This window comes from Anaerophaga thermohalophila DSM 12881 (assembly GCF_000191885.1).
Classification (GTDB): domain Bacteria; phylum Bacteroidota; class Bacteroidia; order Bacteroidales; family Marinilabiliaceae; genus Anaerophaga; species Anaerophaga thermohalophila.
Window position 1 is genome coordinate 1 of record NZ_AEWI01000020.1, and the last position, 57671, is coordinate 57671.

Genomic DNA, 57671 nt, shown 5'->3' on the forward strand with positions numbered 1-57671 from the left:
ATGAAGTACAAATTGTTAGGAAACACCGGATTAAAAGTTTCGGAACTTTGCCTGGGAACCATGACCTTTGGTGGTAGTGGCACGTGGACATCCGTTGGCGCATTGCCTCAGGAGAAGGCCAATGAACTGGTAAAAATGGCTGTTGAAAACGGAATTAATTTCATTGATACGGCCAATATTTACAGCGAAGGAATGAGTGAACGGATAACGGGACAAGCTATCCGTGATCTGGGTCTTAAGCGGGATGAACTGGTTCTTGCAACCAAAGTCAGAGGAGCTATGGGTGAAGGGCCCAACGATGCAGGCCTCAGCCGGAAACATATTTTACAACAGGCCCACGAAAGTCTTAATCGGCTTAATACCGATTATATTGATCTTTATCAGATTCATGGCTTTGATCCGCTGACACCAATGGAAGAAACACTCGAAGCGCTTGATTCACTGGTGCAAAGTGGAAAAGTGAGATACATAGGATGCAGCAATCTTGCAGCCTGGCAGATTATGAAATCACTGGGGATTTCCAGTCTAAATCACCTGAGCAAATTTGTCTCTCTTCAGGCCTACTACACCATTGCAGGGCGTGATTTGGAGCGCGAAATTGTACCCATGTTGCTGGATCAGAAAATGGGACTCATGGTTTGGAGCCCGTTAGCCGGAGGTTTATTGAGCGGAAAATACAGTCGTAACGCCGAAACCAAAGAAGGTCGCCGCGTAAATTACGATTTTCCACCGGTTAATAAAGAGAAGGCTTATGATATAATTGATGTGATGAAACAGATTGCAGATTCCAAAAAGGCTACTGTTGCTCAAATTGCACTTGCCTGGCTTTTGCATCAGCCGGTAGTCACATCTATAATTGTGGGCGCTAAAAAGCCTGATCAACTTGCTGACAACCTTAAATCTGTAAATGTGAAATTATCTGCCGATGAATTGGATAAACTGAATGAAGTAAGCAAACTGGAACCTGAATACCCCGTATGGATGATGGCATTATTGAAGGAAATGGATCAAAATCGAATATAAGGAGTTGATACTTTACTGGCGGAGAGGATGACATAGTGAGTGATGTTGAATTTCTCAATGGGGAATTTTGTTACCTCTTCGCTTCAAGTTTGATCATCAAGTCCGGTATAAAAGCATCTTTTTGTCAAACGCAAGGCATTTTAAATTTTTGTACTGCAATAACAATGTTAATGAGCACTCAATAATTTAAAACCACAATGAGTTTGATAATAAAGACGCTTTTTATACCGGGCTCACCATTGGCAATGCTATTTAGAACCCGGCTATAAAGAATACTTCTTTACCCGAAAAAAATGTTAAACACTAAAAATAATTAAAATATGAAGTACAAATTGTTAGGAAACACCGGATTAAAAGTTTCGGAACTTTGCCTGGGAACCATGACCTTTGGTGGTAGTGGCACGTGGACATCCGTTGGCGCATTGCCTCAGGAGAAGGCCAATGAACTGGTAAAAATGGCTGTTGAAAACGGAATTAATTTCATTGATACGGCCAATATTTACAGCGAAGGAATGAGTGAACGGATAACGGGACAAGCTATCCGTGATCTGGGTCTTAAGCGGGATGAACTGGTTCTTGCAACCAAAGTCAGAGGAGCTATGGGTGAAGGGCCCAACGATGCAGGCCTCAGCCGGAAACATATTTTACAACAGGCCCACGAAAGTCTTAATCGGCTTAATACCGATTATATTGATCTTTATCAGATTCATGGCTTTGATCCGCTGACACCAATGGAAGAAACACTCGAAGCACTTGATTCACTGGTGCAAAGTGGAAAAGTGAGATACATAGGATGCAGCAATCTTGCAGCCTGGCAGATTATGAAAGCACTGGGGATTTCCAGTCTAAATCACCTGAGCAAATTTGTCTCTCTTCAGGCCTACTACACCATTGCAGGGCGTGATTTGGAGCGCGAACTTGTACCCATGTTGCTGGATCAGAAAATGGGACTCATGGTTTGGAGCCCGTTAGCCGGAGGTTTATTGAGCGGAAAATACAGTCGTAACGCCGAAACCAAAGAAGGTCGCCGCGTAAATTACGATTTTCCACCGGTTAATAAAGAGAAGGCTTATGATATAATTGATGTGATGAAACAGATTGCAGATTCCAAAAAGGCTACCGTTGCCCAAATTGCACTGGCCTGGCTTTTACATCAGCCGGTGGTCACATCTGTGATTTTGGGCGCTAAAAAGCCGGAACAACTTGCTGATAACCTTAAATCTGTAAATGTGAAATTATCTGCCGAAGAATTGAGTAAACTAAATGAAGTAAGTAAACTCGATCCTGAATATCCCGGATGGATGATAGAAAGACAGAGCGAAGATCGCAAATAATTCGGCACTTTACCGGCGGAGGGGATGACAAACAGATGTAGATACGGTGAGTAACTGTTGAAGTTATCAAGGGGAGTTTTGTTAACCCTCCGCTTCAAGTCTGATAAATGAGTCCGGTATAAAAGCATATTTTTGTCATAATCAAGGCGTTTTAAATTTTTGTTATGCAGTTAACCCATTGTTAATGAGCATTCAATAATTTAAAACAATAATGAGTTTGGCAACAAAGATGCTTTTATCCGGACTCATTACATTATTCAAACATCCTCAAGAGGGGAGCGTCTTTTATTGACAAGCTTCTTAAAATGTGTAGGAGTAAGACCGGTGAATTTTTTGAATTGATTGGAAAGATGAGCAACACTGCTATAATGCATTTTGTAGGCAATTTCTGTGATATTGAGTTCGTCATAAACGATCAACTCTTTAACTCTTTCGATCTTATGAGCCAAAAAAAATTTTTCAATGGTCATGCCTTTAACCTCTGAGAAAAGATTGGCCAAATAGGTATAATCATAATTAAGTTTTTTACTCAGGTAATCCGAAAGATTTACTTTAATCTGATCTTCCTCATAATGAACAAGTTCAATAACAGCAATCTTTATCTTTTCGACAAGAATGCTTTTTTTGTCATCCATTAATTCCAGTCCCGATACTTTTAATGCCCTGTCCAGATGTTCTCTTTGCTCAGGTGAAATATCCTCAATTATATTGACTTCACCAAGTTTAACTTCAACATAATGTAGCCCGCACTTTTCAATCTCAGCCTTTACCACCATCTGGCAGCGGGCAGAAACCATATTTCTGATAAAAAGTTTCAACGAAGGCGTTTTATTTAGGAATTCTCTAAAGTTATAAATTATTATCAACTAATCAATAAGTCTGTCTCTAAAAGAGCATTTGAGGAGTAAGCGCATCGATAATGATCAAAAAGTATTACAAAAAACATGAAGCGGCTGCCGGTAATAGACAACAATTCTTTTAACCAAAAAAACATGAAATAACAAGGTACTTTGCTTCGAAACTATCTACCACCGAGGCCATTAATCATTCCTTCCATTTAATACTGCATCCTATTGCCTTAGTTATTGTAACTTCCAGGGGTCTTCAGGCTTCGGGTACTTTGGCAGTTTACTGAGACGGGAAATCAAGACTGACAAAAACGAATTTCACTTTTTCGTCCTCAAGATCAGATGCCGCCTTAAGAAACCCCGTTATCTCTTCGACACATGGCTTACACCAGGTGGCCCGGAATTTGAACACATAGGTAGCGTCATTGTTCATATGTAACCAGGGCTCAAAATGTTTAAAATTCATTTCGGGAATGTTTTGTCCTGCAAGTGGCAAACCCGACAATGTTTGAGGCACTGATACTCATCATCTGCCTTATCTGAGTTGTAAATTTCTCAAAATAAACACTCTGCGTCATTGCGTCTTTGCATTTAGCTTTATTTTATATATCTTTAACACACAAAGAATTACCAATATGAGAACAATTTTTTTTATTTCAGCACTGATACTTCTGACATCGTGCAAAACAGGCGTGCAGCCGGTAAAAAACACCCCAACAGCTGAACTGGGCGAGGGCGCTATATGGCATCCGCAAAAAGAAGCCTTGTTATGGGTCGACATCACCGGAGGAAAAGTCTTCATGTACAAGCCACAGGAGGGGATGCTTCACAACATATCCCTTGAAAGCATGGTAGGAACAGTTGTTCCTGCTACGGGTAAATTCATGGCTGTAGCAGCCCAGGAAACAGGTATTTACGGCATTACGGAAAATGAAGAATTAAAATTACTGGCCGGTTTTCCAAAAGATGCTGAAGCCAATGTGCGCTTTAATGACGGAAAGTGCGACCCGGCCGGACGGTTCTGGGTAGGTACCATGTCCAAGACAGAACAGGAAAACGCTGGTAATCTTTACATGCTTAAGGGAAACAGCCTCGAAGTAAAGCAATCCAACGTCACCATTTCCAACGGCATTGTCTGGGATACCAATAAAAACCTGATGTATTACATCGATACGCCTACTCAAAGTATCTTTGCTTATGACTATGTTCCTGAAACAGGTGAAATCTCAAATCGACGTGTGGTTGTAGAAGTTCCGAAAGAAATGGGGAGTCCCGATGGCATGTCCATCGATGCCGAAGGGAAACTCTGGGTAGCCCACTGGGGTGGCTACGGAGTTTACCGATGGGACCCCAAATCGGGTGAGCTGATGGGAAAAATTGAGGTGCCGGCGCCCAACGTTACTTCTTGTGCTTTTGGCGGAAAAGACCTGAAAACACTTTATATTACCACCGCCAGAGAAGGATTATCCAAAGAACAACTGGAAGAATATCCTTTGAGCGGTTCGTTGTTCGTAACTAAAACAAAATCAAAGGGTACGCCTGCATTTGTTTTTACAATGAATGGATCATTAAATTTTTAGATTTTCAGATACCTGCCTGCCGGTAGGCCGGGCAGGCAGGTTAGATGTGAGATGATTCATTCGTATATAATTTGATAAAAGGGCGAATTAAGCTCGGTCTGCCGCTTCGCTCTCAGCTTTCAACCCTTGCAACCTTTTACCGTTCCACCATTCTGCCTTTCTACCCTTCTACCACTTCCAGTGCCAATAACCACAGGAAGGATTCAACCCCATGCCCATGCTACGGACTAAATTGCTTATATCAAAAAATCCATCAATTTTTACAACCTTTTTTATGTAAATTCGTCTATCTTTTACAAAAACAACAAAACAAATTATGCCTAAAAGCTTTTTTTACATTCTAATTGGCTTTGTTTTGCTTTTGGCAGGTTGTAAGAAAGATGAACTGACACTGCCGGCCGAAGTGGATATGCAATTCCTGTTGAACCCATATTATGCTGATGCGGAATTTGATGATGAGGAGAAAAAAGAGGCAGACGAAGATAATAGTGATAATAACCCATTCAGTGAAAGCGATGGAATAGTCGCTGATGATGGCACCTCTCAAAATATTCCCGGCAACAAAATTCAAATAGAATCATTGGAAATAAACCGGGGAAAGATTGTCCTTACAGATATAGAGATTGAAGGCATACGTGAACAGGGTGAAGATGTTTATCTTGCCATACCATTCGAACCTCCATTGCAGATTGACATGAAGGAAGGCATTGCTTCAGATCAGCACATCTCATTCGATCTTCCGCAAGGCATTTACGAAAAACTGGAGTTCAGATTTTTCCTCGGAGGTGAGAAACAGACTGCAATTCAGTTCCAGGGTAATATTAAAGCGGGAAATTCAGCAAAGGCAGGGTTTAACTTTAGGTATATCAAGCAGGAAGATTTCCAGGTCAGAGCAATGAGGAAAAATCACCGCCCGACGGAAAATATCATCATCAATAAAGACAAAACGACAAAGGCAAGCATGATAATTGATGCAGAAAATTTGTTTAGTGCCCTCCTCATCCCGCCATTTTTTTTATCTGTACCTGGTAGTTATGATGCGGGTAATGAAATAACCATTAGCAATTTAAATAAAAAAAATAAAGCAATTTTCGGCCTGATGCAGGGTAGGCTGGAAAAATCTGTTTCTGTTGTTTTTGAATAAGATACATGGAGAGAGAACTCTTTCCGGAAGAGGAAATCATAGAAGGATGCAAAAAAGGCAAGCGGCATTATCAGGAGTTATTGTATCGCCGTTTTGCCCCGGTCATGTACGGGGTATGTCTGAGTTACGCCAAAGACCGGGAACAGGCCATGGATATATTGCACGACGCTTTTCTGAAAATATTCCGGAACATTGATACTTACAAAAAACAGGGGGCTTTCGAAGGATGGATACGAAGAATTGTTACCAATACAGCAATAGACCATACACGAAAAAATTCCAAAACTTTTCAGTTCATTACCAATGACATCCCGGATACTGAAGATACAGATGAAGAAAAACCCGACATCGGGCTCAATGAATTGCTGGAACAGGTAGCCCGGCTTCCTGAAGGCGCCCGAATGATATTTAACCTCTATACCCTCGAAGGGATGAGCCATTACGAGATTGCGGAAAAACTGAATATTTCAGTGGGCACCTCCAAATCTCAGTTCAGCAGAGCCAAAAGCATGTTACGAACCTGGGTAAGAGAATTAATAAAAAAGAAAGATGGACTTTCTTAAATGGTATAAAAATACAATTGAATCGGGGCAGGAACTACCGCCCGAAGAACTTTGGGATGATATTCAGAACGATCTGGATATCGATATGGTGTACAACCGTATTGAAAAGTCCCTGAAAAAAGACAGACAAAAAATATGGCTTCGGCGTGCTTCTGCTGCAGCAGGTATTTTGCTGTTTTTATCTGCAGGGATATGGTTGCTGAATCAATCAAAACAAGCGGTTACCCCTACTGTTGTTCAGAACAATAAGTCTGAAAAAGAGGAAGATTCTCTTCAAAAAGCAGAAATAAACATCCCTACAGACTCCCTGCAATATCGCCGTATCGCCGAATTTAAAGAAACTAAAATAGACGGAGATACTGTTAAAACAGAGAAACTGATTTCCCCTCACAATGATATTTCCCCTCAAAAAATAGTGAAGGTCACAACCCTATTCGCAACAAAAGACACTTCTGACAATAAAAACAATGCCATCGCCAAACAGGAATTTGATGTGAGGTTCAATACAATGGCATCGACTGAATTTGTTTTACCGGAGCAGAAATACACCGACATTCAAGAAAAACTAATTACAGAGTTAAGTCTGAACGAACCGGAAAAACATCCGCATGAAAATAAACTTTCTTTATCCGGCATATTTTCCAGATTAACATTTTCGGCCGATGGAGAATTTGCCAACACCTGGCTGATCAACAAAAAAACCATTGAGGGTCTCGATCCGCAAGAGTTGACTGCCACAAAACCGACTTTCAACAACAACTATGGCTTTAGCATTGCCGGTAGTCTGAACGATCGGTGGGAAATGGTTAGTAGTTTCACCGTGACAAGGCAAAATGGTCAGCAATATAAAGAGTATTATCACGGAAAATATGTGTCCAACAGTATTAATCTTGATTATATGGATATTGCGCTGAAAGCACGTTACAGACCTTTCAAAAATAATCTTAACCATGCCTTATCTGCAGGCATTTATTCAGGATTTCTTCAAAATGCAACCCAGACCATCAACGGAGAAACGACAAACATTTCATCAGATTATACAAATACAGACTTTGGCCTTGTTGCAGGATATCAATACCTGGCTCCTGTTTCCGAAAATATAACAGTAGGGGCAGGGCTTTTTTACCGTATGGGATTAAAAAACGTATTCGCAGGAAATCAGATGGTTAACAGCTCACTCAACCACTCCACAAATACATCCTTCAATTTTTCTTTGTCGGTTGGATATACATTTTCATTATAAATTTTCCAACCCTTTCAACATGTCTTCGTCTTACAAACGAAACGAGCATGACAAGGTTTGTCACGTCACAAAAGTCACAAAAGAACATGTATAAAATCATTCATGCGAGTTCCATCAGACCAATGACTTAGATAAATTTTATACGGATAAAAAGAACAGAAAAATAAATAATGCCCGCCTGTAAAGTCGGGAAAAGTTGTAATAAATCATGTGTCTGTTCAGAAAGTGCCGGGTGCAAGGCTTACGAAGCCGCCAAAAACGGAGTTTACTTTTTGTAAATGAGTATTTTGGCGGTAAGCGTCACACAGCAAATGATACTTTATGGTCAGACACTAAATAACTAAAAAACAGGGTTATTATGAAGAAACTAATCTTACTGACAGCTGTATTGGCGATACCATTTTTGATCGCATCCTGCAGCGACGACGAGACAAGCGACAAAGGGACACTGAAACTTTCGATTACCGATGCACCGCTTGACACGGACGAAATCACAGCCGTTAACATCGCGGTTAATGAAGTTCAGTATCACATTAAAGACAACGAGTGGAAAACGTTTGAAGGGTTCGAGCCCGACACCTTCAATCTGCTCGATCTGACCAATGGCACTTCGGAATTACTGGGTCGGTTTGAATTGGGAGCCGGCACTTACAGCCAACTCCGGTTTATCCTGAATGCACCGGAAAAAGGACAATCCACACCGTCAAATCCCGGTTGCTACCTGGAATTTGAAGATGGTTCCACTCAGGCATTGTTTGTTCCCAGTGGCTCGAAATCGGGATTTAAAGGTACAGGTGCTTTTACAGTACCCATAAATGGGGAAGTATCAGTAACGGCCGATTTTGATGCCCGAAAATCTGTAGTAAAAGCAGGAAATTCCGGCATGTACATTTTAAAGCCAACAATCAGACTGATAGTGGATAACCAGGCCGGTTCAATAAAAGGCATTGTTTCCAGCATCCCGGAAGGAAGTAATGTAATAATATATGCCTACGCAAACGATACCTATACAGAAGAGGAAGCTGCCGAGCCGGAAGAAGAAGCCGTGCGTTTCCCCAATGCAGTTACCAGTAGCATGGCCGGAGAAACCGCAGAGTACACACTTTCATACCTGGCTCCCGGCACTTATGATCTGGTAGTGGTTGAAACCGTTGAAGGAGAATTCAACCAAGTGCTTGGCACCGTTGAAAATGTTGAAGTTGAAAGCCTGAAAGAAAGTATTTCGGATATAAATACAGATGAACTGTAATCTTTTATTTTGAACTTTTGGGTTAGGGTTAAGTTGGAAGAAGCCGGTTGACAAACGTGTCGACCGGCTTCTTTTTTCTTACTCCTACCATTAACAATACTTAACTACATGCTGTATTAAACTATTTTAGGACAAAACCATCTAATTTACCAGTTTCCAATCAGTAAAGACAGATACAGCATGATTATGAAGAAGAAATGGTTTGTTCTCTCAAGTTTGATTTTATTCTCTTATTATGGATTACAAGGGCAATCTGCTCCTTCTGCCGATAAAGGAAAAATAACCGGAAAGGTAGTAGATGCACAAGAAAATATCCCAATGGAATTTGCTACCGTTTCCATCTTTACAAGGGATTCTTCTCTGGTTGACGGCGGTATCACAAATTCCGAAGGTAAATTTTCGTTCGAATTAAAACCCGGAAATTACTACATAGAGATTCAATTCGTTGCTTATCAAAAAGAAACCATAAACAACGTAACGATTGAAAATCGCAGAAGTGAAGTGGACCTAGGCACCATACGACTGGAGCCATCAACAAATAATCTTAATGAAGTAACCGTCAGAGGCGAAAAAAGCGAAATGGTAATCGGGGTCGACCGCAAAATATTCAATGTAGGCAAAGACCTCACCAATACCGGAAACTCAGCTTCCGAAATACTTGATAATATCCCCACTGTAGCCGTTGATGCCGAAGGAAACGTTTCGTTACGCGGTAGTGGCGGCGTGCGCATGCTGATTAACGGCAAACCATCGGGACTGGTTAACTCCGGCAGCGCGGATGCACTCAGGGCGCTTCCGGGCAACATGATAGAGCGTGTCGAAGTCATCACCAATCCCAGTGCGCGGTACGAGGCCGAAGGAATGGTGGGAATCATCAATATCGTGCTGAAAAAAGATGAACGCCGTGGCGTAAATGGTTCCTTCGAAGGTTCGGTAGCTTACCCCGAACGTTACCAGTTTGGCGCTAATGTCAATTTCCGTCGCGAAAACATCAATTACTTCTTCAACTATGGTATTCGTTATGGCGAACGTGAAGGTGAAGGTTTTTCAAATCAATACTTCCCCGAAGCAACGAACCCTTTTCATACAAGCCTCGACCGCGACAGAAACCGTACCGGCTGGTCGAACAACCTGCGTGGCGGGGCCGATTTCTTTATAAACAATACAACAACACTCACTGCGGCCGGCATGCTTGATTACGACCGTGACAAAAACCATTCAGATGTGATCTACAATGATTACTATGATAACAATGGTCAGCATGGTGAATTGTACAAAAAAACCGGCCGTTATGATTTTGAGAAAGCGACCGAATGGGATGTGGAATTCTCTCTGAATCTTGAAAAAATATTCGATCCCGATAACAAAGAGCATAAACTCAATGCCTTTGCCCAGTATATACTGGATGATGAAACCGAAGACTCGGAAATAGAAGAAGAGGTGCTGTTTACCGGACCAGGTATCGATCCGGACGACATCATCTATCAAACGGTGTCGAATAAAGAAAAGGAAGAAAACTACCTCATACAGGCCGACTATGTTTACCCTTTTGGCAATGACGGCAAATTTGAAGGCGGAATGCGTGGTGAATTCAGAAGCATCACCAACCCCTATGAAGTTCAAAACCTCAACGAAAGCGGTGAATGGGAATCTGACCCTCAATATACCAACGATTTCAGCTATGATGAGAATGTCGCTGCCGTGTATCTTCAGGGCTCAAACAAATGGGGCCTTATCAGTCTGCAGTTGGGACTAAGAGGAGAATACACGGGCATTAAAACACATCTGAAACAGACTGACGAAGAAAACGAGCGTTCATATTTCGACCTCTTCCCCACCATTCATACCACTTATCATTTCAACGATTACAATTCGTGGCAAATAAGCTACAGCCGGCGTATCAACAGACCGCACTTCTGGCATCTGAACCCCTTCTACGGACTCAGCGACTCGAGGAATATCAGGCGTGGTAATCCCGACCTGGAACCGGAATATACTGATGCTTACGAAAGCGGATATGTGTATACCCCCGGTAAAGCATCTTATTATGCAGGCATTTACTACCGATACACGACCGGGGTGGAAGAGCAAATCAATTTTGTCGACAACGACGGCATTACTATTTCGGAACCACGCAACCTGGCAGAAAGACATGCTTACGGTGCAGAAACCAATGTGTCGGTAGAACCATTCAAGTGGTGGAACCTCTCCGGCAACGTTAACTTTTACAGAATGAAAACCAACGGAACATTTGAACCGGAAGAGGGCGAAGTTCAGGACCTGAGCAGCGATACATGGTCGTGGGATACACGCATCAACTCACGCATGAAATGGGAAAACGACCTGAGTTTTCAAACCACTTTTTTCTATCGCGGTGAACAGAAAACAACACAGGGCATCCGAAAGCCTTTCTATATGATGCACATGTCGCTAAGTAAAGACATCCTGAAAGGGAATGGTACCATCACCCTTAACGTTCGCGATGTTTTAAACAGCCGAAAATTCAGATACGAAATCGATCAACCCGATCTGATATCAACCAACCAGTTCCGCTGGAGTACTCGCGAATTCAGACTCTCTTTTATCTACCGTCTTAACCAGAAAAAACGACCGGGAAATGGCAACCGGGAAAGTGGAATAGATAATGGCGGTGAAGAAATGGGATTTTAATTAAAAAGAGAGTGTCTAAAAAGTAATTCTTTGGAAAATCTGAATTAAAACTAAGTTGGGAAAATCCGGTCATTAATCTGAATTTTTTCTGTATTTTTCATGACATCTGACAGCCCGAAAGCCACGAATGAATTCTTATATTTACAGAATAATACTTAGCCTGCCTTATTCATCTGTATAAAATAGGTCTAAGTCATTGGTCGGATGGAACTCGCATGCAAGAACTTATACATATTCTTATTGTGGCAAACTTTGTCATGCTCGTTTCATTGAATCCTGGACTCACTATTCAAAAAGACAGAAACATGAAATACACAAAGCTTGGCAAAAACGGACCATTGATTTCAACCATAGGCTTTGGTGCCTGGGGGATAAGCGGCCGCGACTGGGGAAAAACAGACGACGCAAAATCGAAGGCTGCTCTACACCAGGCTCTGGACAGCGGGGTAACATTTATTGATACTGCAGACGTCTACGGTTCAGGTCATTCCGAAGAACTTATTCATGACGTATTAAAGGAAAGAGGAAACAAGGATAATGTAATTATCGCAACAAAAGCAGGGAACAATTTCTATCCATTCCTGGGGGAAAAACACAAGACAACCCCGGGAAATCCCGACTATTCAAAAAAGCATTTAATTTTTGCTGCGGAGCAAAGCATTCGACGGCTGGGGGTAGATGCTCTTGATATTCTGCAGCTTCATAGTCCCGATTCCTCAATTCTCGAAAAGGATGAACCTTGGGAAGCCATGGAAACGCTCAAACAGCAGGGAAAAATTAAACATGCCGGATGGAGTGTGCAGTCTTTCATGGAAACCGAACAAGCTCATTTTTTGGAAGAACATCATGACCTGCTTGATGTCATTCAGGTTCGATATAACCTGCTTGAGAGAGAAGCTGAAAAAAAACTCTTTCCAATGGCAGTGAAATATGGCACGGGTGTTATTGTTCGTATTCCTATTCTTTTTGGTTTTCTAACCGGAAAATTTTCCCGCCACTCAAAATTTGGAGAAGACGATCATCGACGATTTAATTTATCACCCGAAAAACTGGAAAAATACCTTGCCCAGCTGGAAAATTTTAAACCTTTCTTCAATAAACATGACCAATTTTCAATGGCTCAACTGAGCCTAAGATTCTGCATTTCCCACCCGGCCTGCCATACAGCGATACCCGGAGGGAAAACACCACAACAGGTTATTGAGAATGTTGCAGCCTCGGATATTGAAATAAAATATGAAGATTTTCCCCGGTTACGACCTGATTAATTATTTAAACTGATCTATTCATAAATTTTCTATTGCAATGTCCGGGAATCAAGCTGAGAACGGAAACAGCATTTTTGAACCGGCAGAATGCTTCCGGGGTCTTTATCCAGAAGGATATTTCGGACTTTGCAGCTATTTCGACGGAAAGTACCATCAAATTTCTGAAGGAGTTTGAAAAAGAAAGAATCATTGGTCTAAAGAAGAAAGACATCGAAATAAAAGACTGGAAGAAATCAGCAGGAATAGTTAAAAAATAATAGGACCCCGGAAAAAAATTCCGGAGGTCCTCATTCACTCATTCTCAAAAGTTGCTCTCCATATTATTTTTCTCTTTCAAAGGGCCAGGCTGCAATGCCGCCTTCGAGAATTTTCACATTTTTATAGCCGTGATGTTTCAGCAAAACGGCAGCCTCGTACCCACGCAGAGATATTTTACACAGCGTGACAATCTCTTTGTTTTTATCCTGCGGCAGTTCGTGAAGTCGTTCCCTTAATTTCCCGATGGGGATCAATGTTTCTCCAATGCCCAGTCGCATTTGTTCGTACTCATCGGCACCGCGGGCATCAAGGATGAAGACATCATCACCACGGTCTACTTTTTCTTTCAACTCAACAGAAGAGATACCGTTAAAAATACCTCTGAGTTTGTTTTCCATAATATGGGCTGTTGCGATACTGTGATCGATGGCCAACGAAAATGGCGGAGCATAAGGAAGGTCAGCATTTACCATATCGTCGACAGTGAGATTTCCTTTAATAGCTGTAGCCCAAATAGCAAGCTGTTTGCTGACATCGCCCGGGCCGAAACACTGTGCCCCGAGAATTTTGCGGTTTTTTTTGTCAACCACCAGCTTGGTAATGAGCAACTGCCCATTCATAAATCCAGGTTTATCCGGGCTGGCACTCAACACACGCTCATAATCAAAGCCGGCTTCTTTGGCTTTTTCTTCAGAGAGCCCGGTAATGCCTACAGCATAATCGAAAAACTTGCAGATTCCTGTTTGGATAGTGCCTGGAAATTTGGCAATATTCCCTTCGATAATGTTTTCTCCGACGACACGTCCCTGCAGGTTCGCCAGGTCACCATAAGGAGCCAGAACATTCTTTCCTGTAATAATATTCTTAATTTCGCAACAATCGCCCGCAGCATAAATGTCAGGATCGTTGGTTTGCATAAATTCGTTAGTGGTAATGCCTCCGAGGCTGCCAATATTCAATCCCGCTTCTTTAGCCAACTTGACATTGGGGCGTACCCCTATAGCAACCACCGCCAACTGGCAGGGAATTTCAGTGCCATTTTGAAGCTTCACAGCAGTGAGTTTTCCATTCTCTCCAATAAATTCTGCCACTCCGTTTTTGGTAATCACATTGGCCTTAGTTTTAAGATAATTCTCCACCAGCTTAGCCATATTCCAATCGAGGAATGTCAACAGCTGAGGCAATAATTCCACCAAAGTCAGCTCAATTCCCGCGAGATGCAAGGCCTCAAGTGTCTCAATTCCGATTAGTCCGCCACCGATTACCACCGCCTTCTTTATGTGGCCGTCGTCACGGACTTTTCTAAGGTAGTCGGCATCCTGCATCGACTGCAAGGTTGTAATACCTTCAAGCTCAACACCGGGAATGGGAGGCATGTTGGGAGTTGCCCCGGTTGTAATAACCAGTTTATCGTATTCCTGAGTGCCTTTTTCACCGGTTGCAAGATTGGTGTATTCCACCACTTTTTTCTTGTGGTCGATACGTGTTACTTCGGTATTTACTTTTGCCACAATTCCCTTGGCGTTCCAGAAAAATTCAGGGTCCCTGACAACGCCGGTTGGCGTGCATAGTAACTTATTGCGATCATCAAAAAAACCGCCTACATAATATGGAAATCCGCACGATGCCATCGAAAGGTCAGGTTCTTTCTGGAACATAGTGATCTCTGCAAATTCGTCCATCCGGCGTGCCTTTGCCGCAGCTTTTGGACCTGCTGCAGAACCACCAATTACAATAATTCTTTTGTTTGCCATAATTGATTAGTTTTTGTGTTTTGTGTTTTGTGTTCTGGGTTCTGGGTTCTGGGTTTTGTGTTCTGGGTTGCTCAACCTTATCCTTAACCTTAACCTCAATCTGAGCCTTAACCTCAACCTCAACCTTAGCCTGCTTAAATGCCGCGTATTGGTTGCTTACAATAATCTAGGTTTTAATAAGCTTGAACTGCATCACCAATAAGAAATTCTTTCAGTGCCTGCCAGATGTCTTTTATTGTCCCGGCAGTTTTACTTTCCGGGGCATACTCAACTATGCTTTTTTTATTCGATCATCGATTTAATAATGTTTTCATCAAAGGACCACCCGCCAAGTAAGGCAATATCATTTTGTTGAAGATATTTTTTTATATCCCGTGAGACATCAGGATTAATATCATCTTTATTAATAAATGCAAAAAAAGGAATATTAAAAGACCGAACCAGATTGACGAGTCGTTCTGCATCATGAAGACCCGAACGGGTAGGCTCTATCACCAACAATACTGCATCCACTCCGGTAACCGATGATATTGCAGAACACCCGATTCCGGGAGGGCCATCATTAATGATAAATCCGGCTTTCATATCCGTGGCTATTTCTTTGGCTTTCTGGCGCACCCTGGTCACCAGCTTCCCGGAATTTTCTTCTCCGGGGCCCATTCTGGCATGAACAAACGGACCAAAACGGGTTTCGGAAACATACCAGAAGTTGTTTTCACTTCTTTGGGATGTAATTGCGCCAACCGGACAAACCCTCTCGCACAATCGACATCCTTCACACTGAAAAGGATTTATATAAAGTCCGCCCCCATCTTTGTAATGGATGGCGACAAACCGGCAATAGGATTCACAAATTCCGCAATTTGTACATTTGTCTTCATCGATTGAAGCCACCCAGGCACCGTAAAAAGTGTGCGTCTCCTTTACGTCAGGTTCAAATATCAGATGCAAATCGGCTGCGTCAACATCGCAATCACAAAACACAGAATTCTTTGCAACCGAGGCAATAGCTGCCGTCACACTGGTTTTTCCGGCCCCACCTTTACCACTTAAAATAGTTATTTCCTTCATATTGCAGAAAGCGCCTTTCTAAAGATTGTACAATAATTAAGTACCGACTTGCTGTATCATTATCTATATTACGAAGCAAGTCACCTGATGCATAAAGACTTGCATAATCTTTGTTGAACGGAATTTCTTCTAAAATGTCAATATCCTGTTCTTCTAAAAAAGAGTATATATCTCCATTGCCAATACCAGCTTTATTAATAATCACTCCAAATGGCTTACCAATATCAATCAACAATTCAACCATCAGCAACAGATCGTTCAGCCCGAATGGTGTTGGTTCGGCAACCAATATTACAAAATCAACATCCGCTACTGTTTCCACTACAGGGCAACTGGTACCTGGAGGTGCATCATAAAGCACCACCTCATATCCGGCTGAAATTGATTTCTTCAACTCCTTAATCATCATGGTTTGCATGGCCGAGCCTATATTAAGGCTCCCCTCTGCCAACCCCCTGCCTATCCCGGTATCAAAGACATTAATTTCTCCAACGGGAACGGACTTTTCGGTGATTGCACCGTCACGACACGCAACGGTACAGGCTCCGCATGAATGACATAATGAAGGATTTACTTCAGCATACTTTACAGGCGGTATGACCACTATTGCATTAAACTCGCAGTATTCAACACATCTTCGGCAAAAGGTACATTTACCGGTATCGATATCCGGCACCATCTGCGATACGTCAGACGAAGAAATCATTTGTGCATCAGGGAAAAAAATACGATCGTTCGGCTCTTCCACATCGCAATCAACCAACAACACATTAGTTGTCAGGTATTTTGATATAAAATATTGAAGATTGACAGATACTGTGGTTTTACCGGTACCACCTTTCCCACTTGCTATAGCAATAGTAAAGGGCATAAAATGAATTTTTGAGTCGGCTTTTAAAATTAGCTTGTTAAACTGTCAGGGTGTTAGATATGTTATTGTTGTCAGACGTGTTAAGGCCGCTATTGTTTGATCTGAATGACCAGTTATAGTCAAGATCGAAGCGTTTAGAGTGTGTAATAAACTTGTTTAGAACTTCTCGCTTTCGAATCGTCAGGAATTAAACACACCGGGTTTTTGAACCGCAGTTAAGTAATTATTAATGAGTATTAAAATTACCTGCAACAATAAAAATCGTCAAAAGAAACTTTCAGGAATGAACTAAATCTTTTGAATGCAGCTTTGTTTCTCAATACTCCGGTAAACTTTTACAAATGACTGATAATTAGTTGTTTAAACAATTAATGACACAAAACACAACTCTCTCATAATAAAAACTTTGCGTATTAGCATCACTGCGTTTAAGTTTTTTAACTGACTATTGTTTCTGCTACAATGGCAAATTACTGCGCAATCGTTTCCCTCTGCCTTCGCCACCACCTTCTTTTCTTCGTTTGCCCATTCCTTCTCCTAATTTTCCTGAGGAAGCACTTTCACCGTCTTTGGCACACCGGCCTAATTTTCGTCCTGTTTTTGGGCCTTTCCCTTCCGGTCCCGTATGATCCATTTTTGGCATAATATTATCCTTTAATGCGTTCAACAATATCTTTCACTTTCAGGTCTTCTTCTTCAATGATGACCATCTGAATATTAAATTTTTCCAGCAGTTCTTTGGCTTTTGGTCCAAAATCTCCGGATATAACTTTCTGAGCACCTAATTCAACTGTTTTTTCGGCGGCTTTTGTCCCGGCTCCTCCCTGTGCTTCAGCATTTTCATTCTTGTGAAACGTTGTCTCTCCAGTCTCTTCGTTAAGGATACAGAACCAGGCAGCACGTCCATATCGCTTATCAAATGGTGCATCGACTGTATCGGCGGTTGATGTTATTAATGTTTTCATATTTTTTGTTTGTGTTCTTTAGGCGCTTAGCGCATAAAACTAACCAACATGTTGTTTAAGTTGTAAATCCCGCATAGGACTTTTTTCAGGCTTGTTCTGAAAAAACGTAGTACCTTAACTCTGATTTTGTTGTATTTTTTGGCAAAATATTTATAAAAATGGCTGCGCCATTTGTTGTTTGGATCACCGAATTTACGCGAATTAACGCGAAATTAGTCGCATCTTTGATGCGACAGTAATTCGGTGTCATTCGTGCCATTGACAACATCATAATTGATTTTCTAAAGTGTTCTCGAACTCCTTCCAGTCGTTTCATCCGTATAAAATTTATTTATTAAGGTCGGATGGAACTCGCATGATTGAGTTTTATACATGTTCTTTTGAGACAATCTTTGTCATGCTCGTTTCGTTGACGACAAAAAATAATTGCGTAGCAATTGCTAATCCGACAAATATATGACTTTAGCTTTTTAGTTATTTTTGGCTCTGACTTATCCAGGTTAGGGTTATTAAAATCCTGTTTGTCTTTATTTTTCAATAATTGGGCAGGTTAATAGAAATAAGAATTGATCATTATTGACTGATTTTAAGCAATACCTCCTTGAAAATTTGCAATACATGGCAAACCAATTGTTTATGCCTAAAGAGGTTTATTTGTTAAAATACAGTATATCAAAGTTGTATAAATCATCTTACATCTTATATCTAAAAATCTAACGATCTATTGTTGAGCCTAATCCTAAAAGTCTCTATTTGCCAATCTCATTGTTTAAGAATATCCTGTAATTAATTTTTTAACCTACTGTTTCTTGTCCGTTAACTACTTCACCGTCTCAACATTATATGATTTACAAACAGGACAATTCCTTTCCTTTATCGTTTCGGGTACAGTAAACCGGGCAAAACATCTGTTGCAGACAAGCCAGCTTTTATCAAGTAAAGCGTGACCATAGACCGCTTTAATTTCCCTTACTTCAACAAAGGCACGGGCTATTTTTTGTCGCGCCCCTTCATAAATACGCGCAAAAGTGGCTCTCGAAATACCCATAATCTCTGACGCTTCCTGATGCGTCATCAAATCGTAATCGGCCAGCTTTAGCGCCTCGTATTCTTCGTAGAGCAAATCTACCGGTTTTTGTCTTCTCTGTTGATGACCGTAAGGCTTATACCCTTTAAAACCAGGCGGCTTTACAACCTTTCTCAATGATTTTGGTCGTGCCATAATGAACTATAACTCATACAAAAGTAATGAGAATATTCTCAAAATAAAAATATAAAAAAAAATTTAATCCAAAAGCCATTTCCATGCCGGCTGAACAGCTATCCTTCCCTTACGAGTTCGGTAATAGCATGTACAGTGGCATCAGTCCCCAACTTAATCATTTCATCTGCACGGTGGAAATCGAATGTATTGGCAGAATCGGCAGGAATATTAATGAGAATATCCGGCCGGTAACGCTCAATATTCATTTTTGCGAGTTTGTGGATCATCGCTCCGGAGCTGGTTGTAAGAAGCGATATATATCCCAGGCTCTGTTTATCTCCGGTAGCTATTAAATTAGTGAAAGCATTGATCAAACCGTTATGGCCATTTTTCTCTTTTCCGTTTTTCCCGTTTTTGCTCTGGCTGACACTCTCTACTCTGGGTTGCTTTTCTCCGTATAAATTGACAACCACCAGCAAATCATCTTTATCGCGTTGGACATGCTCAATAGGGACAGGATTTAATATTCCACCATCTACTAAAAATGTATTTTTATATTTTACGGGAGTAAACATTGCCGGAATGGCAATAGAGGCTCTGACAGCTTTGTAATAGCTCCCCTTATCAAAGACAATTTCTTTTTCGTCAAGAATATCTGAGGCCACGGCTGTAAAAGGGATGGGCATATCTTCGATATTCATATCAGGGATAAAAGTTTTCATTTTATCAAAGACTCTCTCCCCTTTAAGAAGGCCGCTGTTGATAAAAGAAAAATCCATCAAATCCCAAACAGCACGACGGTCAAACGTTTTTATCCACTCGCTGTAGACATCCAGTTTCCCCATAGCATAAAGTCCGCCTATAACAGCACCAATAGACGAACCCGATACCGAAGTTATATTGAACCCCTGTCTTTCCAGCTCTTCAATGGCACCAATGTGTGCAATCCCCTTAGCTCCACCACTTGATAAAACCAGAGCAACATTTTTCTTTAATTTACTCATATCTACTATTCAAAAAAATAACCTGATATTATTGATGAGTGCGGACTAAAGAGCATTTTTATTACCGAACTCTATGTTGTTTTAAATTCTTGAATCCTCATTAATAATAAGTTAACTCCGGTACATAAATTTAAAACGCCTCTATTTTGACAAAAATATGCCTTTTTATACCACTCTCATTGATATTTCAATACTTCGTTAAACTTTTACAAATGTCAGTTAAGGTAAAGACGATCAAATCGGGTGTCTCCACTCATATAAAAAATTTGCGTCATTGCGTCTCTGCGTTTAGGCGCTTTTAAACTGACTATTGGATATTTCATTCGGTACCTGATAATTCTCTTCCAGAAGCAAACTCTTTGGTTCAAATTTAAAAAATCTTGTTCCAAACGCCCTTTTTTGAAAACAAAAACTTAAACGCAAAGAAGTATGTTGTGTTTATAATTCACACTACTGGCTACTGACTAAAAACTAATGACTAAATTACTTATCTCTAAAAATCTGATAATCTATTAAAACAATCTTTGCCATGCTCGTTTCATCCTTGCTATCGAAATATCTGTAATATAGGACGGCCCTCATAACAGTCATCCCCGGGCTAAAGTTCCTCCGCTAACTCTTCGCCCATTCACCAGGCGTTTTTCCAAACTCTTCCTTGAAGGATTTGCGAAATTGAGCCACGCTCCGGAATCCAATTTGTTCGGCAACCTGTGAAACCTGAATCCCGTCGTTCTTTAGAAGAGTTGCTGCCTTATGAAGACGAATTTTCCGCATGTAATCGGCAGCTGTAATGCCGGTAACGTTTTTAAACTTTCTGTAAAACGATGAACGGCTCATAAAAAGTTCTTTGCCAAGAACTTCAACGTTAAATGCGGGATCGGCATATCTTCTGTCAATCAGAGCATTCACAGTTTCCAGAAAATCTTTGTCAGACTTGGAAAGACCGGCGTTCACGATACCCAACTCTTTCTGCTCTTCCAGATGCCTGGTTAACTTGCTGCGGTTTTCCAGGATGGCCTTGAGCCGGGCAAGGAAAATTCTGCTGTTAAACGGCTTTTCAATATATCCGTCAATTCCAAGCTCAAATCCCTCAATATGCGTCTCTTCATCTGTTCGTGCCGTGAGAAAAACAAATGGAATATTGGCGGTATGAACATCTGATTTGATTTTCCTGCAAAATTCAATTCCATTCATAACCGGCATCATAACATCAGAAACAATGAGATCGGGCTTAAAATCATAAACCTTCCCGACAGCATCACTCCCGTTATGGGCGATGCAAACTTCAAACCACCTGCCGAGCAATTCCTTTAAAAACCGGGACAGTTCGATATTATCTTCAGCAATCAAAACTTTTTGCCTTCCAAAGCGGGAAAAATTCTCAGGCGCTTCATCCAGGAAAATCTTATCATCATAGAGGTAAGTAACGGTAGAATTTTTTTCGAAATCGTTTTCACCAAAATGCTCCCTTCCCTTGAGAAAACTCAGCCGAAACCGGGTTCCACGCCCCTCACTGCTCTCTAATTCAACAGTACCCTTTTGAAGTTCGGTTAGTCCCCTGACGATCGTCAGCCCAATGCCATGCCCCTCAACATGACCGGCAACCTTCCCGGAACGATAAAACCGGTCGAAAATGCTATGCAATTCATTTTTTGATATACCTATTCCCTGGTCTTCAACATCAATATAGAATTGGTCATCTGATTCGCCGATACTGACCATCACAGCTTTCCCTTGAGGCGAATATTTTATGGCATTCGACAATAAATTATAAAGAATATTTTCTAATTTATCGGCATCGAGCCACACGGACAATCGTTCAGGGAAGCTGTAAAAAGCCAGTTCAATATCATTTTGAGCCGCTACCGGCCGAAACGATTGAACAATTTCCGAGACAAAAGCCACAAGCTCAAAATTCGTGACAGACAATTTTAGTTGTCCCTGGTCTAATTTACGTAAATCGATAAGCTGATTGATCATGTTCAACAGTCGATAAGCATTTCTTCGAATGGCATGAATCGCTTTGTTCTTTGGCCCGTCAAGACTGTCGAGATGAGCCAGAATAAGTGTCAGTGGTGTACGGAAATCGTGGGAAATATTTGTATAAAAACGTAATTTTGACTGATCCGCTTCATGCAGCTTTTCCGACATTTCAAGTATCTGCTTATTTCTTGTCCTCAATTCTTTCGTTTGCTCATCAACCGTGCTTTTCAGGAGCAAGTTTCTTTTTCTGATATGCCTGAGTCTGATTTGATATCCGCCGAAAACACCTCCCAGCAACCCGACAATCAGTACACCTTTAAACCAGACTGTTTGCCAAAAAGGAGGAATAATAACGATTCTCAGCCGTTGGGTAGCATCAAACGATTGGCGACTGGGTGCAGCCTGCAGCTCAAATGTATACTCACCCGGAGGCACAGCCGTATAGGAAGCCAATCGGTTAGCGCCATCCGAATACGTCCACTCTTCCTGCAGGCCCCTCAACCTGAACCGGAAAACATTGTGATTGGGATAATCGAAAGGATAGGCATTAAATTCAACAGAAAATGAATTCTCATCATGTTTCAATCGTATCAGGCTATTCTCCTTCAGGCTTTTATTTATTAAGACGCGATCGCCAATGCTGTCTCCGGGCAATATTTCGCGGTTAAACAACCGAAAACTTTCAAAATGGATTTTCATTCCGGGATGTAAGGTCGTGATGCTGTCGGGATGAAAGCCAACCACCCCGGTATAGCCACCGTAATAAATAAACCCGTCGTCAGAAAAGTCATGAGCATCATCCATAAAGAAATCATTCGTCAGAAAAGTCACGAATTGTTCGTTTTTTACATCAAAACGGGTAATCCCCCGATTGGTGCTCATCCACAAAATATCTTCAGCATCCCCATACAAACTATAAACAATGTTGTTTGACAAACCATCGCTTTCGAAGTACTTATCAATAATGCTGTCGCCCGATATCGAAAAAAGATTCAAGCCTGCATTGGTCCCAATCCACAAACTGTCACCATCGACCCACAAGCAGTAAGCTTTATTGTCCGACAAACCATGAGTAGAGCTCCTGATACTTCTTATCGGCTCATCAGGGCCACCATATTTCAGAAGCCCGTTTTCGTCTTTAGCGATCCATAAACTACCATATTTGTCTTTAACAATATCACGAACACTGCCGGAGACACTTTCATCAAGAGAAAAAACAGACAGTTCACCGGTTTTTAAATTAACTTTCCCGGTTCTTTGTGAAGACGTCAAAGTAACAATTCCGGGTTCCAATTCCTTTACCGAATAACACTGATAGGGCCAGTCCCACGAAAACCTGCAGTTAACCGCTTCAATACGTTGATTTGCCTGATTATAAATGCACAATTGACCGCCTTCTCCTATCCATATATTGCCCGATGAATCTTCAAAAATATTCCGCACATTATTGATATTTCGTTTTGTACCCTCGCGGGTGAAGTAATGGCTAAAATAACGTTGTTCACCGTCTTTATCAATGATACCAACACCCTCTCTGTCGAAACCCAGCCAGATACCTCCATCGTCCCTTTTGCATATTGCCCTGACCGGATCGGTGTCGGGGCTGTTCAATTTTTGCCTGCGCCAGTTGTAATGAATAAACTGGTTCTTATTGTAACTGAAATAATTTAATCCGTTTTTAAGTGTACCTATCCACAAATTTCCCAACGCATCAAAACGCAGATGTGTAACGTGATATCCTTTAAACGACGAGTCATTCTCAGGATCATAACTAAAGATCGTTGTCGAAAATCCACTGTCACTTCTCTGAACCCGGGCCAACAGATTATTGTCGCCAAACCAGAAATTCCCTCTGTGAACGGCAAAACTATTAAGCAAAGAAGGTTCCAAAAAAGAGAGTCCAAGTTCACGGAAAGTTGCAACAATTTTACGCGACGCAAACTGATTCGATATTCTTTCAATTCCCGAATCTGAAACACCATACCAGACAGAACCGTCCTGTTGAAGATGAAAACAGGGAGACCCACTGATATCCACGGGAACAATGCTTAAAGTTGAACCCATTTTTATTCAGGCTTAAATATTGAATACCAAAACCTCCATAAATTATTGTGCTGTCTCCTTTCAAAGCGATTCCATGTACCCAACCCCGTGCCTGGAATTTTTTACACGTATTTTTCCTGATATTCAAAAGGCCAAGCTGATCGTTGTCACTGAACCAGAGTAAAGAATCGTTCAACTGAACCAGATTATTTACAGGTGCAATACCTACAGAATCGAAAACAGAGTCGGGAAAATGTCGGAACCGTTGCACGTCAGCCCGATAATGATTCAGAACCCTGTCCCGTGTGGTAACCCAGATATCGCCATTCATCCCCCGTCCCATCGAAATAATATGATTCCCGGAAATACCCTCTGAATCATCAGACAATGGTTTGAAGACTTCAAACCCGTAGCCATTATATTTATTCAGTCCGTCAAGTGTACCAACCCAGATATTTCCAATGTCGTCAATAACCAACCCGTTGATGTTGTTTTGTGACAAACCGCTGGAAATATCAAAACGGTCGAAACGTGGTGCCTGTCCGAAAGCACTCACCACAACAGAAAAACACAGTACAATTATATTAACAACAAGCTTCATTTCTTCTCACCTTCCGGCTGCTGAATTAAAAACGTCTATATTTGACACAAAAACATCTCAGGCTGCAAGTTAACAAACCTTAAATTGCCAACACCAATTAAATTTGAAAAAAACGAGAGTCATGCGAAAAAATCTATTTCTTTTATCGGTTATATTTATAACCTCATGGGCAGTTTTAAACGGACAAAATTCCGAAAAAGAACTGTTCAACGGAAAAAACCTCAATGGCTGGAAAGTCCTTAACGGTAATGCTCCCTACGAAGTAACTGACGGAATGATCGTTGGCACTTCGGTAACCAATTCTCCAAACACCTTCCTGGCTACAAAAAAGAAGTTCACAAATTTTGTTTTGGAGTACGATATGAAAATGGACGAAGGATTGAACTCCGGAGTTCAAATAAGAAGTCACAGCAACCAGGATTATATGAACGGCAGGGTGCACGGCTTGCAGGTAGAATGCGAAGACACACAGCGCGGATGGTCGGGTGGTATTTACGATGAAGCCCGAAGAGGATGGAGGTATCCCCTTGAATACAACGAACCTGCAAAAAAAGCTTACAAAAAGGGTGAGTGGAATCACTTCAAAGTTGTTGCATTCAACAATAATATCATGACCTGGGTCAACGATATTCCTGCAGCAAACCTTGTGGAGGAAGAGACAGAGAACGGATTCATTGCACTACAGGTACATGGCATAGGGAATAACGAATCGCTTGCCGGCAAAAAGATTCGCTGGAAAAATATCACGATAAGGGAAATTGGGGCTGAAGATTTTTCAAAGTACAAGAATAATACAGCACCCGAAGTCAGTTATTTAAAAAATCAACTGACAGAAAGAGAAAAGTCAGACGGCTGGAAGTTGCTTTGGGACGGTGCAACCACGAACGGATGGAGAGGTGCGAGATTAGACCATTTCCCCGAAAAAGGCTGGAGTATCAACAATGGTATCCTGAAAGTGCATGCATCGGGAGGAGGCGAAGCAACCAATGGCGGAGACATAGTAACCACAAAAAAATATAAAGATTTCATTCTGGAAGTTGACTTCAGTTTAACCAAAGGAGCCAACAGCGGAATTAAGTATTTTGTTGACACAGAACTCAACAAAGGACCTGGCTCATCCATCGGCTGCGAGTTTCAGATTCTTGACGACCGTTATCATCCTGATGCAAAAAAAGGAGTCAAAGGCAATCGCACACTTGCTTCTCTTTATGACCTGATACCTGCCAACGGACTGGAATTTAACCCTCACCTGCCCACGACAAAATATGTCAACGGATATGATCATTGGAACAGGGCACGAATTGTTGTTAAAGGCAAAAAGGTTGCGCATTATCTCAACGGCATCAAAGTAGTAGAATACGAGCGTGATACCCAAATGTGGAGAGCTCTTGTAGCATATAGCAAGTACAAAGACTGGCCGAATTTCGGAGAGTATGAGAAAGGTAACATTCTCTTACAGGACCATGGTAACGAAGTTGAATTCAAAAATATAAAAATCAAAGAATTATAGACCTCTCAACCAATATCAATATGAGTGACAACAAAAATACACGAAGGGAATTCCTGAAAAAAACAGCAATAGGGGCAGCGGGACTGACTTTTGCAGGTATGGGTATGACAGCACGAAGCTATGCCTCGATAATGGGGGCCAATGACCGGCTGAATGTTGCAATAATCGGACTTGGACGCCGACTGGGTGCATATATTCCGCCAATCGCAGCTGCCGAAAGTAATGTAAGGCTGCTCTATTTATGCGACGTTATGCAAAGCCAGATGGTAAATGCTGGCAAACGATTTGCACAAGTGCTTGATTACACCCCAAAACAGCAAGAAAACTTCTTCAAAGTCATCGATGATCCAAATGTAGATGCTGTGTTACTTGCCACTCCCGATCACTGGCATGCTCCGGGCACCTGGCTCGCCAACGCCGCCGGAAAACACGTCTATGTTGAAAAACCCTGTACGCATAATCCGTATGAAGGAGAACTGCTCGTGAAATCGCGCGACCGGTACGGTAAAATAATCCAGATGGGAAATCAGCAACGCTCATCAGCAGAGACCATCGAAATTATCCATGAAATCCATAACGGGGCGATTGGAACACCATACATGGCCAAAGCGTTCTATTCCAACGCCCGTGGACGAGTGGTGAATCCCACAGAAGCTCCGGTACCGGACGGACTGAACTGGGAACTATGGCAAGGACCTGCCCCGCGCAAGACTTACAAACACAACACGTGGGATTACAACTGGCACTGGTATGGATGGGATTACGGAACAGCCGAGACCGGTAATAATGCAATTCACGAGCTGGATGTTGCGCGGTGGGCATTACAGGTTACTTTTCCGGAAGAAGTAATTGTTGATTCCGGGAAATATCATTGGCCCGATGACGGCTGGACCATGTATGACACTATGGATGCAACTTTTCGTTTTCCCGGGAAAAAGGTGATTAAATGGGATGGCAAAAGCCGCAACGGACACAAAACTTATGACGCCGGCCGCGGAACCATCATCTATGGAACAGAGGGTAGCGTTTGGGTTGACCGTGGTGGGTACAAACTTTTCGATCGCAGCGGCAACCTCATCCGCGAAAGGCAATCGGGAAGCAGCGAAGGAGGTACACAACTCGGAGGCGGCGGCGACATGTCAACGCTGCATGTCCGGAATTTCTTCGAGGCCATACGCGGTAAAGAAAAACAACGTTCTCCCATCGATGAAGGCGCAATAAGTACATTGTTAGGACATCTGGCAAACATATCTTCCCGTACCGGGGAAATGCTTAAATGCAATCCGGAAAACGGGCATATTATAAACAGCTATAAAGCAATGACATTGTGGGAACGCGAATATGAAAAAGGATGGGAACCAAAACTTTAAGCATCCATATCATAAATCCGCCTTCCTGATGAATACTGTCCTGGACATGGTTTTCTGGGGCATCGGAAAGGAATGTGCCGAAATTGCGTCATCAGCCATTATCGCAAAGATAAAGAGGCTTCAGGAAGTGCTTGACAGATATGACAGCAAAGCTGAAACTTACCTTATAAACCAGGAAGCATCACAAGGGTCTGTCCCGGCCAGTCCCTTGCTGATACATTTTATCCGGCAGGGTATCAACTTTTTTAATCTGACTGATGGCTATTTCAATATTTTCGGTGGCAAGATTTACTCATGGCTAAAAGAAAACAATCGTGTAAATACACTTTACCCGCCATCATTCACCCATCCTGAAGAAATAATACAGATAAATGGAAAACACAACACAGTGCATTTTCTGACAGATGATATATCACTTGATTTTGGAGGAATGGGGAAAGGAATCGCATTGGACGCTGCTGTCAACATAATTGAAAAGCATGGAATATTCAACGCATTTATAAGCTTTGGAGGAAGCTCTTTTCTGACGAGGGGGCATCATCCGCACGGAGATTTCTGGCCTTTTGCTTTAAAGTCGGGCGACAAGCAGGGTGAGATATGGAAACTAACAGATAGCGCCGTTTCGGTAAGCGAAACAAAAACAGGCCAAAATAAACGCCCTCACATTTGGAATGTAAAAGAAAAGATACCGGTATCATCAGACCGGATTTCATGCGTTCAGGCGCAAAGCGCCGCCGATGCCGAGGCTTTATCAACGGCACTTATTGCAGCACCCGCAGGAAAGCGAAAAAGTATCATTCAAAATTTTAAAGTAATACAATGGAGAGTATTCAATACCACTCACGAAGAGAGTTCCTGAAAAAACTGGCCATCACCGGATCGGCAGCAACATTGGCTGCCATGCCCTGGCTTAATGCATTTGCCGAAAATAATCAAACGCGTAAAAATCCTTCGGACAGGGTACGACTTGCAGTAATTGGTACGGGCAGCAGAGGTAAACAATTGATGCGCTTCTTGTTGGATATGACAGAAACAAAAAACATGGAAATTGTTGCTCTCTGCGATATTTACAGGCCACATCTTAGTGAGGCGGGAAAAATGTGCGACGAAAAAGGCATAAAGGTAAAGCTATATTTACATTATGAGGATTTACTTTCAAGTGAAAAACCGGATGGAGTAATCATCGCCACTCCGCTCCATCAGCACGCACATATAACCATAGATTGTTTAAAAGCGGGTATTCATGTTTTTTGTGAGAAGGCTATGGCCCGAACCATGGATGATACCAAAGCAATGTACGACACTCATATCGAAACCGAAAAGATACTTCAAATTGGGCATCAGCGTCTTTTCAATCCCGTCTATCTCGAAGGAATAAAACGCATTCACGACGGAGAACCCGGCCAATTAGGTCAAATTCGTGCTTACTGGCACCGCAATAACGACTGGCGACGTCCGGTTCCTGACAAAACCGAAAAAATGGAACGCTTCATCAACTGGCGATTATATAAAGAATACTCAGCCGGCCTGCTCACAGAACTGATGTCGCATCAGATACAGGTAGCCAACTGGGCGCTGGACAAAACGCCTGTTTCGGTTACCGGAACCGGGAGTATTGTATTCTGGAAAGACGGACGTGAAGTTGATGATAATGTGGCTCTGATCTATTCTTACGATAACGGGGTTCAGTTCATTTATGACTCCATGACGAGCAATAAAAAGTACGGTCTTGAAGAACAGATCATGGGCCATAAGGGCACCATAGAATTTGAGACCAACCGGTATTATACCGAAACACCTCCCCCTGCCCCGGGCATCCTTCAATTACTGAACGATATTGAATCGGGACTGTTTGAAAAGGTAAATATAGGCGGTGCAAGCTGGATTCCTGAAACAGCTGTAAAATATAACGGAGAACCCATCATCGAAAGTACAGATTTTTACGATACAGGGTTACAGCTTGAAGGATTTATCAGCCACATCCGAAACGGAAAAGCGCCGGAAAAACTAATCAGGGAAGGCTATAATGCAAGCATCTGGACCTTGCTGGGAGAAAAAGCCATAGAGACAGGGAAAAAAATAACATTACCGGAAAAATATCAGATATAAGATGAAGAACATAATCATAACACCGGCACAGATTAAAAGAGAACTGTTCATCTGGCTCCTTTGTCTGATCACCGGAACCGGACTTAACATTTATGCAATTATTTATTACGAAACCATGTGGAGCGAACTTTATAGCCAAGCCGGATACGTCATCATTTTGAGCTTTGTTCTCTACCTTATTTTATGGTTATTCAGAGGGTTATTCAGGTTGATTCGATATCTGGTTAAAAAATTGTAGAATAGCCCGCTCTGTCCAAAAAGTCCTTAGCGATTAACTGACAGGCGAGAAGTAAAAGACCGGTGTTGGGTAGCTCTGGTTGAATAATCCTTAGCGGTTAGCCGGTTTCAAAACATCTTCATTTCTTGTAAACGCAACATGATTGACAATAAGTCTGAGCTCGTCCCATGAAACTTCATCACCGAAATGTTGTTTGATCTGAGTCAGAGTCTCTGCATGGTTCTCTTTAAGCCAGGCCTCTACTGCCTTTACTTTTTCAGAAGAAACAAATTGAAAGACATTTACCTCCCCCTTGCGCACAAAATGGCTGACATGATTATATATAGTACTTTTGGTCAATTGTCGCTCTTTGGCAATCTCATCAATATTTTTTCCTTTTTTAAAAAGGTTAAACGTCACCTGTTTGGTATCAACCTTTTCTTTTTTCGGGGGAGACGGCGGAATCTCATATATTTCTTTATCGTCAACAGGTAAATCAAGATTTTTCTCCTTACAGTAGTCAAGAACAATATCAAGTACTTCCCGCCCGTATTGTTCCAGTTTGCTTTTCCCAAAACCGTGAATCTTCTTCAACGCCTTGAGTGAAGCGGGAAGTGCATCGGCAATATGACGCATCGATTTCACCTGAAGAATCATATAAACCGGGCGATCTGACTCAGCCGCCCGCTCATCCCGCCAGTTTTTCAGGCGTGCATATAATTCGGGGTGAGCAACTGACGCACTTACTGATTTTTGCCTTTCGGCTGAACTTTTGGGTATTTCCCCATTCTCCAATAAACCTTTGGCTTTTGCTTCGAGGTATTTCTTTACCGCAAATCCGTCTCTGCATGCGTCGAACGTATACCGGCGAACCATTATCTCATTGCCCAGGCGCTCGAAAGCCTGATTTAAAGTTTTTCGGACCGCTTTATTATCCGTTTCAATACTGAATTTTTCAAAAGGGATACCAAGACCTTTATCAGTCCTTTGATAAAACCACTCACAAGCCTTCTTCAGCCTGTCCTGTAAAAGATTTTCATTGCCCTGATCTGCGGTTTCATTAATCATTCGCTCCACCTGAGCCATGAACTTCTCGGCCACCGGTTTTAATTCCGATGTTACAAGTGTTTTCATTTTCCCAAGTTCAACGGGAAGTTCCATCCCTACGGAACCTTTGTTTTCGTAAACGACTCTCAGAGTATACGCCAGTTGCCTTTCCATGGAAGTAAAATCAAACATTTCCTTCAAAAGGGAGAACCTGTAGTTTCGTTTTGACTGTTCCAGTGAATCATCATCAGCAGGGTTTTCTTCCACGTTGCGGATAAAATTTTTCACTTCAGGATCGGTTTTTAGTGCTCTGACATCAAGGGGATTGGTCAAAACAAGTCCTTCGAGTGTTTTGCACCGGCTCAGCGCAACATAAACCTGGCCGTGAGCAAAAGCGGCATTGGCATCTATTATAGCTTTTTCGAAGGTGAGTCCCTGGCTTTTATGAATAGTAATCGCCCAGGCAGTCTTCAGCGGATATTGCGTAAAAGTCCCTTCTACCTCTTCCCGAATTTCCCTGGTCTCTTCATCAATCTTATATTTTGTGTTATCCCAGCGGTCGGGTTTTACGGCAATTGCTTCGGGATCCTCCGGACATTTTACGAAGATGGTTTCTTTTGAAAAACCAGTTACCTTCCCGATTTTACCATTGTAATACAGTTTTTCCGGTGACGAATCATTTTTTACAAACATAACCTGAGCGCCTGTTTTTAGGACAAGTTCATAATCTGTCGGGAAATTGCTTTCCGGGAAATTCCCTTCAACCCTTGCCGAAAATTTCCGTGGATTGCCGGCAAGCGCTTCAAGCCGGGCATTATTGATTCTTCGGGATTGGTAATTGTGAGTGGTTAGAGTAATGTACCCTTCCAAATTGCCTTTCAACACTTCAGGCCGGTAACATCTATTGAGTAAGTCCAAACCTTCTGTATCGAGCCGGTTGTCTCTTATCTTATTCAGCAGTTCAATAAATTGTTCGTCCTGTTGACGAAAAATGTGTTTCAGCTCAATGCTCACATAATCTGTTTTCTGCAGAGCATGACTCCCAAAGAAAAAAGCCGACTGATAGTAGGGCCGCAGCAATTGCCATTCGTCGTCTTTCACAACCGGAGCAAGCTGCTGAAGATCACCAATCATCAGAAGCTGTACACCACCAAATGGTTTATCACTTTTTCGGAAACGGCGCAAAACCTCATCGATACCGTCAAGGAGGTCAGCCCTGACCATACTCACTTCATCAATAATCAGTAAATCAAGTGTTCTGAGTATATCAATCTTTTGGCGACTGTAGCGGTGAGGATGGCGTGCATCCTGACCATTCACACCGGTTGATCCGGGCAATATTGGCCCAAAAGGAAGCTGGAAGAAAGAATGAATGGTCACACCCCTTGCATTGATGGCAGCCACTCCGGTTGGAGCAACAACAACCATGCGTTTAGGAAGTTCTTTCTGCAGATTGTGAAGAAAAGTAGTTTTTCCGGTTCCGGCTTTGCCTGTCAGAAAAACATTACGATTAGTAAATTCCACAAATTCGCGGGCAAGTCGGAGTTCAGGGTTAGTTTGGAAAGCCATAACTGAGGTATTTAGATTTTTTAAAAGACGGACACCACTTCGATTTTTTTGGCGGAGCAGTTTTAATTCAATAGATCATCAGATATTTTAATGAGTGTGGTATAAAAAGCATATTTTTGTCAAAATCCAGGCATTTTAAATTTTTGTAACGAAATTAACTCGTTATTAATGAGGACACTAAATTTAAAACAACAACGAATTTAGCAACAAAAATGCTTTTTAGACCGGGCTCTTAAATTTAAGATACAATATAAATATTAAAACATTGATAATTTGCAATTTAAGTCATAAGTGCAGTATAAAAAGCCTTCAAACTGCTGATTTTTACCATTTTTACCCTGACCCCTAAAGGGGAACTGCTAAAAATCAGCAGTTTAAAAAAGTCCCCTTTAGGGGATTTAGGGGTCAAAAGGCTTTTTAGACTGCACTCAGTCATAAAAACTTTTAAATATAAACAATTGATTTAAAATCGCCTGTAAAAGTTTAACGGACTATTGTTAATGACACAATCATCAAAATTAAAGGATCGGAATTAATTTTTCAAAAATTAAAAGAAAATACAGCAATATTATCTTGTAAATATTTCATAATAAATTGATTATATTTAAAATTAATTCATCACAATACAACGCGCCTGTTTTTGCTTCTATCTTTATGTGATAATTGATCAGGCAAAAGAAAAAAACTCCCTATTTTTGTATATCTCGTAAATCAAACTTATCCCTTTTAAATACATGAGTGCAGTATAAAAAGCATATTTTTGTCAAAATCCAGGCGTTTTAAATTTTGCACCGGAGTCAACTTACTGTTACTGAGGATGCACAAATTTAAAACAACAATAAGATGAGTGCAGTATAAAAAGCCTTCAAACTGCTGATTTTTACCATCTTTACCCCTGACCCCTAAAGGGTAACTGCTAAAAATCAGCAGTTTGAAAAAGTCCCCTTTAGGGGATTTAGGGGTCAAAAGGCTTTTTAGACTGCACTCAAAGATGCTTTTTAGACGGGACCCATACATTTTTCAATAATTTAACCAATGATAAATCCCGGTTTCGATCGGGAATTTAGAAAAGTATAAATTATTGCGTGCGAGTTCCATTAGGTCAATAACTTAGATTAATTTTATACGGATGAAACGAGCATGGCAAAGTTTTCCACAAAAGAACATGTATAAAACTCTTACATGCGAGTTCCATCAGACCAATAACTTAGACTAATTTTATACTGATGAAACGAGCATGACAAAGATTGTCACAAAAGAACATGTATAAAACTCTTACATGCGAGTTCCATCAGACCAATAACTTAGACTAAATTTATACTGATGAAAAAACAATTTGCCCTCATAGCAGCCGGCCTGGCAATAATATCAGGCTGTGCAGACAAAAACAAAACAGATATGCGTCCTGCTTTCAATGCCGAAAAAGTTAAAGTAGAAAATGGTGTACTTACCCCGGAAATATTGTGGTCATTTGGCAGAATTGGTAATATTAAAGTATCACCCGATCACAAAAAAATTCTCTACACCGTAACCTGGCCTGATATCGAAAAAAACTCCTTCAATACCGATCTTTTCATGTCGAATATAGATGGGACGGACAAAAAGCGAATTGTTCCGTCCTTCAAAAAATCATGGACACTCAGCCTTTCGTTTGGTATAAAAAAGAAAGCAACGGACGACGGGGAAAATGAAAACTTCAGCATCTCAGATGTCAACTGGCGCCCCGATGGAAAGAAAATTACTTTTATCAGCAACAAACCAGGAAGCAAACAATTGTTTGAAATGCTGCCCGACGGGAAAGAAGTCGTTCAGATAACAGACATCCCAGACGGTATTAAAGGATACAAATATGCCCCAAATATGGAACATCTGCTTATCGTCAGGGATATAAAACTGGATGAAACACCTGCCGAAAAGTACTCAGACTTACCAAAAATAAATGCTCGCATAGAGGACGATCTGATGTACAGGCATTGGGATCACTGGCACGATTACAAATACAGTCACATTTATGTTACCTCTTATAAACCCGACAAATTGATTACGGATGCAACCGACATAATGGAAGGTGAACGTTACGACACCCCGCTTCAACCATTTGGAGGAATGGAACAAATAACCTGGACACCCGACAGCCGGGGAATAGCCTATACCTGCAAAAAAATGACCGGAAAGAATTATGCGCTTTCTACCAACTCCGACATATATCTTTACAACATAGATACAAAAATCACAAAGAACCTCACGGAAGGAATGCCAGGGTACGACAAAAACCCTGTATTCTCACCCGACGGACTGCGAATGGCATGGGAAAGTATGCCACGTGACGGGTATGAAGCCGACAAAAACCGGCTGATGATAAAAGACCTGGAAACAGGGAAAGTCATTGATTACACGGCAAATCTGGATCAGGACATACACAACCCCGTCTGGAACCTGATGGGAGATGCGCTCTTCTTTATCAGTAATCACCATGCCACAGAAGACATCTACCGCATTAATCTGCCGGGTGGTGACATTCACAAAATCACCGAAGGTGTGCATAATTACACATCAGTCATTCCGGCCGGTGGTCAACTTATCGCTACCAGGATGAGCATGAACATGCCTGCAGAAATTTTTGCTGTCAATCCCATAGATGGCACAGCTGCAAATATTTCAAAAGTCAACCTGCCAATTCTCAATAAACTCACTATGGGTGAAGTGGAAAAACGCTGGATTACAACCACCGACAATAAAAAAATGCTCACATGGGTCATCTATCCACCCAATTTTGATCCCCGTAAAAAATATCCGGCACTGTTGTATTGCCAGGGAGGGCCACAAAATAGTGTCAGCCAGTTTTGGAGTTATCGGTGGAACTTTCAGATGATGGCGGCCAACGATTACATAGTAGTTGCCCCAAACCGCCGCGGCCTGCCAGGCTTTGGCCGTGAATGGACAGAGCAGATCAGCGGAGATTACGGCGGACAAAACATGCAGGATTACCTCACTGCCATTGACACACTTGCCAAAGAGCCTTTTGTTGATGAAGAAAACCTTGGGGCTGTTGGTGCAAGTTACGGCGGCTTCTCTGTTTATTGGCTCGCAGGAAATCATGACAATCGCTTCAGCGCCTTTATATCTCATTGTGGTGTATTTAACCAGGATATGATGTATACAACCACGGAAGAAATGTTTTTCGTTAACTGGGATTTAGGCGGCCCTTACTGGGAAAAACCCGATAAAAGATATGATTTCTCTCCACACCTTTTTGTTGATAAATGGGACACCCCCATATTGGTCATTCACGGTGGAAAAGATTTCAGAATCCCTTACACACAAGGGATGGCTGCCTTCAATGCGGCACAATTGCGAGGCATACCCTCCAAATTCCTGTTTTTCCCCGAAGAAAACCATTGGGTGCTTTCCCCCCAAAACGGAATTCTTTGGCAACGCGAATTCTTTGCATGGCTTAACAAATGGCTGAAGGAAGGAGAAAACTGAGTGAAATGATGAACCGGCGAAACCTTGTCATGCCCGTTTCATTTGCAAACGGCAAAATAACTAAGGCTTTGTTGTTAGTTCTCGTTCTGCCCGCATGCGACGCCGACCTACAACAACCATAAAAACAATGGAAACAGCTTTCAGAAGAAATCCACTCATTATAAGCCAGTGACCCAGGTCGATTCCGGGCATAGCACGCTTCAGATATCCTCCGCCTCCTACCATCGCTATTCCGCCAAATAACATAGCAAGGTAACGTCCGGCAGCCAGTGTGCCATTCAACAACCCGATAACCAGATAAGCCACTTTTAAACCAATTCCGGGAATAAGAATATAATGATACCACTCAAAGCCTGTCAACAGAAGTCCTATCCCCAGAAGTACCAAAGCCAGACCTGTAAATAAAAGATATTTGTAATTCAACACGAGACCATTAAATTTTAACAACCAAAAATTCTGTTTCGTCAGTTTTTATTCAACAGAAAATTAAGATTATTGTTCTAATTGTAAATATTTGAAGCATCGTGGCCTGATTAATTCATGAGTTTTAGTAATGAGATGTTCAAATATCAAGAAATAAAAGCCACGTCGGATAAAACCAGGAAAAAGAATAATGAAACGAGCATGACAAAGATTGCCTTAATAGATTATCAGATTTTTAGATATCAGAAATTTAGTCAGTAGTTTTTAGTCAGTAGCCAGTAGCCAGTAGTGTGAATTATAAACACAATATACGTCTTTGCGTTTTAGCTTTTTTTACCAACCCCTGCAACACTGCAGTTTGCCCGTATAAAGAAAAAATATTTATAGTGATGAAACGAGCATGACAAAGATTGTCACAAAAGAACATGTATAAATAAACTCAATCATGCGAGTTCCATCAGACCAATAACTTAGATTAATTATATGCTGATGAAAAACAAATATTGTCCTATTAATTATTATTTTCGAGCCGGTTTTATTGAGTACCATTGTATTTCGCCGATAGTTGGACATTGTAATAGAAAATTTATGAATAGATCAGGCCCGCTGTAATTCATTACATAGGAAAAATATAACAGTCAGAGTACGGTATAAAACGCATATTTTTGTCAAAATCAAGACGTTTTAAAATTTTGTACACGAGTTGATGAGGATTCATCAGCACAAAATTTGTCTAAATTATTGGTCTGATGAAACTCACGATGAATCGTAAGATCGGCGTTGGCCAATTTTGTTCATCCCTTTTTGAAAATTTGGCCCTCTCAAATTCATGTTCGTTTCAAAAATTTAAAATAATAACGAGTTTGGCAACAAAGATGCTTTTTAGACCTGGCTCATAATAGTTTGCTTATCTTTATCACAACCTGAAATTCCCTCCCAAATAAAAACCATCCACAGAGATTTTTGTGGAGAAGGTGATTATTTACAAACAACATATCACACAGAAACTATATGGAAAGCAGCACAATGCTAATAACCGGTGCTTCTTCGGGGATTGGAATGGAAACGGTTCGTTATTTTGCAAGGCGAGGATGGAAAGTAGCCGCCACAATGAGAAATACATCTAAGGCGGGAAAACTGGTTAATATCCCCGGTGTTGCTATATACAGGCTGGATGTAACACAACCGCACAACGTTGAAGAAACGATAAACAAAGCCTGGAATGACATGAAGGGGATAGACGTTATTGTCAATAATGCCGGATACGGCGCCATCGGTATTCTCGAAGGGGCAAATGACGAACAAATCATCAGGCAGATGGACACCAACTTTTTTGGAACATTAAGAGTCATCAGAAACGTTCTACCCTTAATGCGAAAACGCGGACGGGGCACAATCATAAACCTGTCATCCATTGCAGGCCGGATGGGGCTTCCTCTTTACTCGTTGTATCACTCAAGCAAATATGCTGTAGAAGGTTTTACCGAAAGCCTCTATTACGAAGCCCGCCCATTCAATATAAAAGTTCGCCTGATTGAACCCGGACCCATTCGTACCGAATTTAACGGCCGCTCGAAAGATGAAATTATTCCTCCCGACGATGAAAGATACATCGCCATTTCACAAAAAGTCTCCCATTTCTATAATGCAACCTTTAAATATGCTGCAGAGCCCAAAGTTGTGGCAAGTACAATTTTCAGAGCAGCCAACTCAAAAGGAAACAGACTTCGCTATCCGGCAGGATTTCAATCACACATGCTTCTTTTTTTCTACCGGATTACGCCACTGCCTGTTTTTCGACTTATTACAAGATGGTTGATCAATATTTGAAAAGAAAGGCATGATGTTAGATGATTAGATTTAAGATGATTAGATTTAAGATAATACTTATTCCAAATAAAGAGTTTTTGATTTCTTCCCATCTCCTGATCTAAATATCTAACATCAAATTATTTATTTTTGAACAACTTTACCCTTTATCAGTTAAACTTTTTTCATGAAAACTCGTCAATTTATTATGTTTTTTGCAATAGTTCTTACAGTTCAGATACTGGTCAATTTATACCTGACCGTAAGGGGATATCAGGCTCTGGAAGCACATCCCAAAATCAGACCATGGTTTATTGTTTTCATGGTGGTAGCCACATTTTCGTATATGCTTGGCCGAACTCTGGGAAAAAGCATGTACAACGCGCTTACCGTTTCGCTTGACTGGTTAGGTGCTTTCTGGTTTGCGGTGATGCTTTATGCCACGATCCAGGTTTTTGCCATCGATCTGGCCCGATTGGTTAATCTTGGCATTCCTTTTATTAAAAAAATTTCGGGAACGGATTACACAAAATTCAAATTCATTACCGGGATTGTCGTAGCAGGAATTACGTTTCTTATTGTTACAGCCGGACATATTAATGCCTGGTATCCACGCATCGTCAATATCCCGCTAACCATCAATAAAAGTGGCGGAAACATGGACAGTCTGCGCATTGTGGCTGTCAGCGATATTCACCTGGGAACCATCATCGGACCGCGAAAAACGGGCAAACTGGTAAATACGATCAACAGCCTTAAGCCGGATATTATACTGATGGCGGGGGATGTACTCGATGAAGATGTAGGCCCGGTAATTCGTCAAAACCTCGGCGATTCATTGTGTAAACTGGAAGCACCCATGGGGGTCTATGCTTGCACCGGCAATCACGAATACATTGGAGGTGTCGAACCTTCTGTCCGATATCTCGAACAACATGGAATAAAGGTATTGCGTGATACAAGTATCCTTATTAAAAATTCTTTTTATTTGATTGGAAGAGAAGATCGTTATGCCAATTTCAGATCAGACAAAAAACGAAAATCAATAGATGAATTATTGGCAGGAATTAACACTCAAAAACCTGTAATTCTTTTAGACCATCAGCCATATCAACTCGAAGAGGTGGCCAATACCGGTGTCGATCTTCAAATATCAGGACACACTCATCATGGACAGGTATGGCCCTTCGGATACATCACAGAACGAATGTTCGAAGTAAGCAGGGGCTACAAACAAAAAGGAAACACCCATTTTTATGTAAGTACGGGATTTGGCACCTGGGGCCCGCCGGTTCGCACCGGGAACAGACCCGAAGTAATGGTTTTTACCCTGAATTTTAACCCGGCTGAATAAAGCTCAACAGATCGTTAGATTTTTAGATATAAGTGATTTAGTTAGTAGTTTTTAGTCAGTAGTTTTTAGTCAGTAGTTTTTAGTTAGTAGTTTTTAGTTAGTAGCCGGTAATGTGAATTATAAACACAACATACGTCTTTGCATTTAAGCTTTTTTCCCCAACCCCGTGCAACACTACAGTTTGCCCGTATAAAGAAAGAATATTTGCAGTGATGAAACGAGCATGTCAAGGTTTGTCTCAAAAGAACATGTATAATTAACCTCTAATCATCTAAGAAACCAAAAACAGGTAACAGATTCTTCGTCGTTACCTCCTCAGAACGACAGGTGGCCCTTTGTCATTCTGAACGAAGTGAAGAATCTAAAAAAAGCAAACAGACTAAAATATGTGATTTTTATTGATGAACTCAGTCTAAAAAGCATCTTTGTTGCCCAACTCGTTGTTGTTTTAATTTTTTGCATCCTCATTAACAACAAGTTAACTCCGATACAAAAATTTAAAACGCCTGGATTTTGACAAAAATATGCTTTTTATACTGCACTCAATCATTAAACAACAATTTGAGAAAGATGATTAATTCGTGTCTGTCCTCAAAGTGCCAGTTACTGTGTTACGCTCGTCCGAAAATTACTCATTTACGATGAGTAAACTTCGTATTTTCGGACTTCGCAAGCCTTATAAATGACACTTTCTGAACAGACGCATGATAAGTAGGAAACTTTTCCTACTTTATAGACAGGTACTAATTTGTGTCTGTCTATAAAGCAGGAAAAATATGTTCTTACTTTATTGACGGGAGCTAATGGCTTTTCTTGTGGAGAAGATTTTATTAACTTAAACCCCAAATTAAGCAAACGGAAACAGGAAAACCGAATACATGGTGTTATACAAGGAACAATCATGCAGATAAAAGAAAAATTAGCACCAGATAAAATCTTAGGAACTCTTCTAAAATGGCGCATAAGACATGTCAGCAATCGCCAATTCATAATGTTTTTGAGCATCATCGTCGGCATTGCTTCCGGACTGGGGGCAGTAGCCATCAAAAACAGCGTTCATTATATCAGTGTATTGGTACAAAATGTCATTCATTCCGAAGGACCTGCCTATGTGTTCTTTATTTCTCCTTTTATCGGGATACTTTTAACGGTAATATTCATAAAATACATACTCAAACGACCTGTCCGCCACGGAATTCCAAATGTGCTCTACGCCCTTTCGAAAAGAAAGGGCCGAATCCGTCGACATAATATGTTCTCAAGCATCGTCGCAAGTGCATTGACTGTAGGTTTTGGGGGAAGTGTAGGACTTGAAGGCCCCGCTGTTGCGACCGGTGCAGCCATAGGTTCCAATGTTGGCCGCTTATTTCGACTCAATTTCAGGCAAATCACTCTGCTAGTGGGATGTGCCTCAGCAGCAGCCATGTCGGCCATTTTTAAAGCACCTATTGCAGGCATTGTTTTTGCCCTTGAAGTGATCATGCTTGATCTCACCCTCTCGGCAATTGTTCCTTTACTTATGGCTTCAGCATCGGCAGTGCTTACCTCCTATCTATTTATGGGACAACAGGTGCTTTATCCGGTAAATATTACCGAAACCTTTGTAATGGAAGATTTATTGTTCTACATCGTTCTGGGAATCATTACCGGATTTGTAGCTGTCTATTTTACAAAAGTATACCTATACATTGAACGGATATTTCTACGTATGAAGAAAGCATCCACCCGGCTGATTGCTGGCGGGGCAATGTTAGGTGTTTTACTTTTCTTTTTTCCGTCATTATACGGCGAGGGGTATGACATCATCAACACAGCCCTGAGCGGGGATGCTTCTTTTATTTATGACCAGGAGTTATTCTCCAACCTTCAGTATTTCTGGCCGGTTACCGTTGTTTTAATGTTGATGGTGATAGGACTCAAAGTTGTGGCAACATCCATCACATTTGGTAGTGGTGGTGTGGGCGGAATTTTTGCTCCAACCCTGTTTATGGGCGCCAATACCGGACTTCTCTTTGCCTTTGTAGCTAACCAGATAGGATTTCACGGCCTGTCGGAACAGAATTTTGCGCTGGTGGGTATGGGAGGACTCATTGCAGGTGTTTTACAGGCTCCATTGACCGGCTTATTCCTCATCGCTGACGTAACAGGAGGTTACAAACTTTTTCTCCCGCTCATGATAACCGCTACCATCTCTTTTGCCACCGCCAAATCGTTTGTCAAAAACTCGGTCTACACACACCAGCTTGCCCGCCGGAAAGAGCTTCTCACCCACGATAAGGACCAGGTGGCATTAACTTTAATGGATGTTACGAAGCTTATAGAAACCGATTTCTCAAAAATATCGCCCGAAGCCACACTGGGAGACCTTGTCAAAGTAGTTTCAAAAGCTCACCGTAACCTGTTTCCGGTTGTCGATGATAAAGGAATGCTTCATGGCATGATAAAGATGGACGATATAAGAGATATACTATTCAAACCCGAACTTTATGATACTGTAAAGGTGAAAGACATCATGTATATGCCTGAATATTATATCAGTCCTGACGACAGCATGGAAGACCTGGTAGAAATGTTCAGGAAATCGGGACGATTCAATATCGCGGTCATCGACAAGGGCAAATATCTTGGCTTCATATCACGAGCCCAGGCATTTACAGCTTATCGGAATTTTGTAAAACGATTTTCGGGAGAGTATTAGGGGCGGGAGTTCCGGGCCCCTAAATCCCCAAAGAGGACTTTGGGATTTGAGTTCCGGATTGGGGGTCAATTTACTCAAATAATCCCTCATCCCTGATAAGCATTAAAATAGCAGATTGGGATACAATAACATACTGCTGATTATTGAATTCTATTTCGAAACCACTATTTTGTAGATAAATGGCCAAATCGCCTTCTTTGGGTTGAAGTGGCACGTAACGAACATTTTCATTTTTCGATTTCCAGGGTTCATCTTCCTCTGCAATAGCAGGGATAGGATAACCCGGACCAACTTTGATCACATACCCCGAATGAACTTTCTCTTTTTCCTGCACATTGGGTGGAAGGAAAAGCCCCGACTTGGTTCGTTTTTCTGGCGTTTTGGGCTGAATAAGAACACGATCGCCAACCATGATAAATTTATTCAGGTCTTTTTCGTCAATTCCAAAAATCATTTTTTTTGCTGCAAATATAAAAATAATCACAGTTAAAACTCTATTTTTGGAGTTGCCTAATCAGAAAGACCATTGCCAATGTTTAAAAAAGTTCCCCATACTTACGTTATTGTTTTTTCTTTAATTGTTATCGCAGCTATTGCCACGTGGTTTGTGCCTGGAGGTGAGTATGTCCCGGCAGGAGAAGTTCCTGAAGATGGTTCTGCACCGGGGGTTGTTTTTGAACGAGTTGAGAGCCAGCCACAAACCTGGCAGGTTTTTTCGGCTCTTTTCGAAGGCTTTGAAAAGCAATCGGGTATTATTGTTTTTATTCTGATGATTGGTGGCGCATTCTGGATTTTGAATGACAGTAAGGCCATTGACATCGGCATTTTATCTTTCCTTAATTTCACCCGCAAGCTGGATAAATACAAAGCCATCAGGGTAATTGGCGCTAACAATTTGATCATCGTGATGATTATGCTCATGTTTTCGGTTTTTGGCGCAGTATTTGGCATGAGCGAAGAAACCATCGCTTTTGTGGTGATACTCGTTCCGCTGGCTATTTCGATGGGCTATGACAGTATTATGGGCGTAGCCATGGTGTTTGTAGCCGCCGGACTGGGATTTGCCGGCGCCGTGTTGAATCCGTTCACCATCGGAATAGCCCAGGGATTAGCCGGACTTCCTCTTTTCAGCGGTTTTGAATACCGTTTGTTTTGCTGGGTTGTTATTAATATTGTGGGTATATCATTCGTATTGTGGTATGGGACCCGTATAAAAAAAGATCCTGCAAGATCGCCGGTTTATGAAGAAGACCACCATTGGCGGCATGAAATAAGTGAAAACAGTACAGCTATAAATCATCCAACATACAAAGCATCGTGGGTGGTATACTTTTTAATACTAACCGCACTCATACTCTTTTCGGTACAGTGGCCTTCAACAACCCTGAAAATAGGAGGAGGCGAAGGCATTACCGGCTGGTTTCTTCCCGCACTTACAGGACTTTTTGCTATTGTGGGATTCAGCGCTTTAAGAAAATCGTCACCAGCCTTTGTCCTTGTCATTTTAGGTTTCACCATATTGTTTCTAATCATCGGCGTTATGGGATTTGGCTGGTACATCATGGAAATTGCCACCCTGTTTTTCGCTATGGGCATTTTATCGGGGATAGCAATGAACAATAGTGCCGACCGCATCACTCACCTGTTTCTGGAAGGCGCAAAAGACATCATGTCGGCCGCTTTGATCGTTGGTCTTGCGGGCGGCATTATCGTAATACTTGAAAACGGAAAAATTGTACATACCATTCTCCATGCAATGGCAGGAGGCATGAAAGACCTGGGAAATATTGCTTCGGTTAATGTTATGTACGTCATTCAAACATTAATAAATATCATTATTCCCAGTGGTTCGGCCAAGGCTGCACTTACCATGCCTATCATGGCCCCGTTCAGTGATCTTATTGGTCTGTCACGACAAGCCACTGTTATGGCCTTTCAGTTTGGCGACGGCTTCACCAACCTTATTACCCCCACATCCGGAGTACTTATTGGTGTACTGGGAGTAGCCCGAATTCCCTACGTGAAATGGGCGAAGTGGATAGGACCACTCATTACGATATTGATTATTCTTGGATTCTTACTTCTTATCCCTACCGTAACAATGAATTTAAATGGTTTTTAATGTTGATAAATGTTTAGATGTCAGATTTGACAGGCGTATATGATGATTCGTATTAAACTTCAAAAAGACTTTCGAAAACAAACAATTAGAAAGAGTCAGCTATTGGCCGTTAATGGCTTAACAGACTATTGCAATGTGGTATTATTTATAAAATTCACGATACTGAATGATTAAAATTTCTTTCCCTGATCCTGTTGTTTTTGTTACAGGTTTGTTAATATTGCAAAAAGACAATTCTTTATGGCACGTCCCGAAAAAGTTCTCAAATATTGCCCCAGCTGCGGTTCAGGGCTTTTCAAGCCCGATTCGCCAAAATCATTTCATTGTAGCAGTTGCGGTTTTAAATTTTTCATTAACAGTGCTGCTGCAGTTGCTGCCATTATTGAAAATGATACCGGAGAAATATTACTAACAGTGAGAGGTGTAGAACCGGCTGTTGGCGCACTTGACCTGCCGGGTGGCTTCGTTGACCCAATGGAAAGCGGTGAAGAAGCATTAAAACGAGAAGTAAAAGAAGAACTGAATCTGGATATATCAGAAATGCATTATCTGATTAGCTATCCAAATGAATACATCTATAATGGTTACTCGGTTTTTACGACCGATTACGGATATGCCTGCAAAGTAAAGCACTTTGACAGCATAAAAGTAGCCGATGACATAGCCGATTTTCAGTTTTTCAATCCAAAGGAAATTGATTTTAATAAAATCAGCAGCAATTCAATTAAGAAAATATTGAAATTCTACATTGGCGGCAAATAATGACAAACGAATTAACAATACTCACCTGGAGCGCAGCAAGCATTGGTTTCGTACATACCATTCTGGGACCCGACCATTACCTGCCGTTTATTATGATAGGACAGGCGCGTAAATGGAATCTCTCTAAAACTTTGATTTTAACAGCCGTGTGTGGTATTGCCCACGTTTTGAGCAGCGTATTAATCGGGATTGCCGGTATTATCATAGGCATGCAGGTTCAGAAACTAACGTGGATTGAAGAAATAAGAGGAAATCTTGCTGCATGGGGACTTATTGCTTTCGGTCTCGCTTATGCTGTATGGGGGCTGAGACATTACTTCAAGCATAAAAACCTAAAAGCAAAAAATGATAATTCAGTCAATTCTACCAGGACTACTCCCTGGATGCTTTTTATCATATTCATACTTGGCCCCTGCGAACCATTAATCCCAATATTGATGTATCCGGCTGCTCATTATAGCGTACAAGCTCTAATAATGGTTACAACAGTTTTTGCCGTAGTTACTATTGGAACGATGCTAATAACCGTATGGGCTGCCTTTTCAGGGCTGTCTCAATTAAACATGCATAAATTACAACCCTATTCACATTTTCTTGCCGGCATCATTATCTTTGCGTCTGGAATATCCATACAATTTTTAGGACTCTAAAGCAGCTCTTATGCCACAGAAAACCGATCTGACCGGATTCTGGCGTTTCCGTGAAGAATTTGACACGGGCGAAGATGTTGGTGAAGCCAGACTGTTTCAAAAAGGCAAAAATCTGTCGGGTCATTTAGTATTCAAAGAGATAATTCCTGGCGACCCTGCCATGTTTGTCAGAACCAAACTAACAGGAAAAATTGAAAACAGGAAGGTTTATCTCAACGAAACTTCAGTTATTGTTTTATCTGAGGGCAAAGAAGATTATGTGCCCGAAGAAAGGAAAGGTCTGCTCAATGCCTTGGGACAGATTGTCGGTTCCGGTGAAGACCAACAAGGCGTTCACGGGGTGTTTGTGCTGGAACGTATTTTTTAATTCAAGTTTTGAGTGCAGTCTAAAAAGCATCTTTGTCGCCAAACTCGTTGTTGTTTTAAATTTTTAAATCCTCATTAACAATAAGTTAACTCCCACTGGTGCGGATTACCAGAATTACTGCCTTCGATACTCTCAAGAAATGTTTGAAGACCAAAACGTTCATTATCAACTCATGAATAATTTTGATGTTGAATTTTAAAAGGGAGAAATATTAACTTTTCAGTATTTCTTTAAAAGCTTTGTTAAATATATCTTCCAGCGTTTCAGACAGTATTTCTTCTTCCTCTTCCGATTCTTCAACCGAGTCATCTTTTTGTGAATCCCAGTATTTCAGGTGCCAGTCGCCGTTCTCAAATTCAAGTGCAGTCATATTATCCACCCAGTCGCCCGAGTTAAGATAAGTGATCGCACCTGCCGGTGATTTGATACGCTTCTTTGCCGGCCTGTGAATATGACCGCAAATCACATAATGATACCCTTTTCTAATTCCAAGTCGTGAGACCATACTTTCGAAGTTGGAAACAGTATCTTTCTTTCCTCCTTTCACCTTGTCTTTTATCTTTCCCGCCAATGAGATCGGACTTCCGCCAAAAAAGACCAAAAAGGAATTAACCAGCTTGTTTATTCCGGCCAGGATGCCATATCCGGCCGAGCCCATCTTGGCAAGCCATTTAGAATGATGCATCACCACATCAAAAACATCGCCGTGAAATATCCATGTCAACGTTCCTTCAATATTCAGGACTATCTTATTGTCTATCTGGAAATGTCCAAAATCAATTCCGGTAAAGCGTCGACCTACCTCATCATGATTGCCGGGAATAAAAATGATCTTTGTTCCTTTCTCAGCCATCTTAAAAAAATAACGAATAACTCTAATGTGAGAGGTAGGGAAATAGCGCCGGGAGAACCGCCACACATCGATGATATCACCATTTAGAACTAAAATTTCGGGCTGTATGGTTTTTAAATAGGAATAAAGTTCATTGGCTTTACTATTGAAAGTTCCGAGGTGGACATCGGAAACGACTACAGCTTTTAGTGGTCTTTTTGCATTCATACATCTGACTTATACTAACAAATATATAAAACTTTAGGCATGAAAAGACCATTAGGCATTAACGATTTCTATATCGCTAAATAAGTGTTGTTTATGAATTCTTTAGTTTAAACAAGCAATCTGTAAGATTCTCCTGTTTGACTTATTTCTTTTTCTTCAGTTCACCACCACTTTTTGGGAAACAGTTCCCGCAGTTGTATCAAAAATTATAAAATTTCTAAAAAATCACTGGAAAGAGTTAATAATTCGTTATTCGTTCTCTCAACAGTTGAGCACTCAAAAGGAAAGGTAAAAAAACACCAAGAACCAGTATGAAAAGGAAAATGAACTCATCTGCTACAATGACTTATAAGCACCAAGAATCCTATCCACCAAATCTCCTTTGGCAGGATCAATTTGTATGCGTCCCGGTTCTGCTTCAAACCATCGGATCGTTCGCTTAATGCCTTCGCTAAAGGGTATGGTCGCCTGAAAACCGGGAACAAACCGCTTGATTTTTGAATTGTCAAAAAATGACACTTTGTGCCTTGTCACCAATCAAGCTTCCATACGAATGTTCATCAAACCGGGCAATAAAATCAGAGGGGATATGAACGGCCTTTAAGGGAGCACCTGCTGCTTCAGCCACCATTTCATAAATCTGATTCCAGTTCATAATCTCGTCTGAAGTAATATGAAAACTGTGGCCAATAGACTGCCTGTGTCCCAAAAGTCCGTTAAATCCTTTTGCAAAATCCTCTGAATGGGTAATGGTCCACAATGAAGTCCCGTCTCCATGAATAATTACCTCTTTCCCTTGTCTGATCCTGTCTATAATGGTAAAATCTTTCCAGCCACATAAGGGAACCGGTATAACGGTATCATAAGTAAGCGACGGCCGGACAATTGTTATGGGAAAACCATCGTTCCGGAATCGCTGGGTAAGATAATCTTCACATGCAATCTTGTCGCGCGAATACTGCCAGTAAGGATTATACAGAGGTGTAGATTCTGTAATAACAGGATGCCCTCCCGGCTTCTGGTAAGCAGAAGCTGAACTGATAAAGATGTATTGCCTGGTGCGTCCGTTAAATATCCCGAAATCACGTTCAACGTCTTCAGGAGTAAAAGCAATCCAGTTGACAACCACGTCCCACTCATGTCCTTTAACGGCTTCGGCAACAGCATTCTTATCGGAATGATCCGCCACAAGATTTGTGGCTCCCTCGATCCTGACAGCACCGGTTCCCCTGTTAAGAAGATACAGATCAATTCCGCTTTTTACCGCCAGACGACTCGACGCTGTGCTTATATTTCCGGTTCCTCCTATGTAAAGTACTTTCATCAGTATAAAATTGGTCTAAGTTATTGGTCTGATGGAACTTATTATGCTTTAACTGATATAAGATTCTTCGCTCCGCTCAGAATGACAAACAGCTAAGGTTGAGGTTGAGAGTTCACCACAGATGACGCAGATGAACACAGATTATTTTTATTAACATCAATTAAAATCACATTTTAGGCTGTTTGCTTTTTTTAGGCGCTTAGCGCATAAAACTAACCAACAAGTTGTTTAAGTTGATTAAATCCCGCACAGGGGCTTTTTTCAGGCTTGTCCTGAAAAAACGTAGATTCTTCGCTCCGCTCAGAATGACAAAGGGCCACCTGTCGTTCTGAGGAGGTGACGACGAAAAATCTGTTCCCCGCGGTTGCGGATTTCTTTGCCGCTTTGCTCTGCAAAGAAATTCGCGTTAGCTGGGTCATCTTATTTCTTAAACTCGAACGTTCTATTATACCAAGTTCCAACCTCTACCCTATCTAACCTCGTTAACCTCGAACTTAACCCTTCTGACTGTCAAACTTCTACCTGTTGGTCACTTTTATCTGACTAAAACCATAAGCTGCTCAAAAGATGCTTAAACTTAAGGAAACCCTATTCTACAGATCATTCAAGGTATTGACAATCAAATCGTTTTCCACATCCAATTCTTTATCTGTTTTCAGGTCAACTACCACCGACTCTCCCGGAAGAATATCAAAATAATTATCGGAAAAATGCCCTGAACCGTCAGGAGTATCGAGAAAAACGTTCTTCGCAAGTTTTTCGGAAGATACCGTCACACTGTACCCGTCAGGGGTTTTTACTGAAGATATTTCTATCTTTGTTTCAGGAAGCTCAAGGGCTTTGGAACGCTCAAAATAGAGCAGGTTATCAGCAATAATCTGTCCTCCGGACTGAAACTCGACGGAGAAAAGCAGAGAATTTAATTCCTGACCGTCTGCTATTACTGCCAAACCATTTTCAAAAACGACCTTTGAAGAATTGGCCGGAACTTCCGCTTCAATCTTTTCAGAGTATAATACTTTCCCCTCAAAATCAATCAATTTCACAAATAATTCTCCCGAAATAGACTGAAGGTAATCATTGACAGCATAAACCCTGACCTTACCATCTTCATTGACAGGCGAAACCATAATTGGCTCATTGGCTTCACGCACAAAATAGTGTGCAGCTTTCCAGCGACCGTAATAATCGACCGTTGACCATGAAATGGCAGGCCAGCAGTCGTTCAACTGCCAGTAAAGCGACCCCATACAATGTGGTTTGTTTCTCCTGTGTGCCTCAATGGCTGTTTTGTAGGCTTTTGCCTGAAGCAATTGACTAACGTAAACAAAATTCTCAAACGAATCCGGAACATCATAATATTGTTCCATATACCATTTTATCATATCATTACCATCAAAGCCGGGACGGATGTAAGGCATTCTTCCGCGCTGACGGTGCCGCATCACTTCAGAATCATAGCTCCAATCCTGCTTTTCGGAGAACCGGCGGATGGTATGCATAGAGGGGAAAGATTGCAACCCGTATTCACTGACAAAACGTGGAACATCTTCTTCGAAAGCGGAAAAAGGTTTTCGCCCGAACCAGATGGTCCAATCGTGTTCATCACCGGATTTCCGGTCGGCTTTCGTCCCTCCATAACTCATTGGTGTTGATGGCCAGTAAGCCCGCTGAGGATCATATTTTTCAACGGCGTTGGGCAATATCTCGTGGAATATCTTTTCGTAGGTATTCCAAACAAAATCTCTTACATCGGGCTCATACATATCCTTCCAACCCCATTCATGCCAACCATGGAAATTTTCATTGTTCCCACACCATAATGCTAATGAAGGATGGTTACGTAAGCGCTTAACGTTATATTCGGCTTCCTTCCTGATATTTTCCAAATGATCTTCATCGCCAGGTTGAAGGGCACAGGCAAACATAAAGTCCTGCCAAACCAAAATGCCGTTTTCATCGCAGAGCTCGTACAAATAGTTATCACCATATATGGCACCACCCCAGACTCTGATCATATTCATATTGGCCTCAACCGCATTATTGATAAGTTGCTGATACCTTTGCTCTGTAATCAAAGGAGTAAGCGTTTCGGGTGGTATAACATTGGCCCCCTTCATAAAAACAGGAACCCCGTTTAATTCGAAATAAAACGTATGTCCCGTCTCATCGGGTTCCTGCACCAGTTTAAGTGTGCGGATACCATAATTTAGTTGATATGTATCCAGCAAGCAAATTTCGTCTTTCAGAGAAAAGTTGAAACTATAAAGATGCGGTTCCCCGAGTCGGTTGGTCCACCACAATTTAGGATTATTCACTTCCAACTTGAAAGGTATTTTATTCGTACCCTGTTTAAGTTCAACATTTTTACTAAATCCTTCGGGAACGCCGTCCAATTCCATCTCAACACCGTATTTGCCGGATTTTGTGGCGTTTATGGTCATAAAACCGGAAACTGTTGCAGTTTGCTCATCGGCTTGATCGGTTTGAACATAAACATCTTCGATAACAGCTTTGCTCCATGCTTTCAGCTCCACAGGCTTCCAAATACCTGAAGTAACAAGCCGTGGGCCCCAGTCCCATCCGTAATGGAAAGGTGCCTTGCGGGTAAAAACGTTTGTTCGCTCCCCTTCAGGCGCTTGTTCATTAACCGCTGGAAGAGTATAGTCCAACTGTTTCAATTTTTTCATTCCCTCTTTGACTGGAGAATGAAAATAGATACGCAGTTCATTTTCACCCTCAACCAGATGCTCCCTGACATCGACATTCCAACCAACAAACATGTTGTCAGCTTCCAGAATTTTGGTATCGTTCAGAAAAACATCGGCATAAGTATCCAACCCTTTAAAAACAAGCTCTATAACATCGGGACCCGACAAAAGAGATTCATCCACATTAAAAGTTGTGCGATAGATCCAGTCTTCATCCTCAATCCATTGCACATCGTCCTCATTCATTCTGTAATAAGGATCTTCAATAACACCGTTTGCCATAAGATCGGAATGAACAGTCCCCGGGACTTTTGCAGGCATCCATTCATCGGTTCCCGCTTGCGAAAACTCCCAATTATCATTAATTTCAAGAGTCACGGGAGCCCCTTCAAATTGCTCTTTACACGAGCCCGAAAACATTAAAATTCCGGAGAAGAAAAAAAGCATACCTAACAAAGATTTCTTTTGAAACATAGTCATTTAGATTTTATCCGAAAAACTTAACTTCTTTTAGTTGCCAGAAGAACATAAAAGTAATCATCATTACAACATCTGGCAAGTGGTAGGCGCTTTTATTTTTTATCTGTTCAAAAATAGCTTTTTGTCGATTTATACAAGAACTCAAAAGGTTGAATACATACTTGTTTTGCGGGAAATCGAAACAAATTGCGAAAATCTTTGAGAGGCTGGTTTCATTGATACTGACCTATAGTTTAGCATGCACGCTTTTGCTATCCTCTCAATTATACTTATTTTTGGATGTTAAGAAAATAAGTCCACACCTGATAAGGAGTGCACTGTTTAATAAGCCTAACCACAGAAGACTCAAAGTAAATCCTTAGCCAAAGCTACAATTTCCTGAAAATGCAAAATTTTTATGATAAAGAATTGTAAACTAAGTTATTGCAAACAATCGGTCGCCTGGTTTTCTTAGCAAAGAAAACCAGGCGAAATGATACGAATTATGCGAAGTATCGCTTTACTTAGCGTTAACTCCGATTTAGATATTGAGGAGATCATTCTCTTATGCCTGAATATTTGAAAAAGAAAAAAAACAGCCGGTACATTTCCAGAACCAGTGCTTTAAAAGCGGTTATTTTATTGTCACTTCTCACTGGAACTCAATCAAGCGCAAGAAGCACTATAATTGGGAACCCGCCGGTATATCATTTTTCGCACACCGATTACAATAGTGATTCTCAATTCTGGGCAGCTTGCCAGGATTCTTCCGGAGTGATGTATTTTGGCAATAATTACGGGGTACTGCGATTTGACGGAGAACGATGGGACAAAACAACAATGCCCAACAACAGTTCGGTCAGGAGCTTGTACTGTGCAACCAACGGCACAGTTTATGCCGGAGGTTTTAATGAATTCGGGATAATAAAAAACAATGCAGACGGAAGCTTTTCTTACCACTCACTAATCGGTAATCTTCCATCCAGATACAGGGATTTCGGGAATGTCTGGAATATCATGGAAAAAAACGGAACCATCATTTTTCAGAGTTTTGATTATTTATGTCTTCTGAATAATAATAATTACGAAATAATTGAGCCATCAGATTATTTCGGTTTTGCCGGGGAATGCAAGAATCATATATTTGTTTTGGATAACATGTTGCTTACGTTGGATGTAAGTACATCTCAATTCACTCCTTTTATTTCAAATGATCTGCTGAACAATGAAGAGATTCTGAATATTATACCTGGTAACGAAACATCCAATGTACTTATCTTTACAAAAGAAGGAAGCCTGTATGTAGTTGATATTAACACCAAGGCCATTCTGAAACGAGATAATCTTAGTTTGAGAAGCTCAGGCCAGGTTTTTACGTCGGTTCTTCGTTCATCCTCGGGGACTATTTATACAGGAACATTAAGCAAAAAATTGTCGTCGTGGCAATACAAAGACAGCCAGCTAAGGTACATCCGCACCTTCTCCGATTTACAAGACCACACTGTACTCAATATTTTTGAAGCACGTGAAGGCATTATCTGGACATTACTGAATAAAGGTCTTGATTTTTTCGACCCCAATGCACACCTTACTTCTGTCTTTCAGGGATCGTCCATCTATGATGTTGTTTTGTATAAAAATCGTCTTTACATAGCCACAAACCAGGGCGTATTCAGAACAAACCAACCGATATCCGACAACATCATTCATCTAAGTGAATTTGAAAAGCTACCCAGACTGGAAGGCCAGGCCTGGTCTCTAAAAATAATAGAAGGCGAGCTTTTTTGCTCTCACGACAGAGGGTTGTTTCATATTTCCGGCAATCAGGTGAAAAAGGTAGGAGACTTCTCCGGAGTATGGAAACTATATCCGGCGTCACAAGCAGAAAATCAATATTTTGTATGCACATACACCGGATTGGGTCTAATTTCGGTTACTACCCCGAATGTCATGGTATTACAGGAAAAAATCAAAGGATTCGATGAATCTACACGTGATTTGATGGCGATTCCCGGCGACCGACATTCTTACTGGGTATGTCACGGATATAAAGGAGTATTCAGGATAAAAATCAATGATTCCAACTCGCGGGTGATCTCAACCGAACATTTTAATGAGCAAAACGGATTGCCGTCTTCTTTCAATATAAACGTGCATCGATGGAGAGGCAAGAATATTTTTTCGACTAATCATGGCCTTTATACGTTCGACTCAATCACGGAACAATTTGTTGTTCATAAGGAATTGACCAATATTCTGGGAGATGAAAAAAACATTCGCCAGCTTGTTGAACACGGAGATACTACATGGTGCGTCATTGATGATCAGATAGCCTTTATTGACCACAAACAGGAAGACAAGGTGATAACAGATCCCTTTCTGTCGCTGAAAGGAACTCTCAATCGTGGAATGGAGTGTATTGTTCCACTGAAAGGAAGTAATGAGGTTCTTATTGGTACCACCAACGGTTTGTTTGCATACAACCCTGTATCAACAAAAAAATGGAAGTCCGGATAATCTTCCCAAAACGCAAATTCAAATCGTCACATTCAGCATGAAAGATTCGACTGCTACTCGCCGTCCCGATGCTTTCGAATCCCCAATAGTAATTCCCAACGATGCCTACAATATAAGTTTCAGATTTTCAGCACCATTTATCAGAGACAAGGCCAATATTCGTTATGCCTATTTACTGGAAGAGCGAATGGATAACTGGTCGCAATGGCAGGTGAAACCGGAAGTCAGCTTTTCTTTTTTGAAGAGTGGCGATTATACATTGAAAGTGAAAGCTAAAAGTCTTTCGGGAGAATATGCTTTGCCTGCGCAAATCAGTTTCACTGTTGAACCGGTATGGTATGCTACCATGCCATGGGTCATTTTTTGGTCGGCTTTGGCATTTGCACTGGCTTTCAGTATTTTCAAACGAATACAAAAAATCATTCTGAAAGAAAAAGAAAAAACCCGTCAGGAAGAAAAAGAACTGCAAAAAGCAAGAGAAATTGAACGGGAAAATCAAATAATCATGCATGAAAAAGAACGCATCGAAGCCGAAAACATTGAAAAAAGTAAAGACCTGGCTAACAATGCCATGCTAATTGCAAAGAAGAGAGAATTGCTGATTGACATTCAATCAAAACTCAATAACATCCGGAAAAATGCAAAGAATGACATAGTTCGCAAAAACATTCTGGACATTGTGCGAAATATCCAGATAAGTTTGAACGATGAAAAACAATATCAACTCTTCGACATTAATCTTGAGCGGGTACATCAGGAACTCTTTGACGAATTAAAAAAACGATATCCTTCTATCACAATAAAAGAACTTAGAATGTGTGCGTTCATAAAAATGGAACTGACCAACAAAGAGATGGCCAGTATCTTTAACATTTCGGTAAGAGGAGTAGAAACAGCCCGATACCGGTTGAAAAAGAAATACCCCAACATTCATGAGTTGATTGGTCAGCCGTAATTAGAAAATCAAGCGAATAGCAAATAAAGAGCAATAGCCCTGTACAACGTTCCGGGCTATTGCTCAAAACCTCCGTTATTAATTCAAAGGGATTATTAAACTGTCAAATTAAATTCAGCTATTGTTCCAAAACAGACAGAACAGCATTAGCTTTCCCGGCTGTTATGTCAACTTCAAAAACATAAGTTGCGCCCTCAGCCAGTGTTACTCCTTCAACCAATCCGAGATTTCCGGGATCTCTGCCATTTGTTCCGTCGCCAACAAACACAATATCACTGTTGGTTGTCAGGTTATCGTTTTTGTATTCACCTCCCCACCCTTTCTGATGGAAAAACTTAAAGTTAATGGCGACAGCATTGACAGATTCACCGGCAATTACTGTTACCTGATACTTCTTCGGTGTTATTTGAGACATACAAAGTGCTTTATCAGGATTCCAACCTACTTCATTGATTAACGAAGGTTTTCCAATATCTGTTCCGATTATCCAGAGAGCACCGCTTCCGTCATCCTGAAGAGTTGCCAGACCATCACCCTGCATGGCTTCCACAATAAAATAGCTAAACTCGAAATTAGCTGTAACCCTGTACTTTCCGGTAACAGGAAGGAAAGTAAAGGTGCCGTCTCCATTAACATCAAAAAAGTCGGGGTCGATCCACCATTGTTCAATATCCGGGATTCCGTCCACTTCAATTGTTTGGTTTTGTTCCAGTTCCAGTTCAACTTTATAGTTGTCGTCATCCACCATTGTCATTTCTTTGCCTGCAAATTCAAGTGTTATAAACGGAGTCCCCTCATAAGAAAACGTATTAAAAGTAATATCGTACTCTCCTGCTGCATAATTTGAGAATGTTATCGGAGCATCTGTACCTTGTGTTATACCACCATTTTTCCACCCAAAAGTAATTACATTCCCATAGTCATCAACTACCGGTGTTTTGATATATCCTTTTACTTTCTGAGGGAAATTGTCGGTAACCTGGTAATGATACAAATCAATCCGGTTCATTTGGTACTCTTCCTGTTCTGTCACAAAAGTAAGATACGGATAATCGGGACGTGAGATATCCACATTATAGCTCTGTTCCTCAATGGCGAACTTAATGTTTTGAAGGACAAACTTCAGAGTTGCTGTCCCGTCGGGAATATCCTTAAGAAACGGCACATAAATTTTCCCATTGTATTCGCCTTCTGTTTTAGTACGAATTACAGTTTCCTCTACCATTTCATCGCCAAAAAACAATTGTACTTTAAGGGTAGATAATGGTACCTCTTCAGCATCCCTTACATTAGCAGAAAAAGGGATACTGTCACCAAAATGAGCCTGAGTGACTTCATTGTTTAATGTCAATTCCGGTTGTCCGGTTACCTCTTCGTCTTCTTCACACGAAACAAGAAATAAAACCGGAAGTAATAAGCTGAGATAAAATATTGTCTTTTTCATACTTAATCTGTTAATTTGAAAATTTTAAAGCATAATAAAACGAGTATGTAAGATTTAAACGTATCCTTATTGTGGAAAACCTTGCCATATTCATTTCATCTTTTCTGTTTTTCAAAGGGTTATTGATTCCATCGATACGATACAACCGACTGTGCCGGAACATCATAAGAAAAATGGTTATTCCGGTCGCTTATGGTTATTAGTTTTTTTTCATCCGTATCGTTCATCAGAACAAATGCAAAGGAACCGTCCTTGTTTTCAAAAGCGCTGTAAATGATGCCATCGGCTTCATATCCTGACGTACCGATGCGAACAGCTCCGGGTTTTACTACAGCTGCAAGATGCCCTATAATGTAATAATGCGAATTGCGGGTAATCGTTTTATAATCATCTGCACTAATGTCAACCGCTCCAAAGCAGGTTTGGCACCCTCCTTCTCTGTTGGGGCCACGATTTGAATCAAGCATCAGATTCCAGACAATGACTGCTCTACACCATTTGTTCACGGTCTCCAGAGCAACGTGCTGCATATCGTCCATCAACCTTTTTGACAAATTTCTGCCGTCATTCCATGTGCCGATAGAAGTTTCAGTAAAAATGAGCTCCTTATGGGATGCCTTTTCATGAATATCGAGTAATTCATCGCTCACACCACCGTAATTATGGTAGGCTGCACCTGTAATATACTGTTCTGCTTCTTCATCCTGATATATCTTAACAGGATAATCCTGTTGATCACTCATGTTGTCATAATTGTAGTTGTGATCAAAAATATAAAGTTTTGTGTCCAGACCAGCTTCTTCAAGTGTCGGGCCCAACACTTTTACAAACTCACGCTGTTCTTTCCATCCCATAAACAGAGAAGCCGAATTACCCCTGTTCAACGGCTCATTCTGAGGGGTAATGGCATCAATGTGGATGCCGTGTTGTGCAAAAGCCTGTATCCATTTCACAAAATAGGTCGCATACTCGTCGTAATATTCGGGGTTCAGATGCCCGCTGGTCCATGAGTTGTAGGGTTGCAAATCGGTC

46 protein-coding genes (1 of these 46 running past the window's edge) are annotated in these 57671 nt (G+C 41.2%); 25 read left to right on the forward strand and 21 right to left on the reverse strand.

What is annotated here, in order from left to right:
- Positions 1 to 1023: aldo/keto reductase (locus ATH1_RS0107365; RefSeq protein WP_010419604.1), on the forward strand; the 1023-nt coding region annotated here is incomplete at its 5' end.
- A 320-nt stretch (positions 1024 to 1343) separates the two neighbouring features.
- The gene (locus ATH1_RS0107370) at positions 1344 to 2357 is read left to right on the forward strand and encodes an aldo/keto reductase (protein WP_010419609.1); all 1014 of its coding nucleotides are present in this window, start codon (positions 1344 to 1346) and stop codon (positions 2355 to 2357) included.
- Between the two features lie 257 nt (positions 2358 to 2614).
- Here ATH1_RS0107370 and ATH1_RS0107375 read toward each other — a convergent pair whose 3' ends face one another.
- Both ATH1_RS0107375 and ATH1_RS0107380 read right to left on the reverse strand, forming a co-directional pair.
- On the reverse strand, positions 2615 to 3175 hold the full coding sequence (locus tag ATH1_RS0107375) for a helix-turn-helix domain-containing protein (protein WP_010419613.1): 561 nt from the start codon (positions 3173 to 3175) through the stop codon (positions 2615 to 2617).
- 310 nt (positions 3176 to 3485) lie between these two features.
- Positions 3486 to 3671: a thioredoxin domain-containing protein gene (locus ATH1_RS0107380; RefSeq protein ID WP_010419616.1), complete on the reverse strand. Its 186-nt coding sequence runs from the start codon at positions 3669 to 3671 to the stop codon at positions 3486 to 3488.
- A 169-nt stretch (positions 3672 to 3840) separates the two neighbouring features.
- Between ATH1_RS0107380 and ATH1_RS0107385 the strand changes: the two genes are divergently transcribed.
- From ATH1_RS0107385 to ATH1_RS0107420, 8 genes are all read left to right on the forward strand, one after another.
- Positions 3841 to 4785, forward strand: a complete 945-nt coding sequence (locus ATH1_RS0107385) for an SMP-30/gluconolactonase/LRE family protein (RefSeq protein ID WP_010419621.1) — start codon at positions 3841 to 3843, stop codon at positions 4783 to 4785.
- Positions 4786 to 5101: 316 nt separating this feature from the next.
- Complete coding sequence (locus tag ATH1_RS0107390) at positions 5102 to 5929, forward strand: hypothetical protein (RefSeq protein WP_010419624.1); 828 nt, start codon at positions 5102 to 5104, stop codon at positions 5927 to 5929.
- A gap of 5 nt (positions 5930 to 5934) precedes the next feature.
- Complete coding sequence (locus tag ATH1_RS0107395) at positions 5935 to 6492, forward strand: RNA polymerase sigma factor (RefSeq protein WP_010419626.1); 558 nt, start codon at positions 5935 to 5937, stop codon at positions 6490 to 6492.
- On the forward strand, positions 6479 to 7735 hold the full coding sequence (locus ATH1_RS0107400) for a porin family protein (RefSeq protein WP_010419628.1): 1257 nt from the start codon (positions 6479 to 6481) through the stop codon (positions 7733 to 7735). Before ATH1_RS0107395 ends, ATH1_RS0107400 begins: the two co-directional genes overlap by 14 nt.
- Before the next feature lie 358 nt (positions 7736 to 8093).
- Positions 8094 to 8984 carry a DUF4382 domain-containing protein gene (locus ATH1_RS0107405; RefSeq protein WP_010419631.1) on the forward strand — a complete coding sequence of 297 codons (891 nt, stop codon included), beginning with the start codon at positions 8094 to 8096 and terminating at the stop codon, positions 8982 to 8984.
- A gap of 186 nt (positions 8985 to 9170) precedes the next feature.
- Positions 9171 to 11654 (forward strand): TonB-dependent receptor, encoded by a 2484-nt coding sequence (locus ATH1_RS0107410; RefSeq protein WP_245531738.1) that lies wholly within the window; start codon positions 9171 to 9173, stop codon positions 11652 to 11654.
- A 305-nt stretch (positions 11655 to 11959) separates the two neighbouring features.
- Positions 11960 to 12922 carry an aldo/keto reductase gene (locus ATH1_RS0107415; protein WP_010419636.1) on the forward strand — a complete coding sequence of 321 codons (963 nt, stop codon included), beginning with the start codon at positions 11960 to 11962 and terminating at the stop codon, positions 12920 to 12922.
- A gap of 74 nt (positions 12923 to 12996) precedes the next feature.
- Complete coding sequence (locus ATH1_RS0107420; protein WP_245531739.1) at positions 12997 to 13179, forward strand: helix-turn-helix domain-containing protein; 183 nt, start codon at positions 12997 to 12999, stop codon at positions 13177 to 13179.
- A gap of 63 nt (positions 13180 to 13242) precedes the next feature.
- Here ATH1_RS0107420 and ATH1_RS0107425 read toward each other — a convergent pair whose 3' ends face one another.
- From ATH1_RS0107425 to ATH1_RS22185, 10 genes are all read right to left on the reverse strand, one after another.
- Positions 13243 to 14934, reverse strand: coding sequence for an FAD-dependent oxidoreductase (locus ATH1_RS0107425; RefSeq protein WP_010419642.1), 1692 nt, complete (start codon positions 14932 to 14934; stop codon positions 13243 to 13245).
- 282 nt (positions 14935 to 15216) lie between these two features.
- The gene (locus tag ATH1_RS19195; protein ID WP_010419645.1) at positions 15217 to 16005 is read right to left on the reverse strand and encodes an ATP-binding protein; all 789 of its coding nucleotides are present in this window, start codon (positions 16003 to 16005) and stop codon (positions 15217 to 15219) included.
- The gene (locus tag ATH1_RS0107435; protein WP_010419648.1) at positions 15977 to 16876 is read right to left on the reverse strand and encodes a nucleotide-binding protein; all 900 of its coding nucleotides are present in this window, start codon (positions 16874 to 16876) and stop codon (positions 15977 to 15979) included. Before ATH1_RS0107435 ends, ATH1_RS19195 begins: the two co-directional genes overlap by 29 nt.
- 457 nt (positions 16877 to 17333) lie before the next feature.
- The gene (locus tag ATH1_RS0107440; RefSeq protein ID WP_010419651.1) at positions 17334 to 17519 is read right to left on the reverse strand and encodes a DUF5320 domain-containing protein; all 186 of its coding nucleotides are present in this window, start codon (positions 17517 to 17519) and stop codon (positions 17334 to 17336) included.
- 4 nt (positions 17520 to 17523) lie between these two features.
- On the reverse strand, positions 17524 to 17841 hold the full coding sequence (locus ATH1_RS0107445; RefSeq protein ID WP_010419654.1) for a NifB/NifX family molybdenum-iron cluster-binding protein: 318 nt from the start codon (positions 17839 to 17841) through the stop codon (positions 17524 to 17526).
- A gap of 85 nt (positions 17842 to 17926) precedes the next feature.
- Positions 17927 to 18157, reverse strand: a complete 231-nt coding sequence (locus ATH1_RS0107450; protein WP_010419657.1) for a hypothetical protein — start codon at positions 18155 to 18157, stop codon at positions 17927 to 17929.
- Between the two features lie 504 nt (positions 18158 to 18661).
- Positions 18662 to 19063 (reverse strand): DUF134 domain-containing protein, encoded by a 402-nt coding sequence (locus ATH1_RS0107455; RefSeq protein ID WP_029164010.1) that lies wholly within the window; start codon positions 19061 to 19063, stop codon positions 18662 to 18664.
- 98 nt (positions 19064 to 19161) lie between these two features.
- Entirely contained in the window at positions 19162 to 20049 is an 888-nt protein-coding gene (locus ATH1_RS0107460; RefSeq protein WP_010419662.1) for a patatin-like phospholipase family protein, read from the reverse strand.
- Between the two features lie 612 nt (positions 20050 to 20661).
- Positions 20662 to 24096 (reverse strand): hybrid sensor histidine kinase/response regulator transcription factor, encoded by a 3435-nt coding sequence (locus ATH1_RS19200; RefSeq protein WP_010419664.1) that lies wholly within the window; start codon positions 24094 to 24096, stop codon positions 20662 to 20664.
- Positions 23990 to 24676: a ligand-binding sensor domain-containing protein gene (locus ATH1_RS22185; RefSeq protein WP_010419668.1), complete on the reverse strand. Its 687-nt coding sequence runs from the start codon at positions 24674 to 24676 to the stop codon at positions 23990 to 23992. Before ATH1_RS22185 ends, ATH1_RS19200 begins: the two co-directional genes overlap by 107 nt.
- A 121-nt stretch (positions 24677 to 24797) precedes the next feature.
- Here ATH1_RS22185 and ATH1_RS0107470 point away from each other — a divergent pair, with 121 nt between their 5' ends.
- The 5 genes from ATH1_RS0107470 to ATH1_RS0107490 are packed head-to-tail and all read left to right on the forward strand — an operon-like array spanning position 24798 to position 29903.
- Entirely contained in the window at positions 24798 to 26186 is a 1389-nt protein-coding gene (locus ATH1_RS0107470) for a 3-keto-disaccharide hydrolase (RefSeq protein WP_010419671.1), read from the forward strand.
- Between the two features lie 20 nt (positions 26187 to 26206).
- Positions 26207 to 27556 carry a Gfo/Idh/MocA family protein gene (locus tag ATH1_RS0107475; protein ID WP_010419674.1) on the forward strand — a complete coding sequence of 450 codons (1350 nt, stop codon included), beginning with the start codon at positions 26207 to 26209 and terminating at the stop codon, positions 27554 to 27556.
- A gap of 28 nt (positions 27557 to 27584) precedes the next feature.
- Positions 27585 to 28415 carry an FAD:protein FMN transferase gene (locus ATH1_RS0107480; protein WP_245531740.1) on the forward strand — a complete coding sequence of 277 codons (831 nt, stop codon included), beginning with the start codon at positions 27585 to 27587 and terminating at the stop codon, positions 28413 to 28415.
- A complete protein-coding gene (locus ATH1_RS0107485; RefSeq protein WP_010419678.1) occupies positions 28376 to 29665 on the forward strand; it encodes a Gfo/Idh/MocA family protein in 1290 nt (429 codons plus the stop codon). Before ATH1_RS0107480 ends, ATH1_RS0107485 begins: the two co-directional genes overlap by 40 nt.
- 1 nt (position 29666) lies before the next feature.
- On the forward strand, positions 29667 to 29903 hold the full coding sequence (locus ATH1_RS0107490; RefSeq protein ID WP_010419680.1) for a hypothetical protein: 237 nt from the start codon (positions 29667 to 29669) through the stop codon (positions 29901 to 29903).
- Positions 29904 to 29993: 90 nt separating this feature from the next.
- Here the strand turns inward: ATH1_RS0107490 and ATH1_RS0107495 are convergent, their stop codons facing one another.
- A complete protein-coding gene (locus tag ATH1_RS0107495) occupies positions 29994 to 32498 on the reverse strand; it encodes a helix-turn-helix domain-containing protein (RefSeq protein ID WP_010419682.1) in 2505 nt (834 codons plus the stop codon).
- A 1323-nt stretch (positions 32499 to 33821) separates the two neighbouring features.
- Between ATH1_RS0107495 and dpp5 the strand changes: the two genes are divergently transcribed.
- On the forward strand, positions 33822 to 35984 hold the full coding sequence (gene dpp5 / locus ATH1_RS0107505) for a dipeptidyl-peptidase Dpp5 (protein ID WP_010419686.1): 2163 nt from the start codon (positions 33822 to 33824) through the stop codon (positions 35982 to 35984).
- Between the two features lie 60 nt (positions 35985 to 36044).
- On the opposite strand, the gene ATH1_RS0107510 is transcribed toward dpp5, so the two are convergent.
- Positions 36045 to 36410: a hypothetical protein gene (locus tag ATH1_RS0107510; protein WP_139035300.1), complete on the reverse strand. Its 366-nt coding sequence runs from the start codon at positions 36408 to 36410 to the stop codon at positions 36045 to 36047.
- A gap of 1008 nt (positions 36411 to 37418) precedes the next feature.
- Here ATH1_RS0107510 and ATH1_RS0107520 point away from each other — a divergent pair.
- From ATH1_RS0107520 to ATH1_RS0107535, 3 genes are all read left to right on the forward strand, one after another.
- A complete protein-coding gene (locus ATH1_RS0107520) occupies positions 37419 to 38237 on the forward strand; it encodes an SDR family oxidoreductase (protein ID WP_010419692.1) in 819 nt (272 codons plus the stop codon).
- Positions 38238 to 38424: 187 nt separating this feature from the next.
- Entirely contained in the window at positions 38425 to 39570 is a 1146-nt protein-coding gene (locus ATH1_RS0107525) for a metallophosphoesterase (protein WP_010419694.1), read from the forward strand.
- 901 nt (positions 39571 to 40471) lie between these two features.
- On the forward strand, positions 40472 to 42268 hold the full coding sequence (locus ATH1_RS0107535) for a chloride channel protein (RefSeq protein ID WP_044115052.1): 1797 nt from the start codon (positions 40472 to 40474) through the stop codon (positions 42266 to 42268).
- 70 nt (positions 42269 to 42338) lie between these two features.
- Here the strand turns inward: ATH1_RS0107535 and ATH1_RS0107540 are convergent, their stop codons facing one another.
- Positions 42339 to 42722: a co-chaperone GroES gene (locus ATH1_RS0107540; RefSeq protein ID WP_029164013.1), complete on the reverse strand. Its 384-nt coding sequence runs from the start codon at positions 42720 to 42722 to the stop codon at positions 42339 to 42341.
- A 78-nt stretch (positions 42723 to 42800) separates the two neighbouring features.
- On the opposite strand from ATH1_RS0107540, the gene ATH1_RS0107545 reads away from it, so the two are divergent.
- From ATH1_RS0107545 to ATH1_RS0107560, 4 genes are all read left to right on the forward strand, one after another.
- Positions 42801 to 44390: a YfcC family protein gene (locus ATH1_RS0107545; protein ID WP_010419701.1), complete on the forward strand. Its 1590-nt coding sequence runs from the start codon at positions 42801 to 42803 to the stop codon at positions 44388 to 44390.
- Positions 44391 to 44630: 240 nt separating this feature from the next.
- Positions 44631 to 45152, forward strand: coding sequence for an NUDIX hydrolase (locus ATH1_RS0107550; RefSeq protein WP_010419704.1), 522 nt, complete (start codon positions 44631 to 44633; stop codon positions 45150 to 45152).
- Positions 45152 to 45802 (forward strand): sulfite exporter TauE/SafE family protein, encoded by a 651-nt coding sequence (locus ATH1_RS0107555; RefSeq protein ID WP_010419707.1) that lies wholly within the window; start codon positions 45152 to 45154, stop codon positions 45800 to 45802. The genes ATH1_RS0107550 and ATH1_RS0107555 overlap by 1 nt, the downstream gene beginning before the upstream one ends.
- Before the next feature lie 10 nt (positions 45803 to 45812).
- Positions 45813 to 46169, forward strand: a complete 357-nt coding sequence (locus tag ATH1_RS0107560; protein WP_010419709.1) for a hypothetical protein — start codon at positions 45813 to 45815, stop codon at positions 46167 to 46169.
- Positions 46170 to 46380: 211 nt separating this feature from the next.
- On the opposite strand, the gene ATH1_RS0107565 is transcribed toward ATH1_RS0107560, so the two are convergent.
- The 4 genes from ATH1_RS0107565 to ATH1_RS0107580 form a co-directional block, all read right to left on the reverse strand.
- Complete coding sequence (locus tag ATH1_RS0107565; RefSeq protein WP_010419712.1) at positions 46381 to 47229, reverse strand: UDP-2,3-diacylglucosamine diphosphatase; 849 nt, start codon at positions 47227 to 47229, stop codon at positions 46381 to 46383.
- 336 nt (positions 47230 to 47565) lie between these two features.
- Positions 47566 to 47748 carry a hypothetical protein gene (locus ATH1_RS22190; RefSeq protein WP_245531741.1) on the reverse strand — a complete coding sequence of 61 codons (183 nt, stop codon included), beginning with the start codon at positions 47746 to 47748 and terminating at the stop codon, positions 47566 to 47568.
- Positions 47735 to 48553, reverse strand: a complete 819-nt coding sequence (locus tag ATH1_RS19210; protein WP_245531742.1) for an SDR family oxidoreductase — start codon at positions 48551 to 48553, stop codon at positions 47735 to 47737. Before ATH1_RS19210 ends, ATH1_RS22190 begins: the two co-directional genes overlap by 14 nt.
- 593 nt (positions 48554 to 49146) lie before the next feature.
- Positions 49147 to 51738, reverse strand: a complete 2592-nt coding sequence (locus ATH1_RS0107580; protein ID WP_010419716.1) for a beta-mannosidase — start codon at positions 51736 to 51738, stop codon at positions 49147 to 49149.
- A 552-nt stretch (positions 51739 to 52290) separates the two neighbouring features.
- On the opposite strand from ATH1_RS0107580, the gene ATH1_RS0107590 reads away from it, so the two are divergent.
- Both ATH1_RS0107590 and ATH1_RS0107595 read left to right on the forward strand, forming a co-directional pair.
- Positions 52291 to 54240 carry a ligand-binding sensor domain-containing protein gene (locus ATH1_RS0107590; RefSeq protein ID WP_029164014.1) on the forward strand — a complete coding sequence of 650 codons (1950 nt, stop codon included), beginning with the start codon at positions 52291 to 52293 and terminating at the stop codon, positions 54238 to 54240.
- A 37-nt stretch (positions 54241 to 54277) separates the two neighbouring features.
- Positions 54278 to 55195: a triple tyrosine motif-containing protein gene (locus ATH1_RS0107595; RefSeq protein WP_029164015.1), complete on the forward strand. Its 918-nt coding sequence runs from the start codon at positions 54278 to 54280 to the stop codon at positions 55193 to 55195.
- 118 nt (positions 55196 to 55313) lie between these two features.
- On the opposite strand, the gene ATH1_RS0107600 is transcribed toward ATH1_RS0107595, so the two are convergent.
- Both ATH1_RS0107600 and ATH1_RS0107605 read right to left on the reverse strand, forming a co-directional pair.
- Positions 55314 to 56639 (reverse strand): DUF5125 domain-containing protein, encoded by a 1326-nt coding sequence (locus tag ATH1_RS0107600; RefSeq protein ID WP_010419722.1) that lies wholly within the window; start codon positions 56637 to 56639, stop codon positions 55314 to 55316.
- A 119-nt stretch (positions 56640 to 56758) separates the two neighbouring features.
- Positions 56759 to 57671, reverse strand: the 3' portion of a protein-coding gene (locus ATH1_RS0107605) for an endo-1,6-beta-glucanase (RefSeq protein WP_010419725.1). Its footprint extends 578 nt past the window's final position; only the last 913 of its 1491 coding nucleotides appear in the window; the start codon falls outside the window, past its right edge; it ends in the stop codon at positions 56759 to 56761.

Bases quoted from the DNA above. Each gene is read 5' to 3' on its own strand.
- ATH1_RS0107370 (WP_010419609.1), top strand. From the start codon at position 1,344: ATGAAGTACAAATTGTTAGGAAACACCGGATTAAAAGTTTCGGAACTT.
- ATH1_RS0107380 (WP_010419616.1), bottom strand. From the start codon at position 3,671: ATGAATTTTAAACATTTTGAGCCCTGGTTACATATGAACAATGACGCT.
- ATH1_RS0107385 (WP_010419621.1), top strand. From the start codon at position 3,841: ATGAGAACAATTTTTTTTATTTCAGCACTGATACTTCTGACATCGTGC.
- ATH1_RS0107390 (WP_010419624.1), top strand. From the start codon at position 5,102: ATGCCTAAAAGCTTTTTTTACATTCTAATTGGCTTTGTTTTGCTTTTG.
- ATH1_RS0107395 (WP_010419626.1), top strand. From the start codon at position 5,935: ATGGAGAGAGAACTCTTTCCGGAAGAGGAAATCATAGAAGGATGCAAA.
- ATH1_RS0107400 (WP_010419628.1), top strand. From the start codon at position 6,479: ATGGACTTTCTTAAATGGTATAAAAATACAATTGAATCGGGGCAGGAA.
- ATH1_RS0107405 (WP_010419631.1), top strand. From the start codon at position 8,094: ATGAAGAAACTAATCTTACTGACAGCTGTATTGGCGATACCATTTTTG.
- ATH1_RS0107410 (WP_245531738.1), top strand. From the start codon at position 9,171: ATGAAGAAGAAATGGTTTGTTCTCTCAAGTTTGATTTTATTCTCTTAT.
- ATH1_RS0107415 (WP_010419636.1), top strand. From the start codon at position 11,960: ATGAAATACACAAAGCTTGGCAAAAACGGACCATTGATTTCAACCATA.
- ATH1_RS0107425 (WP_010419642.1), bottom strand. From the start codon at position 14,934: ATGGCAAACAAAAGAATTATTGTAATTGGTGGTTCTGCAGCAGGTCCA.
- ATH1_RS19195 (WP_010419645.1), bottom strand. From the start codon at position 16,005: ATGAAGGAAATAACTATTTTAAGTGGTAAAGGTGGGGCCGGAAAAACC.
- ATH1_RS0107435 (WP_010419648.1), bottom strand. From the start codon at position 16,876: ATGCCCTTTACTATTGCTATAGCAAGTGGGAAAGGTGGTACCGGTAAA.
- ATH1_RS0107440 (WP_010419651.1), bottom strand. From the start codon at position 17,519: ATGCCAAAAATGGATCATACGGGACCGGAAGGGAAAGGCCCAAAAACA.
- ATH1_RS0107445 (WP_010419654.1), bottom strand. From the start codon at position 17,841: ATGAAAACATTAATAACATCAACCGCCGATACAGTCGATGCACCATTT.
- ATH1_RS0107450 (WP_010419657.1), bottom strand. From the start codon at position 18,157: ATGAAACGACTGGAAGGAGTTCGAGAACACTTTAGAAAATCAATTATG.
- ATH1_RS0107455 (WP_029164010.1), bottom strand. From the start codon at position 19,063: ATGGCACGACCAAAATCATTGAGAAAGGTTGTAAAGCCGCCTGGTTTT.
- ATH1_RS0107460 (WP_010419662.1), bottom strand. From the start codon at position 20,049: ATGAGTAAATTAAAGAAAAATGTTGCTCTGGTTTTATCAAGTGGTGGA.
- ATH1_RS19200 (WP_010419664.1), bottom strand. From the start codon at position 24,096: ATGGGTTCAACTTTAAGCATTGTTCCCGTGGATATCAGTGGGTCTCCC.
- ATH1_RS22185 (WP_010419668.1), bottom strand. From the start codon at position 24,676: ATGAAGCTTGTTGTTAATATAATTGTACTGTGTTTTTCTGTTGTGGTG.
- ATH1_RS0107470 (WP_010419671.1), top strand. From the start codon at position 24,798: ATGCGAAAAAATCTATTTCTTTTATCGGTTATATTTATAACCTCATGG.
- ATH1_RS0107475 (WP_010419674.1), top strand. From the start codon at position 26,207: ATGAGTGACAACAAAAATACACGAAGGGAATTCCTGAAAAAAACAGCA.
- ATH1_RS0107480 (WP_245531740.1), top strand. From the start codon at position 27,585: ATGAATACTGTCCTGGACATGGTTTTCTGGGGCATCGGAAAGGAATGT.
- ATH1_RS0107485 (WP_010419678.1), top strand. From the start codon at position 28,376: ATGGAGAGTATTCAATACCACTCACGAAGAGAGTTCCTGAAAAAACTG.
- ATH1_RS0107490 (WP_010419680.1), top strand. From the start codon at position 29,667: ATGAAGAACATAATCATAACACCGGCACAGATTAAAAGAGAACTGTTC.
- ATH1_RS0107495 (WP_010419682.1), bottom strand. From the start codon at position 32,498: ATGGCTTTCCAAACTAACCCTGAACTCCGACTTGCCCGCGAATTTGTG.
- dpp5 (WP_010419686.1), top strand. From the start codon at position 33,822: ATGAAAAAACAATTTGCCCTCATAGCAGCCGGCCTGGCAATAATATCA.
- ATH1_RS0107520 (WP_010419692.1), top strand. From the start codon at position 37,419: ATGGAAAGCAGCACAATGCTAATAACCGGTGCTTCTTCGGGGATTGGA.
- ATH1_RS0107525 (WP_010419694.1), top strand. From the start codon at position 38,425: ATGTTTTTTGCAATAGTTCTTACAGTTCAGATACTGGTCAATTTATAC.
- ATH1_RS0107535 (WP_044115052.1), top strand. From the start codon at position 40,472: ATGCAGATAAAAGAAAAATTAGCACCAGATAAAATCTTAGGAACTCTT.
- ATH1_RS0107540 (WP_029164013.1), bottom strand. From the start codon at position 42,722: ATGATTTTTGGAATTGACGAAAAAGACCTGAATAAATTTATCATGGTT.
- ATH1_RS0107545 (WP_010419701.1), top strand. From the start codon at position 42,801: ATGTTTAAAAAAGTTCCCCATACTTACGTTATTGTTTTTTCTTTAATT.
- ATH1_RS0107550 (WP_010419704.1), top strand. From the start codon at position 44,631: ATGGCACGTCCCGAAAAAGTTCTCAAATATTGCCCCAGCTGCGGTTCA.
- ATH1_RS0107555 (WP_010419707.1), top strand. From the start codon at position 45,152: ATGACAAACGAATTAACAATACTCACCTGGAGCGCAGCAAGCATTGGT.
- ATH1_RS0107560 (WP_010419709.1), top strand. From the start codon at position 45,813: ATGCCACAGAAAACCGATCTGACCGGATTCTGGCGTTTCCGTGAAGAA.
- ATH1_RS0107565 (WP_010419712.1), bottom strand. From the start codon at position 47,229: ATGAATGCAAAAAGACCACTAAAAGCTGTAGTCGTTTCCGATGTCCAC.
- ATH1_RS19210 (WP_245531742.1), bottom strand. From the start codon at position 48,553: ATGAAAGTACTTTACATAGGAGGAACCGGAAATATAAGCACAGCGTCG.
- ATH1_RS0107580 (WP_010419716.1), bottom strand. From the start codon at position 51,738: ATGTTTCAAAAGAAATCTTTGTTAGGTATGCTTTTTTTCTTCTCCGGA.
- ATH1_RS0107590 (WP_029164014.1), top strand. From the start codon at position 52,291: ATGCCTGAATATTTGAAAAAGAAAAAAAACAGCCGGTACATTTCCAGA.
- ATH1_RS0107595 (WP_029164015.1), top strand. From the start codon at position 54,278: ATGAAAGATTCGACTGCTACTCGCCGTCCCGATGCTTTCGAATCCCCA.
- ATH1_RS0107600 (WP_010419722.1), bottom strand. From the start codon at position 56,639: ATGAAAAAGACAATATTTTATCTCAGCTTATTACTTCCGGTTTTATTT.